The organism is Streptomyces sp. NPDC059499, assembly GCF_042749285.1.
Lineage (GTDB): Bacteria > Actinomycetota > Actinomycetes > Streptomycetales > Streptomycetaceae > Streptomyces.
In genome coordinates, this window is record NZ_JBHYTT010000001.1 from 1,035,570 (window position 1) to 1,090,082 (window position 54,513).

Annotated in this window: 55 protein-coding genes and 2 pseudogenes (1 of these 57 cut by a window edge); 37 read left to right on the forward strand and 20 right to left on the reverse strand. The window is 71.2% G+C overall.

The window, feature by feature from the left end; genetic code table 11:
• Positions 1 to 389 carry the 3' end of a 1,4-dihydroxy-6-naphthoate synthase gene (locus tag ACFW9O_RS04910; protein ID WP_384605057.1) on the forward strand. Its footprint begins 508 nt before the window's first position, so 389 of the gene's 897 nt are visible here — the last part of the coding sequence; the start codon falls outside the window, past its left edge; the stop codon is at positions 387 to 389.
• Between the two features lie 37 nt (positions 390 to 426).
• Here the strand turns inward: ACFW9O_RS04910 and ACFW9O_RS04915 are convergent, their stop codons facing one another.
• Positions 427 to 810 carry a cold-shock protein gene (locus ACFW9O_RS04915; RefSeq protein WP_329208578.1) on the reverse strand — a complete coding sequence of 128 codons (384 nt, stop codon included), beginning with the start codon at positions 808 to 810 and terminating at the stop codon, positions 427 to 429.
• 167 nt (positions 811 to 977) lie between these two features.
• On the opposite strand from ACFW9O_RS04915, the gene ACFW9O_RS04920 reads away from it, so the two are divergent.
• Positions 978 to 1,214, forward strand: coding sequence for a hypothetical protein (locus tag ACFW9O_RS04920; RefSeq protein WP_351165523.1), 237 nt, complete (start codon positions 978 to 980; stop codon positions 1,212 to 1,214).
• A gap of 9 nt (positions 1,215 to 1,223) precedes the next feature.
• On the opposite strand, the gene ACFW9O_RS04925 is transcribed toward ACFW9O_RS04920, so the two are convergent.
• Complete coding sequence (locus tag ACFW9O_RS04925; RefSeq protein ID WP_351165525.1) at positions 1,224 to 1,844, reverse strand: haloacid dehalogenase-like hydrolase; 621 nt, start codon at positions 1,842 to 1,844, stop codon at positions 1,224 to 1,226.
• Between the two features lie 149 nt (positions 1,845 to 1,993).
• Between ACFW9O_RS04925 and ACFW9O_RS04930 the strand changes: the two genes are divergently transcribed.
• Genes ACFW9O_RS04930 through ACFW9O_RS04945 form a run of 4 tightly spaced genes read left to right on the forward strand, consistent with a single transcriptional unit; the run spans position 1,994 to position 5,920 of the window.
• The gene (locus ACFW9O_RS04930; RefSeq protein ID WP_384605061.1) at positions 1,994 to 3,004 is read left to right on the forward strand and encodes a FecCD family ABC transporter permease; all 1,011 of its coding nucleotides are present in this window, start codon (positions 1,994 to 1,996) and stop codon (positions 3,002 to 3,004) included.
• Complete coding sequence (locus tag ACFW9O_RS04935; protein WP_384605063.1) at positions 3,001 to 4,086, forward strand: FecCD family ABC transporter permease; 1,086 nt, start codon at positions 3,001 to 3,003, stop codon at positions 4,084 to 4,086. The genes ACFW9O_RS04930 and ACFW9O_RS04935 overlap by 4 nt, the downstream gene beginning before the upstream one ends.
• Entirely contained in the window at positions 4,083 to 4,958 is an 876-nt protein-coding gene (locus ACFW9O_RS04940; RefSeq protein ID WP_384605064.1) for an ABC transporter ATP-binding protein, read from the forward strand. The genes ACFW9O_RS04935 and ACFW9O_RS04940 overlap by 4 nt, the downstream gene beginning before the upstream one ends.
• Positions 4,955 to 5,920, forward strand: a complete 966-nt coding sequence (locus ACFW9O_RS04945) for an ABC transporter substrate-binding protein (protein ID WP_384605066.1) — start codon at positions 4,955 to 4,957, stop codon at positions 5,918 to 5,920. Before ACFW9O_RS04940 ends, ACFW9O_RS04945 begins: the two co-directional genes overlap by 4 nt.
• Before the next feature lie 42 nt (positions 5,921 to 5,962).
• Here the strand turns inward: ACFW9O_RS04945 and ACFW9O_RS04950 are convergent, their stop codons facing one another.
• Complete coding sequence (locus ACFW9O_RS04950; RefSeq protein WP_384605068.1) at positions 5,963 to 7,030, reverse strand: hypothetical protein; 1,068 nt, start codon at positions 7,028 to 7,030, stop codon at positions 5,963 to 5,965.
• 63 nt (positions 7,031 to 7,093) lie between these two features.
• On the opposite strand from ACFW9O_RS04950, the gene ACFW9O_RS04955 reads away from it, so the two are divergent.
• Together ACFW9O_RS04955 and ACFW9O_RS04960 are read left to right on the forward strand one after the other, a co-directional pair.
• The gene (locus tag ACFW9O_RS04955; RefSeq protein ID WP_384605070.1) at positions 7,094 to 9,559 is read left to right on the forward strand and encodes a helicase-associated domain-containing protein; all 2,466 of its coding nucleotides are present in this window, start codon (positions 7,094 to 7,096) and stop codon (positions 9,557 to 9,559) included.
• Between the two features lie 169 nt (positions 9,560 to 9,728).
• Positions 9,729 to 11,372 (forward strand): DNA repair helicase XPB, encoded by a 1,644-nt coding sequence (locus ACFW9O_RS04960; RefSeq protein ID WP_384605071.1) that lies wholly within the window; start codon positions 9,729 to 9,731, stop codon positions 11,370 to 11,372.
• Position 11,373: 1 nt separating this feature from the next.
• On the opposite strand, the gene ACFW9O_RS04965 is transcribed toward ACFW9O_RS04960, so the two are convergent.
• On the reverse strand, positions 11,374 to 11,562 hold the full coding sequence (locus tag ACFW9O_RS04965; RefSeq protein ID WP_383179788.1) for a hypothetical protein: 189 nt from the start codon (positions 11,560 to 11,562) through the stop codon (positions 11,374 to 11,376).
• A 357-nt stretch (positions 11,563 to 11,919) separates the two neighbouring features.
• Between ACFW9O_RS04965 and ACFW9O_RS04970 the strand changes: the two genes are divergently transcribed.
• Positions 11,920 to 13,989 carry a HelD family protein gene (locus ACFW9O_RS04970; RefSeq protein ID WP_384605074.1) on the forward strand — a complete coding sequence of 690 codons (2,070 nt, stop codon included), beginning with the start codon at positions 11,920 to 11,922 and terminating at the stop codon, positions 13,987 to 13,989.
• Positions 13,990 to 14,003: 14 nt separating this feature from the next.
• Here the strand turns inward: ACFW9O_RS04970 and ACFW9O_RS04975 are convergent, their stop codons facing one another.
• The 6 genes and pseudogenes from ACFW9O_RS04975 to ACFW9O_RS05000 all read right to left on the reverse strand — a co-directional run bounded on the left by ACFW9O_RS04975 (position 14,004) and on the right by ACFW9O_RS05000 (position 20,215).
• Positions 14,004 to 14,669, reverse strand: a complete 666-nt coding sequence (locus ACFW9O_RS04975) for a GPP34 family phosphoprotein (RefSeq protein ID WP_384605076.1) — start codon at positions 14,667 to 14,669, stop codon at positions 14,004 to 14,006.
• A gap of 74 nt (positions 14,670 to 14,743) precedes the next feature.
• Complete coding sequence (locus ACFW9O_RS04980) at positions 14,744 to 17,011, reverse strand: MMPL family transporter (protein WP_384605079.1); 2,268 nt, start codon at positions 17,009 to 17,011, stop codon at positions 14,744 to 14,746.
• 142 nt (positions 17,012 to 17,153) lie between these two features.
• Complete coding sequence (locus ACFW9O_RS04985; RefSeq protein WP_384605081.1) at positions 17,154 to 17,849, reverse strand: copper homeostasis protein CutC; 696 nt, start codon at positions 17,847 to 17,849, stop codon at positions 17,154 to 17,156.
• Between the two features lie 126 nt (positions 17,850 to 17,975).
• The gene (locus ACFW9O_RS04990) at positions 17,976 to 18,836 is read right to left on the reverse strand and encodes a biotin-dependent carboxyltransferase family protein (protein ID WP_384605083.1); all 861 of its coding nucleotides are present in this window, start codon (positions 18,834 to 18,836) and stop codon (positions 17,976 to 17,978) included.
• Positions 18,833 to 19,468 (reverse strand): allophanate hydrolase subunit 1, encoded by a 636-nt coding sequence (locus tag ACFW9O_RS04995; RefSeq protein ID WP_384605086.1) that lies wholly within the window; start codon positions 19,466 to 19,468, stop codon positions 18,833 to 18,835. The genes ACFW9O_RS04990 and ACFW9O_RS04995 overlap by 4 nt, the downstream gene beginning before the upstream one ends.
• A pseudogene (locus ACFW9O_RS05000) lies at positions 19,465 to 20,215 on the reverse strand (LamB/YcsF family protein). Before ACFW9O_RS05000 ends, ACFW9O_RS04995 begins: the two are co-directional and overlap by 4 nt.
• A 93-nt stretch (positions 20,216 to 20,308) precedes the next feature.
• On the opposite strand from ACFW9O_RS05000, the gene ACFW9O_RS05005 reads away from it, so the two are divergent.
• The gene (locus ACFW9O_RS05005) at positions 20,309 to 20,956 is read left to right on the forward strand and encodes a hypothetical protein (protein WP_384605089.1); all 648 of its coding nucleotides are present in this window, start codon (positions 20,309 to 20,311) and stop codon (positions 20,954 to 20,956) included.
• A 72-nt stretch (positions 20,957 to 21,028) separates the two neighbouring features.
• Positions 21,029 to 22,303 (forward strand): Cmx/CmrA family chloramphenicol efflux MFS transporter, encoded by a 1,275-nt coding sequence (locus ACFW9O_RS05010; protein WP_384605266.1) that lies wholly within the window; start codon positions 21,029 to 21,031, stop codon positions 22,301 to 22,303.
• Here ACFW9O_RS05010 and ACFW9O_RS05015 read toward each other — a convergent pair.
• Entirely contained in the window at positions 22,245 to 22,526 is a 282-nt protein-coding gene (locus tag ACFW9O_RS05015; RefSeq protein WP_384605092.1) for a DUF4031 domain-containing protein, read from the reverse strand. The genes ACFW9O_RS05010 and ACFW9O_RS05015 overlap by 59 nt on opposite strands.
• A complete protein-coding gene (locus ACFW9O_RS05020) occupies positions 22,523 to 22,891 on the reverse strand; it encodes a hypothetical protein (RefSeq protein WP_384605095.1) in 369 nt (122 codons plus the stop codon). Before ACFW9O_RS05020 ends, ACFW9O_RS05015 begins: the two co-directional genes overlap by 4 nt.
• A gap of 103 nt (positions 22,892 to 22,994) precedes the next feature.
• On the opposite strand from ACFW9O_RS05020, the gene ACFW9O_RS05025 reads away from it, so the two are divergent.
• The 3 genes from ACFW9O_RS05025 to ACFW9O_RS05035 are packed head-to-tail and all read left to right on the forward strand — an operon-like array spanning position 22,995 to position 26,511.
• A complete protein-coding gene (locus ACFW9O_RS05025) occupies positions 22,995 to 23,912 on the forward strand; it encodes a MurR/RpiR family transcriptional regulator (RefSeq protein ID WP_329208596.1) in 918 nt (305 codons plus the stop codon).
• A 54-nt stretch (positions 23,913 to 23,966) separates the two neighbouring features.
• A complete protein-coding gene (murQ, locus tag ACFW9O_RS05030; protein ID WP_384605268.1) occupies positions 23,967 to 24,941 on the forward strand; it encodes an N-acetylmuramic acid 6-phosphate etherase in 975 nt (324 codons plus the stop codon).
• 46 nt (positions 24,942 to 24,987) lie between these two features.
• Positions 24,988 to 26,511 carry a PTS transporter subunit EIIC gene (locus ACFW9O_RS05035; RefSeq protein WP_351165563.1) on the forward strand — a complete coding sequence of 508 codons (1,524 nt, stop codon included), beginning with the start codon at positions 24,988 to 24,990 and terminating at the stop codon, positions 26,509 to 26,511.
• Positions 26,512 to 26,585: 74 nt separating this feature from the next.
• On the opposite strand, the gene ACFW9O_RS05040 is transcribed toward ACFW9O_RS05035, so the two are convergent.
• Positions 26,586 to 27,350 (reverse strand): helix-turn-helix domain-containing protein, encoded by a 765-nt coding sequence (locus ACFW9O_RS05040; protein ID WP_384605099.1) that lies wholly within the window; start codon positions 27,348 to 27,350, stop codon positions 26,586 to 26,588.
• A gap of 223 nt (positions 27,351 to 27,573) precedes the next feature.
• On the opposite strand from ACFW9O_RS05040, the gene ACFW9O_RS05045 reads away from it, so the two are divergent.
• From ACFW9O_RS05045 to ACFW9O_RS05065, 5 genes are all read left to right on the forward strand, one after another.
• Positions 27,574 to 28,242, forward strand: a complete 669-nt coding sequence (locus tag ACFW9O_RS05045; protein ID WP_384605102.1) for a DUF4097 family beta strand repeat-containing protein — start codon at positions 27,574 to 27,576, stop codon at positions 28,240 to 28,242.
• 12 nt (positions 28,243 to 28,254) lie between these two features.
• Complete coding sequence (locus ACFW9O_RS05050; RefSeq protein ID WP_384605105.1) at positions 28,255 to 29,223, forward strand: ATP-binding cassette domain-containing protein; 969 nt, start codon at positions 28,255 to 28,257, stop codon at positions 29,221 to 29,223.
• Positions 29,220 to 30,005, forward strand: a complete 786-nt coding sequence (locus tag ACFW9O_RS05055) for an ABC transporter permease (protein WP_351174536.1) — start codon at positions 29,220 to 29,222, stop codon at positions 30,003 to 30,005. The genes ACFW9O_RS05050 and ACFW9O_RS05055 overlap by 4 nt, the downstream gene beginning before the upstream one ends.
• Before the next feature lie 190 nt (positions 30,006 to 30,195).
• A complete protein-coding gene (locus ACFW9O_RS05060; protein ID WP_384605108.1) occupies positions 30,196 to 30,366 on the forward strand; it encodes a hydrophobic protein in 171 nt (56 codons plus the stop codon).
• 155 nt (positions 30,367 to 30,521) lie between these two features.
• Positions 30,522 to 30,875, forward strand: a complete 354-nt coding sequence (locus ACFW9O_RS05065) for a PRC-barrel domain-containing protein (protein ID WP_384605111.1) — start codon at positions 30,522 to 30,524, stop codon at positions 30,873 to 30,875.
• Positions 30,876 to 30,995: 120 nt separating this feature from the next.
• Here the strand turns inward: ACFW9O_RS05065 and ACFW9O_RS05070 are convergent, their stop codons facing one another.
• A complete protein-coding gene (locus tag ACFW9O_RS05070) occupies positions 30,996 to 31,229 on the reverse strand; it encodes a hypothetical protein (RefSeq protein ID WP_351174530.1) in 234 nt (77 codons plus the stop codon).
• Positions 31,219 to 31,473 carry a hypothetical protein gene (locus ACFW9O_RS05075; protein ID WP_384605271.1) on the reverse strand — a complete coding sequence of 85 codons (255 nt, stop codon included), beginning with the start codon at positions 31,471 to 31,473 and terminating at the stop codon, positions 31,219 to 31,221. The genes ACFW9O_RS05070 and ACFW9O_RS05075 overlap by 11 nt, the downstream gene beginning before the upstream one ends.
• Before the next feature lie 118 nt (positions 31,474 to 31,591).
• Here ACFW9O_RS05075 and ACFW9O_RS05080 point away from each other — a divergent pair, with 118 nt between their 5' ends.
• The 9 genes from ACFW9O_RS05080 to ACFW9O_RS05120 all read left to right on the forward strand — a co-directional run bounded on the left by ACFW9O_RS05080 (position 31,592) and on the right by ACFW9O_RS05120 (position 37,717).
• Positions 31,592 to 32,434: a helix-turn-helix transcriptional regulator gene (locus tag ACFW9O_RS05080; protein WP_351174528.1), complete on the forward strand. Its 843-nt coding sequence runs from the start codon at positions 31,592 to 31,594 to the stop codon at positions 32,432 to 32,434.
• Positions 32,415 to 32,621, forward strand: coding sequence for a DUF397 domain-containing protein (locus ACFW9O_RS05085; protein WP_384605114.1), 207 nt, complete (start codon positions 32,415 to 32,417; stop codon positions 32,619 to 32,621). Before ACFW9O_RS05080 ends, ACFW9O_RS05085 begins: the two co-directional genes overlap by 20 nt.
• Positions 32,622 to 32,999: 378 nt before the next feature.
• The gene (locus ACFW9O_RS05090; protein ID WP_384605116.1) at positions 33,000 to 33,383 is read left to right on the forward strand and encodes a WXG100 family type VII secretion target; all 384 of its coding nucleotides are present in this window, start codon (positions 33,000 to 33,002) and stop codon (positions 33,381 to 33,383) included.
• A 25-nt stretch (positions 33,384 to 33,408) separates the two neighbouring features.
• On the forward strand, positions 33,409 to 33,708 hold the full coding sequence (locus tag ACFW9O_RS05095; RefSeq protein WP_384605119.1) for a WXG100 family type VII secretion target: 300 nt from the start codon (positions 33,409 to 33,411) through the stop codon (positions 33,706 to 33,708).
• Positions 33,708 to 35,669 carry an RNase A-like domain-containing protein gene (locus ACFW9O_RS05100; RefSeq protein WP_384605122.1) on the forward strand — a complete coding sequence of 654 codons (1,962 nt, stop codon included), beginning with the start codon at positions 33,708 to 33,710 and terminating at the stop codon, positions 35,667 to 35,669. The genes ACFW9O_RS05095 and ACFW9O_RS05100 overlap by 1 nt, the downstream gene beginning before the upstream one ends.
• The gene (locus ACFW9O_RS05105) at positions 35,669 to 36,412 is read left to right on the forward strand and encodes a hypothetical protein (RefSeq protein WP_384605125.1); all 744 of its coding nucleotides are present in this window, start codon (positions 35,669 to 35,671) and stop codon (positions 36,410 to 36,412) included. Before ACFW9O_RS05100 ends, ACFW9O_RS05105 begins: the two co-directional genes overlap by 1 nt.
• Before the next feature lie 8 nt (positions 36,413 to 36,420).
• Positions 36,421 to 36,720: an RNase A-like domain-containing protein gene (locus ACFW9O_RS05110; RefSeq protein ID WP_384605127.1), complete on the forward strand. Its 300-nt coding sequence runs from the start codon at positions 36,421 to 36,423 to the stop codon at positions 36,718 to 36,720.
• Positions 36,721 to 36,728: 8 nt separating this feature from the next.
• Positions 36,729 to 37,370 carry a contact-dependent growth inhibition system immunity protein gene (locus ACFW9O_RS05115; protein ID WP_384605129.1) on the forward strand — a complete coding sequence of 214 codons (642 nt, stop codon included), beginning with the start codon at positions 36,729 to 36,731 and terminating at the stop codon, positions 37,368 to 37,370.
• A 62-nt stretch (positions 37,371 to 37,432) separates the two neighbouring features.
• A complete protein-coding gene (locus ACFW9O_RS05120; protein WP_384605132.1) occupies positions 37,433 to 37,717 on the forward strand; it encodes a hypothetical protein in 285 nt (94 codons plus the stop codon).
• Positions 37,718 to 37,911: 194 nt separating this feature from the next.
• Here the strand turns inward: ACFW9O_RS05120 and ACFW9O_RS05125 are convergent, their stop codons facing one another.
• From ACFW9O_RS05125 to ACFW9O_RS05135, 3 genes and pseudogenes are all read right to left on the reverse strand, one after another.
• Positions 37,912 to 38,955, reverse strand: coding sequence for an SGNH/GDSL hydrolase family protein (locus ACFW9O_RS05125; RefSeq protein ID WP_384605135.1), 1,044 nt, complete (start codon positions 38,953 to 38,955; stop codon positions 37,912 to 37,914).
• Between the two features lie 430 nt (positions 38,956 to 39,385).
• Positions 39,386 to 40,244: pseudogene (locus ACFW9O_RS05130) on the reverse strand (IS5 family transposase).
• Between the two features lie 68 nt (positions 40,245 to 40,312).
• Positions 40,313 to 40,885 (reverse strand): dihydrofolate reductase family protein, encoded by a 573-nt coding sequence (locus ACFW9O_RS05135; RefSeq protein WP_384605138.1) that lies wholly within the window; start codon positions 40,883 to 40,885, stop codon positions 40,313 to 40,315.
• Positions 40,886 to 41,223: 338 nt separating this feature from the next.
• Here ACFW9O_RS05135 and ACFW9O_RS05140 point away from each other — a divergent pair, with 338 nt between their 5' ends.
• Positions 41,224 to 42,129, forward strand: coding sequence for a hypothetical protein (locus ACFW9O_RS05140; RefSeq protein WP_384605140.1), 906 nt, complete (start codon positions 41,224 to 41,226; stop codon positions 42,127 to 42,129).
• Between the two features lie 64 nt (positions 42,130 to 42,193).
• Here ACFW9O_RS05140 and ACFW9O_RS05145 read toward each other — a convergent pair whose 3' ends face one another.
• Positions 42,194 to 44,782, reverse strand: coding sequence for a glycoside hydrolase family 9 protein (locus ACFW9O_RS05145; protein WP_384605143.1), 2,589 nt, complete (start codon positions 44,780 to 44,782; stop codon positions 42,194 to 42,196).
• A 322-nt stretch (positions 44,783 to 45,104) separates the two neighbouring features.
• Here ACFW9O_RS05145 and sigK point away from each other — a divergent pair, with 322 nt between their 5' ends.
• The 4 genes from sigK to ACFW9O_RS05165 all read left to right on the forward strand — a co-directional run bounded on the left by sigK (position 45,105) and on the right by ACFW9O_RS05165 (position 47,693).
• Complete coding sequence (gene sigK / locus ACFW9O_RS05150) at positions 45,105 to 45,695, forward strand: ECF RNA polymerase sigma factor SigK (protein WP_384605145.1); 591 nt, start codon at positions 45,105 to 45,107, stop codon at positions 45,693 to 45,695.
• Entirely contained in the window at positions 45,692 to 46,552 is an 861-nt protein-coding gene (locus tag ACFW9O_RS05155) for an anti-sigma factor domain-containing protein (protein WP_384605148.1), read from the forward strand. Before sigK ends, ACFW9O_RS05155 begins: the two co-directional genes overlap by 4 nt.
• Before the next feature lie 185 nt (positions 46,553 to 46,737).
• A complete protein-coding gene (locus tag ACFW9O_RS05160) occupies positions 46,738 to 47,148 on the forward strand; it encodes a hypothetical protein (protein ID WP_384605149.1) in 411 nt (136 codons plus the stop codon).
• A gap of 125 nt (positions 47,149 to 47,273) precedes the next feature.
• Positions 47,274 to 47,693, forward strand: a complete 420-nt coding sequence (locus ACFW9O_RS05165) for an ATP-binding protein (protein ID WP_384605152.1) — start codon at positions 47,274 to 47,276, stop codon at positions 47,691 to 47,693.
• Positions 47,694 to 47,732: 39 nt separating this feature from the next.
• Here ACFW9O_RS05165 and ACFW9O_RS05170 read toward each other — a convergent pair whose 3' ends face one another.
• Positions 47,733 to 48,473: an NIPSNAP family protein gene (locus ACFW9O_RS05170; protein ID WP_384605155.1), complete on the reverse strand. Its 741-nt coding sequence runs from the start codon at positions 48,471 to 48,473 to the stop codon at positions 47,733 to 47,735.
• Positions 48,474 to 48,662: 189 nt separating this feature from the next.
• On the opposite strand from ACFW9O_RS05170, the gene ACFW9O_RS05175 reads away from it, so the two are divergent.
• The 4 genes from ACFW9O_RS05175 (at position 48,663) to ACFW9O_RS05190 (ending at position 54,494) form a co-directional block, all read left to right on the forward strand.
• Complete coding sequence (locus tag ACFW9O_RS05175) at positions 48,663 to 51,329, forward strand: AAA family ATPase (protein ID WP_384605157.1); 2,667 nt, start codon at positions 48,663 to 48,665, stop codon at positions 51,327 to 51,329.
• Between the two features lie 3 nt (positions 51,330 to 51,332).
• Entirely contained in the window at positions 51,333 to 52,211 is an 879-nt protein-coding gene (locus tag ACFW9O_RS05180) for an alpha/beta fold hydrolase (RefSeq protein ID WP_384605159.1), read from the forward strand.
• A 96-nt stretch (positions 52,212 to 52,307) separates the two neighbouring features.
• Positions 52,308 to 53,318, forward strand: coding sequence for a helix-turn-helix transcriptional regulator (locus ACFW9O_RS05185; protein ID WP_384605161.1), 1,011 nt, complete (start codon positions 52,308 to 52,310; stop codon positions 53,316 to 53,318).
• 135 nt (positions 53,319 to 53,453) lie between these two features.
• A complete protein-coding gene (locus tag ACFW9O_RS05190) occupies positions 53,454 to 54,494 on the forward strand; it encodes a LacI family DNA-binding transcriptional regulator (RefSeq protein ID WP_351174500.1) in 1,041 nt (346 codons plus the stop codon).
• Positions 54,495 to 54,513: the final 19 nt, after the last annotated feature.

Below are 54,513 nucleotides of genomic sequence, written 5' to 3' on the forward strand. Positions count from 1 at the left end.
GTTTCACGTACCGGAACTACGGCCTCCACAGCCTGGCCGACATGGGCGAGCACTGGGAGTCGACCACCGGTCTGCCGATCCCGCTCGGCGCGATCATCGCCAAGCGGTCCCTGGGGGAGCGTGCGCTCCAGGAGCTGGCCGACGCGATCCGCACATCGGTGCGGATGGCCTGGGACGACCCGGAGCAGTCGCGTCCCTACGTCCTGGAGCACGCCCAGGAGATGGACCCGGCCGTGGCCGACCAGCACATCGGGCTGTACGTCAACGAATTCACCGCCGACCTCGGCGAGAGCGGCTACGCGGCGATCCGCGGCCTGCTGACCCGGGCTGCGGCGGAGGGACTCGTACCGCCGCTGGCCCCCGACGCACTGGCGTTCGCCGCCCGTTGACGACAACGGGCGGCGCGGCTCGTTCGTCCGTGCCCGCTCAGACGTCGAGCTGGTCGGCAACCGCCCGCAGAAGGCCCGCGATCTGCGCGCCCGCGGCCTTGTCCGGGTAGCGGCCCCGCTCGAGACTCGGCGTGATGTTCTCCAGCAGGGTCGTCAGATCCTGCACGATCGACGCCAGCTCGTCCGGCTTGCGCCGCTGTGCGGCCGCGACGGACGGGGTGGGGTCAAGGATCACGACGGAGAGCGCCTGGTCACCACGCTGGCCGGCGACCACGCCGAACTCGACGCGCTGACCCGGCTTGAGGGCATCGACGCCGTCCGGGAGTACTGACGAGTGGACGAAGACGTCGTCGCCGTCGTCGCGCGAAAGAAAGCCGAAGCCCTTTTCCGAATTGAACCATTTGACCTTACCCGTGGGCACGTCTGTCCTCGTCCTCGTACTCGTCGGTGCGCGGGAGAGCCGTGAAACGGCTCCGGATAGCAGTACAGCGGGTCTCCACGACCCGCCGGGTCCAAGGCTAATGGCCCAAGGGCCGGAGACAAGACGTCGCCGAATGGTTCCGCCGAGCTGGGAACTACCCTGGCCGGGTGAGTACTACTCCTTCCGGCGCAGGCGACCGGCTCGTACAGGTCGGCGCGATCGTCTTCTTCATCGGCGCACTGGCCACGCTGGTCACAGTGGCCCCACTGTTCCTGGGTACCGATCCGTTCCCCTCTGTCGCTTATGCCGTGTGCATGCTGATGGGGCTGGGCTTCCTGATCGCCGCGGCGGGGGTGGTCCGGTCGGTGTGGAAGAACGCGCCGAAGCGCGCCGCCGCCCGCTAGCGGGGCCTGTCAGGCGCCTTCCGCGTAGGTCCGCAGCCAGGCCGGGAACGCGGTGAGATTTGGCAGGATCACGTCGGCGCCCGCCCTGCGCAGCTCCTCCGCGTCGCACGGACCGGTGGTGACGCCGACCGCCAGGGCGTTCGCGGCGCGCGCCCCGCGCACGTCTCCGGTGTGGTCGCCGACGTAGATGTGCGCCCCGTGCTCCACCAGCGCCTCCGCCTTGGCCTCGGCCCAGAGCCTGCCGATCACCGCGTCCGGCTCGATCCCCAGGTGCGCGAGGTGCAGCTTGGCGCTCGGCTCGTACTTGGCGGTGACGACGACCGCCCGTCCGCCGAGAGCCCGCACCGCCTCGATGGCCTCCCGCGCGCCGGGCATGGCGGACGTCGGCGTGATCGCGTGCTGCGGATAGATCTCGCGGTACCGGTCGGCCGTCGCCGCGACCGCTTCGGCCGGGAACCAGTTCGCCAGTTCGTCCTCGACGGGCGGTCCGAGCCGGCTCACCACCAGATCGGCGTCTATGGGGACGCCGGTCTCGGCCGAGAGGGCCAGATAGTTGGCCTTGATGCCGGGGCGGGAGTCGATGAGCGTCATGTCGAGGTCGAAGCCGACCGTCGGGGCGTGTGAGGGCATGAGGCCATTGTGCCGAGGGGCCAGGACCGCCCGGCGCCCGGCGGTGCTTAGACTTAGCCAAGCCTTACCTCCCTTTGTCCGTTTTTGCCGGGGCCCACCGCGGCCCACCGCCTCCCTGCCACACCCTCGCCGCACCCCGATTGGTCCCGATGCCAGCCGCCGCACCACGCCTGTCCAGACGCGCATGCGCCACGGCGGCAGCCGTCGTCGCCCTGCTGCTGGCCGTGCTGCTCAGCCTTGCCGTGGGGGCGCGGACCATCGCGCCGACCGCGGTCCTCGACGCCCTGCTGCACGGCGGGCACTCCGACGCCGCGGAGGTCATCCGCCAGATGCGGGTGCCCCGCACCCTGATCGGGCTGATGGTCGGTGCCGCGCTGGCCGTCGCGGGCACGGCGCTCCAGGGCATCACCCGCAACCCCATCGCCGACCCCGGCGTCCTCGGCATCAGCCAGGGCGCCTCGGTGGCCGTCGTGCTCGCCATCGCGTACGCGGGGATCCACACCCTGACCGGGTACGTGTGGTTCGCGTTCGCGGGGGCCGCGGTCGCGTCCGTCGCCGTGTACGCCATCGCCTCCAGGGGGCGTGGCGGTGCGACGCCGGTGAAGCTCGCGCTGGGCGGTGCGGCGATCAACGCGCTGCTGGTGTCGGTGACCATGGCGGTGCTCACCACCAAGGCGTCCGCCCTGGACGAGTTCCGCTTCTGGCAGGTCGGCTCGATCGCCGGCCGGGAGGCCCAGGTCGCCCAGCAGATCTGGCCGTTCCTGCTGCTCGGTGTGGTCCTCGTCCTGTCCGTGGCGCGCGGGCTCGACGCGCTGGCGCTGGGCGAGGACGTCGCCAAGGGCCTGGGGCAGAACGTCGCGACCGTACGGATCGTCGGCGGCATCGGTGCCACCGTCCTCACCGGCGCCGGGGTCGCCGCGGCCGGGCCGATCGCGTTCGTCGGCCTCGCCGTTCCGCACATCGCCCGCGCGATCGTCGGCGGCGACCACCGCTGGGTGCTGCCGATGGCGGCCCTCGTCGGCCCCGTGATGCTCCTCGTGTCCGACGTCATCGGCCGGATCGTCCTCCCGCCGGGCGAGGTACCCGCCGGGGTGATGACGGCACTGATCGGTGTGCCGTTCCTGGTCACCCTCGTACGCCGGAAGGCGGTCCCCGCATGAGCGCGGACACGGCAGTGCCCGCACCTGCCCGGGTCCGGCCCGCCGGCTACGCCGTCGTACGGGCCGGGCAGCGGGCCCGCTTCCTGCTCCACCGGCGGTCCGGTGCCGTCGCGGCGGCACTCGTCGTGCTGCTGGCCGCGGTCTGTGTGGCCTACCTCTGCGTCGGCGAGAGCTTCGTGGCACCCGCGGAGGTCGTGAAGGTCGTCCTGGGACAGCCGTCGCCCGACGAACTGGTCGTGGGCACCCTCCGGCTGCCGCGCATGGTGGTCGGGCTGCTCGTCGGCGCGGCCTTCGGGATCGCCGGGGCACTGATCCAGACGGTGGCCCGCAACCCGCTCGCCAGCCCCGACATCATCGGCATCAGCCAGGGCGCGAGCGCGCTCACGGTCGGCGCGATGACCGTCGGCGTCACCTCGTACACCGTCCTGCCCTACCTCTCCGTCATCGGCGGGGTCGCGGCGGCGGCGCTCGTGTACGTGTTCGCGTGGCGTGGCGGGCTGCACGCGACGCGCTTCGTCCTCATCGGCATCGGCTTCGCGATCGCCCTGCGGTCGGTGACCACCCTGTTCCTGACGAAGGGCGACTACCTGGTCGCCCAGCAGGCCCAGATCTGGATGACGGGTTCCCTCAACGGCCGCGGCTGGAACGAAGCCGCCCCGATCGGCTGGACGCTGCTGATCCTGCTGCCCGCCGTGCTGTGGGCGGCGCGGGCGCAGCGCACCGTCTCGATGGACGACGACACCGCGACCGCGCTCGGCGTACGGCTCGGCCGTGTGCGGCTCGGGCTCGTCGCCCTCGGCGTGGTCCTGGCGTCCGTGGCGACGGGAACGGCGGGGCCGGTCGACTTCGTCGCGCTCCTCGCCCCGCAGATCGCCCGCCGCATGACCCGTACGGCACAGATCCCGCTGCTGTGCTCCGCACTCCTCGGTGCCGTGATCGTCGTATTCGCCGACCTCCTGGCGCGCAGGCTCTTCTCCCCCACCGAACTTCCGGTGGGTGTGCTGACGGCCGCGGTCGGCGCCCCGTATCTGATCTGGCTCATCATCCGCGGCCACGGCGGCCGCACTGGAGGCAACGCATGAGCACGACCGGCCCCGGTCCCCTCACGGACGCCGTGACCAGCCGGCTGACGGCGCGTGGACTGACCCTCGCCTACGAGGACCGCACCGTCGTGCACGAGCTGGACCTGGCCGTTCCCGACGGGCAGGTGACCGTCATCGTCGGCCCGAACGCCTGCGGCAAGTCGACCACCCTGCGGGCCCTGGGCCGGCTGCTGAGGCCGGCCGGCGGCTCGGTGCTCCTGGACGGCACGGAGCTCTCCCGGATCCCGACCAGGAAGATCGCCCAGTCGGTCGGGCTGCTGCCGCAGACACCCGTGGCGCCCGAGGCGATAACCGTCTCCGACCTGGTCGCCCGCGGCCGCCAGCCGCACCAGCGGTGGTGGCAGCAGTGGTCGGACGAGGACGAGCGCGCGGTGACGGACGCCATGGAGCGCACGGACATCTCCTCGCTCGGCGAGCGTTCGGTGGACGAGCTGTCCGGCGGCCAGCGCCAGCGCGTGTGGATCGCCATGGCGCTCGCGCAGGAGACGGACCTGCTGCTGCTCGACGAGCCCACGACGTACCTCGACATCGCCCACCAGGTGGAGGTCCTGGACCTCGTACGCCGGCTCGCGGCCCCGGCGGCCGACGGCACCCGCGGGCGCACCGTCGTCACCGTGCTCCACGACCTCAACCAGGCCGCCCGCTACGCCGACCACCTGGTCGCCATGAAGTCCGGCCGCATCGTCGCCGAGGGCCGCCCCGGGGACATCGTGACCGCCGAACTCGTACGCGAGGTGTTCGGGCTGGAGGCGGTGATCGTCCCGGACCCGGTGACGGGTTCGCCGCTCGTCGTGCCCGGCGCACCCTGGTCCCCCTCCCTGCCCGCTCCCGGAAAGGCCTCCCTGACATGACGCCCTCCCCGTCCCGCCGCGGCCTGGTGGCCGGTTCACTCGCCGTGGCCACCGCGCTCGCGCTCACCGCCTGCGGCTCCTCCGACAGCCCCGACGCCGCCCCGCCGGCGTCCACGCACACCGTGAAGACGGTGATGGGCGACGTGTCGGTCCCCGACGCGCCGAAGCGGGTCGTCGTGCTGGACACCGCCGAGCTGGACTCGGCTCTCACCCTCGGGGTGAAGCCGGTCGGCGCCACACACGCGGACGTGGAGTCGGGGTTCCTCGACTACCTGTCCGAGGACCAGGTCTCCGGAATCGAGGACGTCGGCGAGATGATGACGCCGAACCTGGAGGCCGTCGCCGCACTGAAGCCCGATCTGATCCTCACGAGCAAGATCCGCCACGGTGACAAGTACGCCGAGCTGACAGCCATCGCGCCGACGGTGATGACGGAGAACACCGGCTACCCGTGGAAGGCGAACTTCCAGGTCCACGCGGACGCGCTGGGCAGGAAGGCCGAGGCGAAGAAGGTCACCGCCGCCTACGCCGCGCACACCGCGGAAGTCACGGAGGCGCTCGGCGGTGCGGCGAAGGCAGCCGCCACCGAGGTCAACATGGTGCGGTTCGTCGAGGGCGCGGACATCCGCATCTACGGCAAGCAGAACTACATCGCGACGATCCTCGCCGACGTCGGCCTGGGCCGCCCCGCGATCACGGACAAGGCGAAGGACGGCTTCTCCTACGACGTCAGCCCGGAGAAGATCGACCTGGCGGACGCGGACGCCGTCTTCCACTCGACGTACGGCGACGCGAAGAAGTCCAGGCAGACACAGACCGTCGGCAGCGGCCTGTGGAAGAACATGTCCGCCGTGAAGAACGGCACGGTGTTCCCGGTCGACGACCAGCTGTGGATCCAGGGCATCGGCTACACCGCGGCGGAGAAGATCCTGGACGAGCTCCGGGCCGACCTGACGAAGTAGCCGCCGGCCGACCGGTGCGGCGCGCTCGAACCGCGCCGCACCTCAGCCCGACAGCCTCCGGGACCGCCACACCAGGTACAGCGCGGAGGCCACCGCCGCCGCACGGACCGCCACCGGCCACACGTCCGACATCGCGTCCTTCATCGCACCCTCCGCGATGGGCTGCCCCCAGCGCCCTTCCATGCGCCCCCACAGCCAGACGAGGGCCCCGGCCGCCACCACGCCCGGCAGCCCCATCGCGACCCACTTCGCCTCCGTGCGCGAGAGCTTGCGCGAGCTGTACGCGAGCAGCCAACCACCCGCGAGGGCCACCCAGGACCCCAGCACGGCACCGGCGACCAGCAGCGCGGCGGACAGCAGCAGGAACGGATGCGCGAAGCGGGGCGCCCTCGCCGCGACGACGGGCTCCGATGCGGCGGGAGCGGGCACCGTGCGGCGGCGGAGCCGAAAGCGCCTCGGACGGGGTACGGCGGTGGCCTCCTCGGCCACCTTCCCGGGCGCTTCGGCCACCTCGCCGGGACCGGGCTTCTCCTCCTCCGGCCGCGGGGGCCGCAGCAGTTCCGGGCTCTCCAGTCCACCCACGAACCCCGGCACCGACGTGCCCTCGCCGAACGGCCCGGGTTCGATCCGCCACCAGTCGGGTTCACCGCCCGGGGGACCCGCCTCGGCCGACCCCGTCATGTGCGGCGCGGACGCCGAGGGCCAGCCGGGTACCGGCCCCGTGTCCGCGGTCTCCTCCTGCGCCTCGCGCCCGTCCGACGCGCCCTTGCGCGACGCGTCTTTCCGGAGCAGCCCCCGCCGTGGCCGGGGAACTCCGCGCGGCTCCGCTGCGGCCGGCTCCGAACCCGCCCGCGGTGAGGGCAGCGACACCGCCCCGTCGCCCGACTCGGCTGCCGCGGCGACCAGTTCGGCCGGTGTGCCGAGTCTGCCGATGATGCGCCGCACCACCGCCGGAGAGTCCGATCCGTCCGTGCCGCGCTGCCGGTCGATCTCGCCCCGCAGTGTCGAGACGAGTCTCATCCGGGCGCCCGATGACAGCTGTTGCCGCTGCGCCAGGTCACCGACCCGGCTCAGATAGTCGTAGACAAGCTGGTCGCTCTCGATCCCCACGCGATCGTTCTCCCTCTACCGCCCTGCCCCGACGGTAGCGTTCCAGGGGCTACCGTGGGACGGATGGGGACGACCACACCACCGCGCACGCTCGCCGAAGCTCTGCGCGCCCGGGGCGACGAATCGCTGGCGGGGCTGCTGCGTGCCCGCCCCGACCTGCTCAGCCCCGTGCCGAACGACATCACCCAGCTGGCGACGCGGGCCGGCACGCGCGCCTCCGTCGTGCGCGCGCTGGAACACCTCGACCGGTTCGCCCTGCAGACCGCGGAAGCCCTGGCCGTGGCGCCGGACCCGGCGCCGTACGGCACCCTTCTCGCGCTCCTCACCGGTGACGGCGAGGGGGACGGCGAAGGGCGCGACGACTCCGGGGCCGCGATCACCGCGGCGCTGCCGGGCGCCCTCGCGAACCTGCGCGAACAGGCCCTCGTCTGGGGCGAGGAGGAGCGGCTGCACCTCGTGCGCACCGCACGCGAGCTGCTCGCCCCGTCACCGCAGCACGCCTCCCCCACCGGTCTCGGCCCGACCGTCTCCGAGGCGACGGCCGGCATGTCGCCGGGCAGGCTGCAGGAGATCCTGACCGCCGCCGGGCTGCCCGCCACCCATGACCCGGTCTCCGCCGTCGCCTCGCTGACCGGCCTCTTCACGGACCGGACCAGGATGGCCGCCCTTCTGGACACCGCCCCCGTCGAGGCGCTGTCGGTGCTGGACCGGCTGGTGTGGGGCCCGCCCTACGGTGAAGTCACGCCGAATCCCACCCCGCCCGTGCAGTGGCTGCGCGACCGGGGGCTGTTGCTGCCCGTGTCGACGCGCACCGTCGTACTGCCGCGCGAGGCCGCGCTGCACCTGCGGGCCGGGCGCGCCCACCGGGTACCCGAACCCGTGCCCCCGGCCCTCGCCCCCGCCGCCGAGCGCGATCCCCAGGCTGTGGACAGAGCCGCGGCCGGCCAGGCACACACGGCCCTGTCCACGATCGAGGAGTTGCTGAAGCTCTGGAACAACGGCGGTCCGGCGATCCTCCGTGCGGGCGGCCTGAGCGTGCGCGAGCTGAAGCGGGTCGCGAGCGCACTCGACGTGTCCGAGGCGATCGCCGCCTTCTGGGTCGAACTCGCGTACGCCGCAGGACTGCTGGCCCCGGACGGGGAGACCGACGAGCGGTACGCGGCGACACCCGCGTACGACGACTGGATCGAACTCCCCGCGCAGGACCGCTGGACCCACCTCGCCGCCGCCTGGCTCGCCGCCACCCGCACCGCGGGACTGGTCGGCGGCCAGGACGCCAAGGGCCGGGCGCTCTCCGCACTCGGCCCCGAGCTGGACCGCTCGGCCGCACCCCAGGTACGCCACCGGGTGCTGGCCCTGTTCTCCTCGCTCCCCCCGGGCACCGCCCCCGACCCGCAGACCCTGCTCGCCCGGCTCCGCTGGGAACGGCCGCTCCGCTCGGCCACGTCCGGCGCGGCACCTGCCCCCGGGGACACCTCCGACCTGCGCTCCCGGATCGCCCTGTGGACGGTCAACGAGGCGGAGCTGCTCGGCATCACCGGCCGCGGGGCGCTCTCCTCCCAGGCACGGGCGCTGCTCGAACAGGGCCCGGACGAGGCCGCCGCCCGTCTCGCGCCGCTCATCCCCGAGCCCCTCGACCACGTACTGCTCCAGGCCGACCTGACGGCCGTGGCCCCCGGCCCGCTGGAGCGCCCGCTCGCCGAGATGCTCTCGGTGCTCGCGGACATCGAGTCGAAGGGCGGGGCGACGGTCTACCGCTTCACGCCCGGTTCCGTACGCCGCGCCCTGGACGCCGGCCAGGCCGCGTCCGACCTGCACGCCTTCCTCGCCACGCACAGCCGCACCCCGGTGCCGCAGCCGCTGAGCTACCTCATCGACGACGTGGCCCGCCGCCACGGCCATCTGCGGATCGGCGCCGCCTCCGCGTACGTGCGCTGCGACGACGAGGCCGTGCTGAACGAGATCCTCGCCGACAAGCGCTCGGCCACCCTGAGGCTGCGCCGCCTCGCACCGACGGTCCTGGCCGCGCAGACCGATCCGGGCTCGCTGCTGGAGGGACTGCGCGAGATGGGGTACGCCCCGGCCGCCGAATCCGCCGAGGGCGATGTCCTGATCACCCGCGCGGGCGCCCGCCGCACCCCGCCCCGAACGGCACCCGCCCCCGTCCCCGAGGGTCCGCCGGTGCCGGACGGGACCCTGCTGACCGCGGCGGTACGGGCCATCAGGGCCGGTGACTCGGCGGCGAGGGCCGTCCACAAGGACTCCGCGGACACGGCCGCGGCCGGTTCCCTCCCCCGCACCACCTCCGCCGAGACCCTCGCCACGGTGCAGGCCGCGGCGATGACCGGGTCCGCGGTCTGGATCGGCTACGTCAACGCGGACGGCGCGGCCAGCCAGCGCGTGATCGCGCCGGTCAAGGTCGAGGGCGGCTTCGTCACGGCGTACGACCACACGGCCGACGAGGTCCGCACGTACCCGCTGCACCGCATCACGGGCGTCGCGGAACTAGCCGACGACGCGACACCGTAGCCACCGGGCCCGGCGTGCCGGGCCCGGCACGGAGGGCGCCCGACTGATCGGTCACACGACTCACCCGCTCACGCCCCCGATGCGGCACACTGGACGTTTGGCCGTTCGCGGCCGCCCCGCGGCAGATTCCAGCAGCAGGGCAGAAGCAGAACAGAAAGGGCCGACGCGCGTGACCGGACCCCTCATCGTCCAGAGCGACAAGACGCTGCTCCTCGAAGTCGACCACGACCAGTCCGACGCCTGCCGTCGTGCGATCGCCCCGTTCGCGGAGCTGGAGCGTGCGCCCGAGCACATCCACACCTACCGGCTCACCCCGCTCGGCCTGTGGAACGCCCGCGCCGCCGGGCACGACGCCGAGCAGGTCGTCGACGCCCTCGTGGAGTACTCGCGCTACCCCGTGCCGCACGCGCTCCTCGTCGACATCGCCGAGACGATGGCCCGGTACGGCCGCCTCACCCTCTCCAAGCACCCGGTCCACGGGCTGGTGCTGACCTCCAACGACCGGCCGGTCCTGGAGGAGATCCTCCGCTCGAAGAAGGTCCAGCCACTCGTCGGGGCGCGCCTCGACCCGGACACCGTGGCGGTGCACCCCTCCGAGCGCGGGCAGATCAAGCAGACGCTGCTGAAGCTGGGCTGGCCGGCCGAGGACCTCGCCGGGTACGTCGACGGCGAGGCGCACCCGATCGAGCTCGACCAGAACGGCTGGGCGCTCCGCCCGTACCAGAGGCAGGCCGTCGAAGGGTTCTGGCACGGCGGCTCCGGTGTCGTCGTCCTGCCCTGCGGCGCCGGGAAGACGCTGGTCGGAGCCGGTGCGATGGCGGAGGCCAAGGCGACCACGCTGATCCTCGTCACGAACACCGTCTCGGCCAGGCAGTGGAAGCACGAGCTGGTGAAGCGGACCTCGCTGACCGAGGACGAGATCGGCGAGTACAGCGGTACGCGCAAGGAGATCCGGCCGGTCACCATCGCCACGTACCAGGTGCTGACGACCCGCCGTAAGGGCGTCTACGCGCACCTGGAGCTGTTCGACTCCCGCGACTGGGGTCTGGTCATCTACGACGAGGTGCACCTCCTGCCCGCCCCCGTCTTCAAGTTCACCGCCGACCTCCAGGCCCGGCGGCGCCTCGGGCTCACCGCGACCCTGGTGCGCGAGGACGGCCGCGAGTCGGACGTCTTCTCGCTCATCGGGCCCAAGCGGTTCGACGCGCCGTGGAAGGAGATCGAGGCGCAGGGCTACATCGCGCCCGCCGACTGTGTCGAGGTCCGCGTCAATCTGACGGACGCGGAACGTCTCGCGTACGCGACGGCCGAGACCGAGGAGAAGTACCGGTTCTGCGCGACGACCGCGACGAAGCGCAAGGTCACCGAGGCGCTCGTCCGCAAGCACCAGGGCGAGCAGACCCTCGTCATCGGGCAGTACATCGACCAGCTCGACGAGCTCGGCGAGCACCTGAACGCCCCGGTGATCAAGGGCGAGACCAGTAACGCGCAGCGCGAGAAGCTGTTCGGCGCGTTCCGCGAGGGCGAGATCAGCGTGCTGGTGGTGTCGAAGGTCGCGAACTTCTCGATCGACCTGCCGGAGGCGACGGTCGCCATCCAGGTGTCGGGAACGTTCGGCTCGCGCCAGGAGGAGGCGCAGCGGCTCGGCCGGGTGCTGCGGCCGAAGGCGGACGGGCACGAGGCCCGGTTCTACTCGGTCGTCGCCCGCGACACGATCGACCAGGACTTCGCGGCGCACCGCCAGCGGTTCCTGGCCGAGCAGGGGTACGCGTACCGGATCGTCGACGCGGACGAGCTGCTGGCGGGCAACTGACTCAGCGGTGGCGGCGGACGATGCCCGCCTCCTCGGCGTACTCACCGAGGACGACCACCCCGAACGCGGTGCGCGCGAAGACGGTGACGGCGCGCACCGCGTCGCCGAGGCGGTGTCGGGTGTGACCGGTGGCCGCGGTCGCGCCGTGCGCGGGCCCGGTCCTGCGCGGGTTCAGATATACGGTGCTCATGCCTTCCATGGTGCGCCGCTCCCGCCCGCGACGGCATCGGCCTGCGGACGGAAGCGCGCGGGGGCGCGGGTCGCCCGCAGGTCGCATGCCGTCCCCTACGGGACGTACGGACGCCGCTGAAAATCGTTCGACGGTGCGGACCGCGGTCGCTACAATCGCCGGTCTGCCCGCCTCCCGCACCGTGGTACCGGTCCGCCTCCCTGAGCGGCCGGCAGCCGGGGGAGCGCCGCCGACCGGACGGAAACCGGCCGACAACAGCCGCACGCATCCTCGCGTGCACACCTGTGAACGTCCCTGAGCGGACCCGGCCTCCGAGCCCGGTCCGCCGTCCTGCGTCGAAAAGCCGGAGGCAACACCGTGCCCGCGCACGAAGAGACAAGCGAAGACACCAGCAGTCCACTGGACGGGGAACGCGCCCACCTGGCCGGTTCCCGTGCCGCACTGCGCGCCATGCGCGAGGACGTACAGGCCCTCGACATCCGCGACGTCACGGCGAACTGGGTCAACGCCGCCGTCCTGCAGGCCCAGATCGACGACCGCATCAAGGCGCTCGCCGACCTCTCCCACACCCCGCTCTTCTTCGGCCGCCTCGACTACCGGCACCCCGTCGGCGCCCAGGAGGCGGAGGGCGCCGAGGGCGAGCAGTTCTACATCGGACGCCGCCACGTCCACGACGCCCAGGGCGACCCGATGGTCATCGACTGGCGTGCCCCGGTCTCCCAGCCCTTCTATCAGGCGTCCAGGAACAACCCGCTGGACGTCGACCGCCGGCGCCGCTTCGGCTACACCGGCGGCGAGCTGACCGCGTACGAGGACGAGCACCTCAGCGACCCGGCGGAGACCGAGCAGACCAGCAAGCTCCTCCAGGCGGAGATCGAGCGGCCCCGTGTCGGCCCGATGCGCGACATCGTGGCAACGATCCAGCCGGAGCAGGACGAGATCGTCCGCAGCGGGCTCGGCGGGACGGTCTGCGTCCAGGGAGGTCCCGGTACCGGAAAGACGGCCGTCGGCCTGCACCGTGTCGCCTACCTCCTGTACGCGCACCGCGAGCGGCTCGCCCGCACCGGCACCCTCGTCATCGGCCCGAACCGGTCGTTCCTGCACTACATCGAGCAGGTGCTGCCCGCGCTGGGCGAGCTGGAGGTGAAGCAGGCCACCGTCGAGGACCTGGTGACGGCCGGGGTCGAGGTGCGCGGCACGGACGAGGCCGCCGCCGCCGTGATCAAGGGCGACGCCCGGATGGCGGAAGTCCTGCGGCGCGCGCTCCGCTCGCACGTCACCCCGCCGACGGAGGGCGTCGTGGTGGTGCGCGGCTCACGTCGCTGGCGGGTACCGGCGTACGAGATCGAGGAGATGGTGGGCGAGCTGCTGGCCCGCGACATGCGCTACGGCGCCGCCCACGAGGCGCTCCCGCAGCGCATCGCGCACGCCGTCCTCGTACGGATGGAGGAGGCGGGCGAGGCGCCGGACGACCGGGTGCAGAACGCGGTGGCGCGGACCCCGGCGGTAAAGGCGGCCGTGAAGGCGGTCTGGCCGGCGGTGGAGCCGACGAAGCTGGTGCTGCGGCTCCTGACGGACGCCGAGTTCCTGGCCGCGCACGCGGAGGGGATCCTCACCGGGGACGAGCAGAAGCAGATCCTCATGGCCAGGCCCGCCCGCAGCGTGAAGTCCGCGAAGTGGTCGGCGGCGGACGCGGTCCTCATCGACGAGGCGGGCGACCTGGTGGCCCGTACGCACTCGCTGGGCCATGTCGTGATCGACGAGGCCCAGGACCTGTCCCCGATGCAGTACCGGGCGGTGGGACGCCGCTGCTCGACCGGTTCGGCGACGGTGCTCGGCGACCTGGCGCAGGGGACGACTCCGTGGTCGACGGAGAGCTGGGCGCAGGCGCTGTTCCACCTCGGCAAGGCGGACGCGGTGGTGGAGGAGCTGACCGCCGGCTTCCGTGTGCCGCGCGAGGTGATCGCGTACGCCTCCCGGCTGCTCTCCGCGATCTCGCCCGGCCTGGCGGCCGTGGAGTCGGTGCGTGAGTCGCCCGGCTCGCTGGCCGTGCGGGAGGTGGCCGCGGACGTCCTGGACGCGGCGGTGGTCGCGGCCTGCGAGGAGTCGCTGGTCCACGAGGGCTCGATCGGCCTGATCGCCGCCGACGCCCGCATCCCCGCCCTGGCCGACGCCCTCACGGCCGCCGGCCACGCGTACCTGTCCCCCGGCGAGGAGACGACGGCCGCCTCCCGTCTGACCCTGGTACCGGCATCGCTGGCCAAGGGCCTGGAGTACGACTACGTGGTGCTGGACGAACCGGCCGCGGTGGTCGACGGCGAGCCCGACGAACGCACGGGCCTGCGGCGGCTGTACGTGGCGCTGACCCGTGCGGTGTCGGGTCTGATCGTGCTGCACGCCGCGAAGCTGCCGGAACAGCTGGTGTAGAGCCGCGCTCCGGATCAGCCGATGACGGTCACCGCCGTCGCCACGGTGACCGCCACCATCGCCGCCTGCATGGTGCGGATCGCGATCCGGACGTTCTCGCCCGCCCACTGGCCTTCCGCGACCTCTTCCATCCGCGGCGACACCTTGCCCTTCGGCAGGTCGGGGAAGGCCAGACGGTGCAGCTTCGCGGCGTGGACCAGCGCGATCAGCCCGGCGGAGCGGTCGTCGGGCTCCTCCCCGTACAGCACCACTCGGGCAAGCCGGTCGCGCAGCTCGCGCTCGACCGAGCCGTCCGCCTCGGGGAAGCGGCGCACGGGGAAGACGCCGAGCACCTTGTGCTGCTCCTCGCCCACCAGCCCGCGTTCGCGCAGGCTCTCGATCGTGGCGCGCACGGCCTTGCTCTGATCCCTCGTCAGCCACTCGGTGACCTTGCGGGGTTTGCTCCGCTTGGCCGCCCAGACCGCGATCAGCCTCAGCTGTTCGTCGAGCAGCGCGGTGCCGGTGGGCTCCGTGCCGGTCACGGCGATCCTCCCGCCGTCCACCGAGACGCGGCCTGCCATGACGAGCTCGAGCAGGGTCCCGCCCGCGACGGCCCAGCCGGCGGACTGCCGCTCCTTCGCCACTCCGGACTCGTCGTCCAGCGACAACAGCATGACTTCTTCGCCCAACGTGACCGACATCAGCCGGTTCCCCCTTCGGTCGCCTACCCGTAGGGACGCCTGGAGCGGGTGGCGCGTTCCCGGTCCGGGGCCCCTCACCCGGTTCCTTCCGCCTCCACCTTCGGAAGGATCCGGTCCAGCCAGCGCGGCGACCACCAGGCGGCACGGCCCAGCAGGGTCATCACCGCGGGCACCAGGAGCAGCCGGACGACGGTGGCGTCGATGAGCACGCTCGCCGCGAGTCCGAGGCCCAGCATCTTCACGACGATGTTGTCGCTGATCAGGAACGCGGCGAAGACGCTGACCATGATCAGGGCCGCGCAGGTGATGACCCGGGCGGTGATCTCCAGGGCGTGCGCCACGCTGGCCTTGGGGTCCTGGGTGCGCAGCCAGGCCTCGTGGATCCGGGTCAGCAGGAAGATCTCGTAGTCCATGCTCAGGCCGAAGACGATGGCGAACATCATCATCGGCACGTAGCTCTCGATCGGGACATCGCCCGACACCCCCAGGGCGGGCCCGCCCCAGCCCCACTGGAAGACGGCCACCACGACCCCGTACGAGGCCGCGATCGACAGCACGTTGAGGACGGCCGCCTTGAGCGCGACGAGCACCCCCCGGAACACGGCCAGGATCACGAGGAAGGCGAGGCCGACCACCACGACGATGATCAGGGGCAGTCGGCTGGAGACGATGTCCAGGAAGTCGACCTGGGCGGCGGTCGTGCCGGTGACGTACGTGTCCGCCGAGGTGCCGGAGACCGCGTCGGGCAGGACGTCGTCCGTCAGGTGGTTGGTCAGTTCCGTGGTTTTCTCGTCCTGCGGCGCGGCCACGGAGTACGCGGTGGCCGTGAGGACGTCCCCGTCCGACGTGGGGGTGAGCGGGGTGATGAGGGCGGCGTTCGGCACCTTGGTCAGGGCCTGCTCGGCCTGGGACTCCAGCGCGGACCTGTCGTCCTGCGCGACCGCGCTCTGGTCGATCACGATCGTCAGCGGGCCGTTCGAACCCGGCCCGAACGCCGAGGTCATCAGGTCGTAGGCGCGCCGGTCGGTGAAGGATTTGGGGTCGGCGCCGTCCCCGATGTGGCCGAGCTGGATGGAGAAGAGCGGAATGGCGAGGACGGCCAGCACCACGACACCGCCGGTCAGGAACCACCACGGTCTGCGCTCGACGCGTTGCGCGTAGCGGTGCCAGGTACCTCCGCTGCCGGGTGCCGCCTTCCCGGCAGTCGTCCCCGTCCCGGCAGCCGGCTCCGGGTCCGGCTCGGTCTCCGCCACCGGCTTGCGTACGTGGATCCGGTCGATGTGCCGCCCGATCAGTCCGAGCATGGCCGGCACCAGGGTGAGGGCGCCGAGGACTGCCGTGACCACGGTGACGGCGGCGGCCAGGCCGAGCTTGCCGATGAACGAGATCCCGGAGACCCACAGTCCGCAGAGGGCGATGATCACCGTGCACCCGGAGAGGAGTACGGCCCGCCCGCTGGTGGCGGTGGCCATCCCGGCGGCGGTCACCGGATCCCTGCCGTCCATGAGGTTCTGGCGGTGCCGGGTGACGAGGAACAGCGCGTAGTCGATCCCGACCCCGATCCCGATCATCGTGGCCAGCGTCGGCGAGACGGTCGCGAACGTCATCGCGGCGGCCAGCAGCCCCAGCAGGGCCAGACCGAAGACCACGCAGATGAGGGCGGTCACCAGGGGCAGCAGGGCGGCCAGGAGGCTGCCGAAGCCGATCAGCAGCACCAGGACGGCCACCGCGAACCCGATGGCCTCGCTCGTACGGTCGTTCGCCTCGGGCCGGGCGAGCTCGCCCAGCGAACCGCCGTACTCCACTTCGACGCCCTTGGCACGCAGCGGCTGGACGGCCGCGTCCACCCCGTCGAGATAGCCGTCGCCCAGGGTGGAGGGCTGCACGCTGAAGCGGACGGTGATGTACGCCGTCTTCCCGTCGGTGGAGAGCGGCCCGACGTTCGGGGTGGTCGTGGGGGTGTCCGACGACAGGGGGTTCTGGACCGACAGCACGTCCGGCAGCTTCTGAAGACTGGCCACGACGGTCGAGACCTCGCTGCTGACGGCGCTGAGCGGATCGCTCGGATCGTGCAGCACCACCTGGCTGCTGTAGCCGCCCGCCTGGGGAGCGTGCGCCTTCAGCACGTCCAGTCCGTCCTGCGACTGGGTTCCGGGGATCGCGAAGTTGTCGGAGTAGTCACCCCCGTACAGGTGCTGCAGGGCCTGGCCCCCGGCGAGCGCGGCCAGCCACAGGACGATGACGATCACGAAGTGGTGCGCGCACCATTCCCCGGTCCGGCGCAGCACGCCCGCACGGCTCGGCCGCGCGCCGCGGCCGTGGACGGACTGGGTCAGTGGCATGGGGACTCCGGGGGTGGAGCGGCGCAACAGGTCACTCAGCATTCAAGTTCCGTTACGGCGCCCCGGCACTCCCGGAGTGACGGAACGGGTGACGCGCACGGCGCCGGCCGGAGTTCGGGGACAGGACGCCGGCGCCCGCACCTCACCCGTCGAGCACGGCGCGCCACTCCCGTACGGCCGCCACGTCCACGGGCTCCGACCAGCCGCCCGGCCGTGCCGCCCCGCCGATGTGGAAGGCGTCGATGCCCCCGGCGAGCAGCCGCGGCAGGTGTTCCAGGCGCAGTCCGCCGCCCACCAGGATCTGCGGTTCGTAACCGGGCAGGCCCGAGGCCGTGCGAGCCGCTTCGGTCAGCAGGGTCGGAATGCCGTCGTCGACCCCGTCCGCCGAGCCCGCCGTCAGGTACGTGTCCAGGCCGGGCAGTTCCGCGAGGTGCTTGCGCAGGGCTTCCCGGTCCACGGCCCTGTCGATCGCACGGTGGAATGTCCAGCGGCAGCCGTTCAGCTCGGCGACGAGGCGCTCGACGGCGACGAGGTCGACGTGGCCGTCCCGGTCGAGGAAGCCGAGCACGAACTCCTCGGCGCCTTCGGCCCGCATCTCGCGTGCCTTCTCCACGAGGACGTCGATGTCGCCGACCGCGAACCCGTCCGCGATGCGGAGCATCACGCGCAGCGGGATGTCCACGGCGGACCGGATCTCCGCGACGGTCTTCGGGGACGGTGTCAGGCCGTCCGCGGCCATGTCGGTGACCACTTCGAGGCGGTCCGCACCACCGGCCTGAGCTGCGACCGCGTCCTCCGCGTCGAGAGCGATCACCTCCAGGACTGCACGGTTGCTCATGAGGTTCCATTCCTTCGGAGCGGCTGCAGGTCTAGTCCAATGACCAGCCTACGGGGCGGTCACGCGAGGGCGCAGCTCACCATGGAAACGCGTGGCTCCTGAACCTAACCCGCGGCGGCGACGGCGCTACGCCCGCACGAACCTCACGCGCGTCCCCGGAACCGCCTGCGCGGCCCCCGCCAGCGCCGACTCGGCGACCACGCCGACGACCGGGTAGCCGCCCGTCGTCGGATGGTCGTTGAGGAACACCACGGGCCGCCCGTCCGGCGGCACCTGGACGGCGCCGAGCACCATGCCCTCGCTCGGCAGTTCCCCGTCGAGGGCGCGTTCCAGGACGGGCCCTTCCGTACGCAGTCCGATGCGGTTGCTCCGCGCCGAGACCCGGTACGCGGCGGTCGTCAGTGTGCGGAGCGCGGCCACGGTGAACCACTCCTGGCGGGGGCCGGGGTACAGCGGGAGGACCAGCTCGCCGGGCACGCCCGGCCACGGCACCGCGTCGGCGGGCGGGCAGCCGTGTCCGTGCCCCAGGGGCAGTACGTCACCGTCGCGCAGGACCGGCGGGCCGAGCCCCGAGAGCAGGTCGGCGGACCGGCTTCCGAGCACCGGCTCCGGCACCAGGCCGCCCCCGAACGCCAGGTAGCTGCGCAGGCCGTGCACCGCGGGCCCGGCCTCCAGGACGGCCCCTTCCGGTACGCGCACGGGCGCGCCCCACGCCACCGGCCGCCCGTCCACCGTCACCCGGCAGCCCGCGCCGCCGACGACGGCGGCCACGGACCGGGCACCGGACAGGCGGACCGCGCAGCCCGTGAGCGTGGTCTCCAGGACGGCCGCGTCCGGCGTGTTGCCGACGAGCCGGTTGGCCAGCCGCCGGGCGGGCCCGTCCAGTGCCCCCGCCCGGGGTACCCCGAGATGCGCCCAGCCGGTCCGCCCCTCGTCCTGCACCGTCGTCAGTGCCCCGGCCCGGACCACCTGGAGCACGGGGCTCATCCGGGTACCCCTGCCGCCACGAAGCGCACCCGTGCCCCCGGGCCGAGCAGTGCCGCCGGTTCGCGGGCCGGGTCCCACAGGGCGCCCGGTTCCGGCATCCGGCCTATGAGCTGCCAGCCGCCGGGCGAGGGGCGCGGGTACACCCCGGTGTACGGCCCCGCGAGGGCCAGCGCACCGGCGGACACCCGGGTCCGCGGAGTGGCGCGGCGCGGTACGTGCAGATGCTCGGGCAGCCCCGTGAGGTACCCGAACCCGGGTGCGAATCCGCAGAAGGCCACCCGGAACTCCGTACCGGCGTGGATGAGCGGTACGTCGGCGACGGCGACGCCCCAGGCCTCGGCCACGTCGCCGAGGTCCGGGCCGTCGTAGACGACGGGGATCTCGACGGTCTCCCCGGCGCCCCGGTGCAACGGCGGTATCTCCCAGGCCGGCAGCCGACCGGCCAGCGAGCGGTCCTCCACCCCGTCCAGCAGTACCGTCCGGGCCCCGGGGACGATCTCGCGTACCCCGGGCAGGGAGCCGTCCGCCCGGCGGCGCAGCAGCTCCGCGTGGAAGGCCTCCGCGTCCTGCGAGGAGGCGAGCTCCACCAGGAGGGCGCCGGGGCCGGCGGAGAGCACCCGTATCGCGCTCATGCGAACGCCCGCACGGACACGCCCGCGTCCTCCAGCGCCGTACGGACCCGTCGGGCGAGCGCCGCCGCCCCGGGGGTGTCGCCGTGGACGCACAGGGAGCGCGCGCCGACCCGTATGCGGCTGCCGTCCGCGGCCGTCACGGCCCGCTCGACGGCCATGCCGACACTGCGGCGTACGACCTCGTCCGCGTCGTGCAGCACCGCGCCCTCCTCGCCGCGCGGCACGAGCGTGCCCTGCGGGGTGTACGCACGGTCGGCGAAAGCCTCCTCGACGGCCGTCAGGCCGGCCGCCTCCGCACGGTCGAGCAACCGCGATCCGGGCAGCCCCAGGACTGCCGGACGGCCGCCCGCGAGCAGCACGCCCTCGATGACGGCCGCGGCCTGCTCGTCGTTCCCGGACGGTGCGGTTGTACAGGGCGCCGTGCGGTTTGACGTACGAGACCGTGGAGCCCGCCGCCTCGGCGAAGACCCGGAGCGCGCCTATCTGGTACGCGATCTCGGCGGTGAGTTCGGCGGACGGCACGTCCATGGCCCGGCGCCCGAACCCGGCGAGGTCGCGGTAGGAGACCTGCGCCCCGATCCGTACCCCACGGGCAGCCGCCGTGTCGCAGACCCGCCGCATCACGGAGGCGTCGCCCGCGTGGAAGCCGCAGGCCACGTTCGCGCTGGTGACACAGGTCAGGAGCGCCTCGTCCTCGGTGAGGGTCCAGCGCCCGAACCCCTCGCCGAGGTCCGCGTTGAGATCCATCAGGATGTGCGTGGGGTCCACCGGTTCCTTCACGGCCGCACGCTAACGACAGTTCGGCGAACCGACAAGATCCGGCAGTTCTAAGGTCGTCCCATGACCGACACCGCCGACTCCCTCCGCAGCCGCTGGCAGGACGCCCTGGTCGCCGCCCGGGGCGGAGCCCCCGGCCCCGACCCGTTGCCGTACGCCGACAACCTCCTGGCCCGCTGGGCCGAACCGCAGCGGCGCTACCACACCACCGCCCACCTGACCCAGGTCCTGGACCGCGTCGACACCCTCGCCGGTCATGCCGCCGCCCCGGACCTGGTGCGCCTCGCCGTCTGGTTCCACGACGCCGTCTACCGCCCCGACCGCACCGAGAACGAGGAACGCAGCGCCGCCCTCGCCGAGCGCGCCCTCGCCGAGGCGGGCGTCTCCGGAGCGGCCACGGCCGAGGTCGCCAGGCTGGTCAGGCTGACCGTCACCCACGACCCGGCGGACGGCGACACCAACGGCGAGGTGCTGTGCGACGCGGACCTGGCGATCCTGGCGGCCGCCCCGAAGGAGTACGCGACGTACGCGGCACAGGTGCGCGAGGAGTACGGCTTCGTGCCGGACGACGCGTTCCGTGACGGCCGGGCCGCCGTCCTGCGGCAGCTGCTGGGTCTGCCCCGGCTGTTCCGTACACCCCACGGGGCCGGCGCCTGGGAACCGCGGGCCCGGCAGAACCTCACGACGGAGCTGGAGCTGCTCACCCACTGAGACACGGGAATTCCGAGGTCGGGGGCACTGTTGGTGACTGTCATGCCCGACTCCGCTTCCAGCCGTCCCCGTATGCCACTGGCCGTGTACATCCTGGGCCTCTCGGTCTTCGCTCTCGGTACCAGCGAGTTCATGCTGTCCGGGCTGCTGCCACCCATCGCCGACGACATGGACGTGTCGATTCCGCAGGCCGGACTCCTCATATCCGCGTTCGCCATCGGCATGGTGGTCGGCGCCCCGCTGCTGGCCGTGGCCACGCTCCGGCTGCCACGCCGTACGACACTCATCGCCCTCATCGCGGTCTTCGGCCTGGGCCAGATCGCGGGCGCGCTGGCTCCGACGTACGAGGTGCTCTTCGTCTCCCGGGTGGTGAGCGCCTTCGCCTGCGCGGGCTTCTGGGCGGTCGGGGCGGCGGTCGCCATCGCGATGGTGCCGATGAACGCGCGGGCCAGGGCGATGGCCGTCATGATCGGCGGGCTGTCGATCGCGAACGTGCTGGGTGTGCCGCTGGGGGCGTTCCTCGGGGAGCACCTCGGCTGGCGTTCGGCGTTCTGGGCGGTGGGCGCGGCGTCCGCCGTGGCCCTGGTCGGGGTCGCCACCCGGATTCCGCGCATTCCGCTGCCGGACAAGAAGCCGCAGCTCAAGCGTGAGGTCGCCATCTACCGGGACCGTCAGGTGTGGCTGTCGATCGTGATCACCGCGCTCGCGGCGGGTGGTGTCTTCTGCGCGTTCAGCTACCTCGCTCCGCTGCTGACGGACGTCGCGGGGCTGAGCTCGGGCTGGGTGCCGTGGGTACTGGCGCTGTTCGGGGTCGGTGCGGTGATCGGTACGACGATCGGCGGCCGGGTCGCGGACGCGCACCTCTTCGGGGTGCTGCTCAGCGGCATCACGGCGTCGACGGCGTTCCTGGTGGCGCTGGCCCTGTTCGCGTCGAGCCCGGTCGCGGTGGTCGTCCTGGCGTTCCTGCTCGGCCTGTCCGCGTTCTACACGGCCCCGGCGCTCAACGCCCGGATGTTCAACGTCGCGGGCGTCGCCCCGACGCTGGCCGGCGCGACGACGACGGCCGCGTTCAACCTCGGCAACACGAGCGGCCCGTGGCTGGGCGGCACGGTCATCGACGCGGACTTCGGTTTCCCGGCCACGGCCTGGGCGGGCGCCGGGATGATGGTGCTCGGCCTGGCGGCCGTGGTGGTCTCGCTGCGGCTCGGCGGCGGCGGCAGGCCGTCGCGGCGGATCGCGGGCGGCACGGACACGGGAGCGCGGGCGGGCGCGGCGGTGCCCGCGCAGGTCACAGCGGAGCGGACGGCGCAGGGCGCCCCTTCGGCCGCCGCAGTCCCGCGGCTGTGATGCGGCGCACGATCTCCTTCGAGCCGACCTCCTTCGCCCCGGCGCGCACCGCGTCCGCGTAATGCGCCTCGGGCACGTCGTAGTGGTCGCGCTCGAAGGCACGCGGCGGGCAGCCGATCGCGGCGGCGAAGACGTGCAGCTCCTCGAAGGACACGTCACTGACCAGGTGCGACCACATGCGTCCGTGCCCCGGCCAGGTCGGCGGGTCGATATAGACGGTCACCGGCCCAGCACCCCGGCGAGCGCCCCCACGGGCGCCACCGACACGGTCGCCTTCGTGCAGACCCAGTGCGGATCGGGTCCGAGCTCCGGCTCCACGTCGAGCGCGTGCGGCCCGTCCTCCGTGCACACCGGGCACAGCGGCCAGCGGCCGTAGCGCTCCAGCAGGGCGTCCTGGACGTCCTGCGCTATCAGGCCGGTGACGAAGGACACGCCCTCGGGCCACTGCTCGACCCACCACCGGCGGTGGGTCACCGCGTCCTCGACCAGCGAGACGATCTCGGCCTGGGCGACATCGCCCGCGACGAGGTCGGCCATGACCAGCGCACGCGCCGTGTGCAGCTCCTGCTCCAGGGTGTTCAACTCCATAACCCCATTGTCACCCGGGCGCCACAGGAGTCGGCCTTGATCCTTCAGAGGTAGGGACCAAAGAGGGGTTGACGGCCTTCCGTCTTGAAAATATCTTTCAAATGTGACCAATGACGTGAAGGAAAGTTTCAGCGCTGATTCACCGCCCGCGCCGGCGGCCCTCGCTGCCAAGGTGCGGACCCTCGCCCCCTCCATGACCCGCTCCATGCAGCGGGTCGCCGAAGCCGTCGCGGGTGACCCCGCCGGGTGCGCCGCCCTCACCGTCACCGGTCTCGCCGAACTCACCGGCACCAGCGAGGCCACCGTGGTCCGCACCGCCCGTCTCCTCGGGTACCCCGGCTACCGGGACCTGCGCCTGGCCCTCGCGGGCCTCGCCGCCCACCAGCTGTCCGGCCGCGCACCGGCCGTCACCGCCGACATCGCGGTCGACGACCCGATCGCCGACGTCGTGACCAAGCTCGCCTACGACGAGCAGCAGACGCTCGCCGACACCGCCGCCGGCCTGGACACCGTGCAGCTCGGCGCCGCCGTCGCCGCGGCCGCGACCGCCCGCCGCATCGACATCTACGGCGTCGGCGCCTCCTCGCTCGTCGGCCAGGACCTGGCGCAGAAGCTGCTCCGCATCGGGCTGATCGCCCATGCCCACATGGACCCGCACCTCGCCGTGACCAACGCCGTGCAGCTCCGCTCCGGCGATGTGGCCATCGCGATCACGCACTCCGGTTCGACCGGTGACGTCATCGAGCCGCTCCGGGTCGCCTTCGACCGCGGCGCGACGACCATCGCGATCACCGGCCGCCCGGACGGACCGGTCTCGCAGTACGCCGACCACGTCCTGACCACGTCCACCGCCCGCGAGAGCGAGCTCCGGCCGGCCGCCATGTCGAGCCGCACGAGCCAGCTCCTCGTCGTCGACTGCCTGTTCATAGGCGTCGCCCAGCGCACGTACGAGACGGCCGCCCCGGCACTGGCCGCGTCGTACGAGGCGCTCGCCCACCGCCGTACCCCTCGCACCCGCTGATCCACGCCCGCACCCGCTGAACCGCACATGAACGAGAAAGCAGAGCCGCTGTCCATGACCTCCACCGCCGACACCGACGCCACGACCGCCGACTCCGCCGCCGACGGCTACGGCGAGCTGCGCGCCCAGCTCGCCACGCTCACCACGGAGGCGTTCCGCCCCGAGCTCGCCGACATCGACCAGCTCCCCACGCAGGACATAGCGCGGATCATGAACGGCGAGGACAGCACCGTCCCCGCAGCCGTCGCCGACAAGCTGCCGCAGATCTCCGCCGCGATCGACGCCACCGCCGAGCGCATGGCGCGCGGCGGCCGGCTGATCTACGCGGGTGCCGGCACCGCGGGCCGCCTCGGCGTCCTCGACGCCAGCGAGTGCCCGCCCACCTTCAACACCGACCCGTCCGAGGTCGTCGGGCTGATCGCGGGTGGCCCCTCCGCCATGGTCAAGGCCGTCGAAGGCGCGGAGGACAGCAAGGAGCTGGCCGCCGCGGACCTGGACGGGCTGGGCCTCACCGCCGACGACACGGTGGTCGGCATCTCCGCCTCCGGCCGTACGCCGTACGCCATCGGGGCCGTCGAGCACGCCCGTGCCAAGGGCGCACTCACCATCGGCCTCTCGTGCAACGCGGACTCCGGGCTGGCCGGGGCCGCCGAACACGGCCTGGAGATCGTCGTCGGCCCCGAGCTGCTCACCGGCTCCACGCGTCTGAAGGCGGGGACGGCCCAGAAGCTCGTCCTCAACATGCTCTCGACGATCACGATGATCCGGCTCGGCAAGACGTACGGAAATCTGATGGTCGACGTGCGCGCTTCCAACGAGAAGCTGCGCGCCCGGTCCCGCCGGATCGTCTCCCTGGCGACCGGCGCCTCCGACCAGGAGATCGAGGTGGCGCTCGCCGCCACCGACGGCGAGGTCAAGAACGCCATCCTCACCATCCTGGGCGAGGTCGACGGCCCCACCGCCGCCACGCTCCTGGCCGACTCCCACGGCCACCTCCGCGCCGCCCTCGCGGCCGTCCGCACCACCTGATCCACCGCACCGTCCCCACCCCCCGCACAGCAAGGCACCACGCACCATGGCTACTGAAGACAAGAACCGCGCCACCGCCGCCGCGATCCTTCCGCTTGTCGGTGGCGCAGCGAACGTCGGCTCGATCGCTCACTGCATGACCCGGCTCCGGCTGGGCCTGCACGACCGTTCGCTCGTCGACGACGACGCCCTCAAGGCCCTCCCGGCCGTCATGGGCGTGGTCGACGACGACACGTACCAGATCGTCCTCGGCCCGGGCACCGTCGCCCGGGTCACCCCGGAGTTCGAGCAGCTGGTCGAGGAGGAGCGCGCCTCGGCCGCCCCCGTCGTCCACACCTCCGAGGAGCTGGCGGCGCAGGGCGCGGCCATCAAGGCGCAGCAGAAGGCGAAGAACGCCACCCCGTTCAAGCTGTTCCTGCGCAAGATCGCGAACATCTTCGTCCCGCTGATCCCGGCCCTCATCGGCTGCGGCATCATCGCCGGCCTCAACGGACTGCTGGTGAACCTCGGCTGGCTGACCTCGGTCACGCCCGCCCTGGCGGCGATGGCCTCCGGCTTCATGGCGCTGATCGCGGTCTTCGTCGGTTACAACACGGCGAAGGAGTTCGGCGGTACGCCGATCCTGGGCGGTGCGGTTGCGGCGATCATCGTCTTCCCCGGCGTCGCGAACATCGACGCCTTCGGCCAGACCCTCTCCCCCGGCCAGGGCGGTGTCCTCGGCGCGCTCGGTGCCGCGGTCCTCGCGGTGTACGTGGAGAAGTGGTGCCGCCGCTGGGTGCCCGAGGCCCTGGACGTCCTGGTCACCCCGACCCTGACGGTCCTGATCTCCGGCCTGGTCACGATCTTCGGCCTGATGTACGTGGCCGGCGAGGTCTCCTCCGCCATCGGTACGTTCGCCGACTGGCTGCTCTCCACGGGCGGCGCGGGCGCGGGCTTCCTGCTCGGCGGCTTCTTCCTCCCGCTGGTGATGCTGGGCCTGCACCAGGCCCTGATCCCGATCCACACCACGCTCATCGAGCAGCAGGGCTTCACCGTCCTGCTCCCGATCCTCGCCATGGCCGGCGCCGGCCAGGTCGGCGCGGCGGCCGCGGTCTACCTGCGCCTGCCCCGTAACGAGTCGATCCGCAGGACCATCAAGTCCGCCCTCCCCGCGGGCATCCTGGGTGTCGGCGAGCCCCTGATCTACGGCGTCTCGCTCCCCCTCGGCCGCCCGTTCATCACGGCCTGTGTCGGCGGTGCCTTCGGCGGCGGCTTCGTGGGTCTGTTCAACCAGCTCGGCGACTCGGTCGGCTCCACGGCCATCGGCCCGTCCGGCTGGGCCCTGTTCCCGCTCCTGGACGGCAACCACGGCCTCGGCTCGACGATCGCGATCTACGCGGGCGGTCTGGCGGTCGGCTACGTCGCCGGGTTCGTCGCCACGTACTTCTTCGGCTTCAGCCAGGCCCTGCTGACGGAGTTCAACGTCTCCCAGGAGCCGGTCCCGTCGACGGTCGCCGCCACGGGCGGCCACCCCACGACGGACCCGGGCACCGCCCCCGGCGCCCCGGCGAAGGAACCCGCCGGAGTCTGATCGACCCCCGCACACCCGCCTGATCCGTCGGCGGTACCCGGTCCACGACGACCGGGTACCGCCGACGCGCGTTTTCAGGACGGCCGTACGTCGTCCGGGCGCGGCTCGGTGGTGCCCGAGGTCGCTTCCGATGGCGTCCTGAGGACATCGCGGGCCTGTTCCGCGGCGCGGGTGATGCTCTCGTTGACGAAGTCGAGGAAGCGGGCGATGTTCTCGAGGCGGACGCCGGCCGGGGTGTCGTGGCCGAGGACGCCGACGCCCTCCCGTGCGGTCTCGACGAGCTGGGCGGTGGACCGGGCGCTGGCCATCATCGACTGGTACCAGACGTCGTCGTCGACGATGTAGCGCTCGCGGCGGCGTTCGTCGCGTTCCCGGCGGACGAGGCCCTGTCCCTCGAGGAACGCGATCGACTTGGAGATGGACGCCGGGCTGACCTGGAGGCGCTCCACGAGCTCCGACGCGGTGAGGCTGCCCTCGTCGGTCGTGTAGAGACAGCCCAGCACCCGGGCCATCATCTTGTTGGACAGGCCCGTCTGCATGAGGACGTCGGTGAACGTCTCCTCGTACTCGCGCACCGCTTCGGCGTCGCGCCCGTAGGGCTGCGGGGACGCCTTCGGGTCCCGGGGAGCGGCCTGCCTGCGCTGGTGGGTACGGCGTTCGGTGGCGCGGTGCGCCAGGTCGGCGCGGTAGGCGGCGGGGCCGCCGTTGCGCATCACCTCACGCGTGATCGTCGAGGTCGGACGGTCGAGCCCTCGGGCGATCTCCGCGTAGGCGAGTCCGTCGGCCAGCCCCAGCGCGATCTGCTGGCGTTCCTGCTGAGTGAGCCTGCCTCCCGGCATCGCGATCTCCTTTGTTCTTCCTTGATGCCGCCAGCATAGCGTTCACACTCATTCCATTGCAACGCAACGGATGCCAGCTGTTGCATTAGAGGACAAGCCATTGCAATGATTTCTTGGCTCTGACCAGTACTGATGGCGATTTTACGCAACGAGTGCGTTGCCAGAAGTTCGAACGCAACGTAGCGTTTCACTCATCAGAAACACGGAGCCGAAGGAGAGAACGATGCAGAAGTTCGACACCCCCAACCAGGTCTCGACCGTCCTCGACATCCCCGCAGGGCGCATCCGGTTCATCGCCGCCGACCGCGCCGACACCACGGTCGAGGTCCTTCCCGCCGACGCCTCGAACAGCCGCGACATCAAGGCGGCGGAGCGCATCGCCGTCGAATACGTCGACGGCGTCCTGCGGATCGGGGCCGCGCCGGCGAAGAACCGGATCCTCGGCAGCTCCGGATCCGTCGAGATCACCATCCAGCTCCCCGCCGGTTCCCACATCGAGGCGAAGGCCGCCGACTCCGAGATCCGGGGCGTCGGACGGCTCGGCAACGTCGCCTTCGAGGGCGCGCAGGGCTCGGTCAAGCTCGACGAGGCCGCCAGCGCCCGCCTCACCCTCCTCGCCGGCGACGTCTCGGTCGGCCGCCTGGGCGGCCCCGCCGAGATCAGCACCCAGAAGGGCGACCTCCGCATCGCCGAGGCCATGGGCGGCACGGTCACACTGCGCACCGAGTCCGGCGCGATCTCGGTCGGCGCCTCCCGCGGAGTCTCCGCCTCGCTGGACGCCGGTACCGCCTACGGCCGGATCGACAACGCACTCAAGAACACCGACGGCACCGCCGCTCTGAACATCCACGCGACCACGTCCTACGGCGACATCACCGCCCGCAGCCTCTGAGGAGCACGCATCATGACCAACCTGGCCATCGCGGCGAACGAGCTGCGCAAGTCCTACGGCGACAAGCTCGTACTCGACGGCGTCGACCTGAACGTCCCCGAAGGAACGGTCTTCGCCCTGCTCGGCCCGAACGGCGCCGGCAAGACCACCGCCGTCAAGATCCTCTCCACCCTCATCAGCCCCGACCCCGCCTCCGGCGAGATCCGGGTCGGCGGTCACAACCTCGCCGCCGACCCGCAGGCGGTTCGTGCCGCGATCGGTGTCACGGGGCAGTTCTCCGCCGTGGACGGGCTGATCACCGGCGAGGAGAACATGCTCCTCATGGCGGACCTGCACCACCTGTCCAAGCAGGAGGGGCGGCGGGTCGCCGCCGGACTCCTGGAGCGCTTCGACCTCGTCGAGGCCGCCAAGAAGCCCGCCTCCACCTACTCCGGCGGCATGAAGCGGCGCCTCGACATCGCGATGACCCTGGTCGGCAACCCGCGGATCATCTTCCTCGACGAACCGACCACCGGCCTCGACCCCCGCTCCCGCCACAACATGTGGAAGATCATCCGCGAACTCGTCGCCGACGGCGTCACCGTCTTCCTCACCACCCAGTACCTGGAGGAGGCCGACGAACTCGCCGACCGCATCGCGGTCCTGAACGACGGAAAGATCGCCGCCGAAGGCACCGCCGACGAACTCAAACGCCTCATCCCCGGCGGGCACGTCCGGCTCCGCTTCACCGACCCGGCCGCCTACCGGTCCGCCGCCGACGCCCTGACCGGCATCACCCGCGACGACGAGGCACTGTCCCTGCACATCCCCAGCGACGGCAGCCAGCGCGAACTGCGCACCGTCCTCGACCGGCTGGACTCGGCCGGCATCCAGGCCGACGAACTCACCGTCCACACCCCCGACCTCGACGACGTCTTCTTCGCCCTGACCGGTGCAACCGTGCCCACCCAGCCCAGCCAGCCCAAGGAGGCTGTCCGATGAGCTCCTTCTCCCTTGCCGTCCGCGACTCGTCCACGATGCTCCGCCGCAACCTCCTGCACGCGCGCCGCTATCCGTCCCTCACCCTGAACCTGCTGCTCACCCCGATCATGCTGCTGCTGCTCTTCGTCTACATCTTCGGCGACACCATGAGCGCCGGTATCGGCGGCGGGGACCGCTCCGCGTACATCGCCTACATCGTCCCCGGCATCCTGCTGATGACGATCGGCTCCACCGTGGTCGGCACCGCGGTGTCCGTATCGGGCGACATGACCGAGGGCATCATCGCCCGCTTCCGCACCATGGCCATCCACCGCGGGTCGGTGCTCTTCGGACACGTCGCCGGCAGTGTGCTGCAGGCGATCATCAGTGTCGTCCTCGTCGGTGCCGTCGGCGTGGCCATGGGCTTCCGCTCCACGGACGCCACCTTCCTGGAGTGGATCGCGGCATTCGGGCTGCTGGCACTGGTCTCCCTGGCCTTCACCTGGATCGCGGTCGGGATGGGCATGGGCAGCCCCAACGCGGAGGCGGCCAGCAACAACGCCATGCCGCTGATCCTCCTGCCGCTCATCTCCAGCGCCTTCACCCCCGTCGACTCGATGCCCGGCTGGTTCCAGCCGATCGCCGAGTACCAGCCCTTCACTCCCGCCATCGAAACCCTCCGCGGACTCCTCCTCGGCACCGAGATCGGCAACAACGGGTGGATCACCATCGCCTGGTGCCTGGGCCTCACCGTCCTCGGCTACCGCTGGTCGAAGGCACAGTTCGACCGCGACCCCAAGTAGGCGCCATGCCGGGCGGGCCTCGACCCGCCCGTCCCGACAAGGCCCGTGGCCGCCGTCCCCCGACGGCGGCCACGGGCCTTTCGCCCGTACGACCGCCGGCCGTCCCGTGACGGTCCCGAGAAGAATCAATGGATGATCCGGGTGTAAGCAATTACTTCAAGGGCACCAGAAGCCTTGGAGGTTGATAACAATGGTTCCCCTTATCCTCGTTCTTCTGCTCGCCCTGCTTCTCTTCGGTGCCGGATTCGCACTCAAGGCACTGTGGTGGATTGCCATTATCGTCCTGGCCGTGTGGCTGATCGGATTCGTCGTCCGCCCGACGGCGAGCGGTGGCCGACGCGGCCGGTGGTACCGCTGGTAGAACGCCTTCACCAGCACCTGACGATGCGGGTCGGCCCGGACTCAGATTCCGGGCCCACCCGCATTCTTCAATTCCGTCGAACGGCATGCGTGCGTTCCCGAAATGGGGGCACACGACTCAGCGAACACGAAAGACCGTCGCGAAAGGAGCCAATGATGAACAACAATCTGTGGGGTTACCAGCCGACAAGTGGTCACACCTCCGGCGCCGATCTGACCGGTTACTCGGTCGAGGCGACGGACGGAAGCGTAGGAAAGGTCGACAAGCATTCCGACGAGGCCGGTTCGGCCTACCTCGTCGTCGACACCGGAGTCTGGATCTTCGGCAAGGACGTCCTGCTGCCCGCCGGCACGGTCAAGGGCATCGACACCGAACACCAGAAGGTCTTCGTCGACCTGACCAAGGACCAGATCAAGGACTCCCCGGAGTTCGACCGGCACAAGCACACGACCGACCCGGGCTACCACGCCCAGCTCGACAGCTACTACACGAGCTACCGCCTCATGTGAGGCCACGCGCCACCGCTGAAGAGGCGGGGGTCCAGCCCGGACACACGGGCGGACCCCCGCCGTTCAGCTGTGGCCGGGTCGGCTCCACCGAGGGACGTCGTACCCCGGCGCCCCTCCCCGTCACGGCAACCGGCCCTCCCGATTGATCTCCGTCACCCGGGCCCGCAGCACCAGCCCCGGCGGGGCCGGCCGGACGGCTTCGGGCGGGCAGTCCCACTCCGCGCCCCCGCCCGGCGGACGCAGCTGTACGTACGGTCCGACGCGTCCCATCACGCGGCCCACCCGCCCGTCGCGGCCGTCGACCGCGAACGATCCGGGCTCCGGCAGGCACGGCTCAAGTCCTTCAACTGTCATGAGCCGCCGCCGCTTCCCGCTTCTTCTCCGCCAGCGCGGCACTCAGCCGCAGCGCCGTGTCGATCGTGCAGCGACCGAGGTCGACCACTGGCTGCGGCTCGTTGCCCGCACACGACACCGGGTCGATCCGCAGGGACGGGAGCTTCACTCCGGCCCCCGCCAGCCCGGCCCGCAGACGCGCCACCGCGTCCTCAGCCGCCCGCACTCTGCCCGCTGCCTCTTTGCGCCGTTCTGTAGCCGTCATCATGATCTTCCCCATTTCCACGCTGAGTAGTTGCCATGCCTACTCAGCGTGTCCAATTCCTCGCTACCGTGGAAGAGGTGCAGTTCCAACACCCGCACGTGTGTCACAGGGAGTCGCCATGCCCGGGCCGAAGAAGCTCGACCCCTCGTCCTCACCCCGCGCCCTCCTGGGCGCCGAACTCCGCCACAGGCGGGAGACCGCGGGCCTCTCCCAGGACGAGCTGGGCATACCCCTGTTCGTCAGCGGCTCCTTCATCGGCCAGCTGGAGGCCGGGACGCGACGGATGCAGGCGGACCAGGCCCAGAAGCTGGACGAGGTGCTGAAGGCGGGCGGGTTCTTCGCGCGGAACTGCGTCGCGCTGAAGCAGTCGAAGTACCCGGACCACTTCGCGGAGGCCGCGGAGGCGGAGGCGGTGGCCGGGACGATCCGGGAGTACGCGCCCCAGTTGATCCCAGGGCTGATGCAGACGGAGGCCTACGCGCGAGCCGTGTTCAGAGGAGGGCTTCCGACACATCCAGAAGAAGCAATCGACGAACTGGTGGCAACGAGGCTGGAGCGGGCCAGGTTGCTCAGCGATCCAACAACACCCATGTTGTGGGCGGTTCTGGATGAGGCTGTCTTACGCAGGAAGTCGGGCGGGGCCGCAGTGATGGCGGCCGCGCTGCAGCACGTGGCTGCGTTGGCCCACCAGCATCGCGTGATTGTCCAGGTGCTGCCCTTCTCGGCAGGAGCGCATATGGCCCTCGAAGGCCAGCTGAAGCTGATGTCGTTCCCCGACGCACCTCCGCTCGCCTACCTCCAGGGACTGGGCACAGGCCACTTGCAGGACGATCCAGCAACCGTCCGGCACTACGAACTGACCTACGATCTCGTTGCGGCCAGCGCATTGTCACCGGAAGCGTCCCTGGCCCTGATCGAGTCGGTGGCGGAGGATTACGCCCATGAGGATCAGCAGCTCTGACTACGACCTGTCCACGGCGACCTGGCACAAGTCCTCGTACAGCGGGGCCAGCGGCGGTGACTGCCTGGAGGTCGCGACCAGCCACCCCGGCATCGTGCCCGTCCGGGACTCCAAGATGGCCGACGGCCCGGCGCTCGTGTTCCGGACCGTCGCGTGGGCGGCCTTCATCGAGGACCTGAGAAGCTAACGGCAGTCTCACACCACCTGCATCACGTGCTTGCAGCCTGGCGCGGTTCTGCTCGTTCATCGAGCAAGTCTGTCTGACGCAGGCGACCGCGGTTGCGCCAAGACTTCGACGTGAACGACATCGTCCTGGTGATGCCGGCCATCAGCGGCGCGACAGCCGGGGCGGGCGAGGAGGCCGCTGCCGCGTCCCGGCGTCTGGTCGCCTTCCTGCTCCAGTCGTTCCGGTCCGGACGGACAGCCCCGTTGCCGTCCCCGTGCGGCTGGAACTGGACCGGCTTGACGAGCGCAGAGAGCGCGCAGGTCATCCCCGCGGGCCCGGGTCACCCACTTGCCGCGTTGTTACAGTGCTTGGAAAGATCACGGGGAAGGGGATCCAACGATGGTCGATCAACCGACCCTTGTCGTGTCATCCGACGATCTCACGCGGCTCGCAGGCGACTTGAACGAGATGCAGATTCATCTGGACACTCAGGTCCGGCGGATGGACACCATCGTGGACCGGATCGAATCCGGCTGGCGGGGCGAGGCGGCCAAGGGCTATCGCTCGCTGCACCGCGGAGCCGCCGAGGACGCGGTGCGTATCCGGGAGATCCTCAAGGTTCTGGAAGAAGCCGTCCGCATGGGCCGGGACGGCTTCACACAACAGGAGCTGGACGTACTCCACGCCATGCGATCGGTCCAGGCCGAAGTCGATGTGGCGGCCGAAGCACGTGACCTCTCCGAGGGCACCGCCCCGCCGAACAGCAGGATCAACGACCTCTGAACGAACGCACCTGGGGGAACGTCGCGTGTCCGACGACCACATAAGTGTCACCTTTTCCAGCCTGCGGGATCTGGCCGGCGATCTCGAGGACGTACTCAAACAGCTCAACGAGAAGCTCGAAACGCTCTACGACAGAACCGAGAAGGTCGTCCTCACCTGGGAGGGGGAGGCCCGGGACGCGTTCGTGGACGAGCTCGACAAGTGGGACCGCCAGATGCAGGACCTTCAGGCCGCTCAGGCATGGCTGCATGAGGTCGTCACGACCGGCCACAGCAACTACGCGGAAGCCCACCGGGCCGTCCTACGTGGATGGGGAGTCGCCTGATGGCCGAACCGTCCGCCGGCCCCTCCCCCTCGGCCACACCTCCAGCCGACAGCGACCCGCCGAGGAGTCCTTCGGACGGGCCGGAACCGACCCCTGAACCCTCGCCCGGTTCGCTCGAGGACCCGCAGGGCCGGGATATCTCACGTCATGACACCGGTTCGGCCGAGCGGGAGCGCAGGAGGAACGTCCAGGAGCTCAAACCCGCCGCCCCTCCGGACGCCAACGGCGGGTTCGACATCTCGCCGGGGCACGTCTACTACGCCTCGGGCCTCGTCAGCAACGAGCAGTTCGAGTTCGACAAATCCGCGACACAGCTGGTCGGCGCGGTGGGAGGGTGGAGCCAGACCCAGGTGGCAGGGCGCGGACACGGCGCCGACGCCTTCGCTGCGGCATACGAGGAAGTGGCCGACAGCTTTCTCGAGCTGTGGGCGAAGAGCATCATGAGTATCGAAGGTGTAGTCGTCGGCCTGACCGTGACGGCCAACAACTACCAGCAGGCGGACTGGGCCTCGCGGGAAGCCAACCGTCGGCATCGCGGGGAGGAACCCCCGCGCAGGAGCCCACCGGCCACCGTGGGCAGCACCAAGTACCAGTCCGTCTCATCGATCAAGTGGACGGGTACGGGCGACAACTCCGGCCCGATTCTCGCGTGGGCCGGGAACGGCCCGGACTGGCTCGCCGGACAGATCGACGAGGCCATCGAACACACCCTCAGGCTCGGTAAGACCGTGGAGATCACTCCTGGGGCACAGACCGGCGAGCTACGGGCCATCGGTGACGCATGGCTCGTGGCTTCGAAAGCGGCAAAGGCCTCCGCCACCAACTTCACTTCGTGTATCGCCTATCTCACCGATGGCGGCAACAGCGAGTGGCAGGGGGCGATGAACTCCTTCTGCCAGTCGATCTGGGGCACGACGGCCTGGGGTGGCACCCGAGGGATCTCCGATGCGCAACCGGCTCCCCGTGGCGCCGCGGACTCCCGCGAGTGGAGGACCAATCCGTCCGAGTCACCGGCTGGCAGGCGGCCGATCATCGAGGTTCTCGCGCGCACCGGCGAAACGTTGCATCGGGCCTTCCACGACGCGGCAGACGCGGCGGACAAGTCCCGGGAGACGACCTCGAGGCTCGCTGTCGAGGCGGCGAACGCCACCGTCAAGGACCTGACGGTCGACCTCGACCTGGGTGAGCTGACCAGGCTCAGTGCCACCCTGGCGTTCGGGGAGATCACGGCCACCTTTGCCAAACACATGGACAAGGCGGGCGCGGACGCGGCGGTGGAAGCCTGCCACTCCGCCTTCCACGAAGCAGCACAAGCGGTACGGGGGCTCAAGCCCGAACTGCAGGAGGCCTCGTGGAGCGCTCCGGCGTTCGCCGCCGAAGAGGCGCGCGCCCGAGCATTCGGCGCCCGCGCGCTCGACGAGTTCAAGCCTAGGCATCGCTGGTCCCGGCCGGGCCACGCAGACCTCGGCATCTACGAGATTGATCTGGCGTCGACCGAGTGGCTGGAGAACTCGCACACCATCAACAAGCACGTCGGCCTGACGAACGACCAGCTCGCCCAGCGTCTACGGGACGATCTGAAGAAGCCGCCCCGGCCGGGAAGCGATTGGGAATACGGGCAGCCCAAGATTGCCAGAGCGTCCGCCTTCGAGGACATCGACTCTGCGCAACGGATGACCCAGTACAACATCGATGCGAACCAGGGCGTAATCAAGAGTTGGCTCGATGAGCAGCCCAGTGACGAGAAGCGGCTCGACATCAGGGTGTCCGAGACGGCGGATCCGAAAGAGTACAGCGGTCGGAGTATCGACAAGAAGGAGATTCAGAACTCGCCCTTCCCGGCGGACAAGGCGGTGAAAGTGAAAGGGGTAGAAACGCGCCTCGTGTACAATCCCGACCTGGATCCGCCCTTTACTGTCTTGTCGTCCATGCCAGCTAATTTCAAGGAAACAAAAACCTGATGACCGCAAATCAGCAGAAGAAGCACATGTTGCGGCGAGACACGATGGAATACTTCAGCCTGGAGGGCGCCCGAATCGCACTCGCCCCATTCTCCTCCACAGGCGTTCCCAGCGATCCCGCCGAATGGAAAAGACGCCTGGCGTCCACCATCCGCGGCCTGTACTACACCAGTAAGGGGGGGAGGAGCATCTATGAAGTCTCTTCCCAGCTCCTCAGGGCTGCGGAAATCTTCAGCAACGACCCCGGCGCGCGAGCCCTGAAGAAAATCCCGGCGGCAGTTCCACCCGAAAGAACGCCCGAAGTCTACCGCGACATCTCTGCCCACATTCTCGACTGGGGCTCATTTTCGCTAGAAGAGAAGTACGGTCAGAGCCACATGACCTCCCATGAAATCACGCTCAGATTTCCGCGCTTCAGCCAGTTCTTGCCCATCTATTTCGGGCAGGACGGCGTGGCAATTTCCGACGACATGCAGTTTGCGAGCATCGAGGAGGGCATTGCCATGATCATCGACGAGGTGCACCCACTGTGCATGTGGAACCTGCCCGGCCTGGCCGCCGAAAGCTACGAGGCCCTGGCGCTGTTCCAGAACGACGAAGACGCGATGGACCGATTCTTCTCGGAGGTGTTCGGCGGGGGTTCCGGTGATGCTGACTTCACCGAATTCTTCCCCCTGCTCGCCCAGTCGATTATCGACCACCTCGCCACCGCACATCCCCCGGTGTGGCCGAAAGGGAATTGACGCACACCATGCGAACCCGCAGCGCGACGTACACCGACCGTGAGACGGCCCAATGGGCCACCCAGAAGGTCGTGACCGCCAACGAACAGGCCATTCACCACTGGCTCGCCCAGTCCACACGGCAGCGCCTCACCATCGAGGCGGCGTGGCCCTCTCGCCCAGACCCGGTCGGGCGGGTACTGCTCCAGGCGATGATGCTGGCCGGACGACCCGCCGTCGATGTGCGCGCGTCACGGGTCGTCCTCAAGCGCGACCCCGCACGATCCCACGGCTTCGTCGTCCACTCCACCGTCCCGATCTACCTCTAGAGGCATCCGTGTCCCTGAATCCGCTCGAACACGACTGCAAGTACGGCGAGTTGGACCAAGTCGTCCGCGCCCATCTGGGACGTACCGCTGATGACGAAGAGGCGATCACCGGCTATCTGCGCCATACCTGGCGTACGCGTCCTTGGTCCATCGCCACCGCCGAGTTCCAGCTTCGCGAGTACGCCCGGAACCCTCCGGGCCGGCTGCGGTTGCGCCTGGGGGAGTTCTACCCCGTGCCAGACGTGGGGCTGCCGGACGACCAGATCCAGGCCTGGCTACTGAGGCTCGCGGACCGCCTCAAGGAGAGCGTCGAAACCGGCCAGGCCCCGCCACCCGCACCGCCGCAGACGCACTGGGAATGGCGCTCACGCTTCCCGGAGCTCGCGCAGTTGCTGGGGGGCTGGTACTCGCAGGACATGCCGGACGAGTTCGAGAACCACGAAGCCGCGTTTCAGGACTACCTGGACAACACCGACCCGGGACTGGTGGCCCAGCTCGCCGGTGAGCTCCATGACCTGCTCGCGCTCCCCGTCGAGGAGCTCGACTACGCCACCGGGCTGGCCGAACTCGGTCTGGAGGTCGAGCCGCCCACCCCACTCAGCACGGTCGGCTGGCTCGTCGAACTCGCCCGCGCGGTCGACCGGCACTGACCACGCTGCCACGCCTACGGCCGCAAGCACGCGCGGGCCGACGACGCTGCCATCATCGCTGGATGACGACGACAGGCAGGCACCTGCCGGCAGGCTGGACCCTGGAGGAGATCCGCGACGTCTCCGGTGACCGGGAGGCCATCCCCCTCGGCATCGACCGTGTCGTGACGGGCTGGCCCGATCAGGACGAACGGCTCCGACCGGAGATCGTCCTGGGGTTCCACGGACTCTGCATCGTGAAGGCCGCCGACGACCCCCTCTGGTACATGGGCAGCCTGAACGACGACGGCAGTGTCATCTGCTGGAGCATCTACGACGATCTCCACGAGGCACTGCGCGGCCTCTAGGCCCTGTTTTAGCAGGTGGTCCGCCGGCTGGGACGGTGCCGAGCGGAGCCGTTCGAGGTGAGTGCTGCCAGGCGCACAGTGCAGTGGTGAGGGCGAGTTGGGGCAATCTCCTGGAGTCAGCCGTGCTATGAAGCCCCAGGCCGATGGCGGGTCCTGGGGCTTCGTTCCTGCGGGGAGAGCGGTTGTGTGGCCGGTCAGCGGTTGAGGACTTCTTCGATCTTGGTGGCCACCTGCTTGGCCTGGATGTCGCGGCCCTTCGCGTTGGGGTGCGCGTACCAGGGGATCTTGGTGCCGAGGAGTTCGAGCTGGGATTCCTCCAGCAGGCCGCCGATGCCGCGGTCGGTGCCGTCGCACGCCGTGTTGGCGCCGGTGCTGGCGTAGAGGTCGACGAAGTCGGCGCCGCCTTCGGCGTCGGCGGCGGCCTTCTTCGTGACGTCGTTCAGCCGCTTCTGGATCTGGTCCAGGACCGGCAGGGCGTCCTGGGGGATGTCGGCGAGCGGCAGCTGCGTCTGACCGGGCGCCGCGGTCTGGCACTTGGTGGTGTCCTCGGGCACGAGCCGGGGGTAGCCGACCAGGACACGCTTGGCGTCGGGGGCGAAGTAGCCGATGCGGTCGAGCAGCTCCTCCAGCTCCCAACCGACCCGCTCGAACTGGTCGTCCAGCCACTGCTTTCCGTCCCCGGTCCCGAAGAACTCACCGCACTTGGCGGCCGGCTCGTCCTTGTCCACCGGGTCGCCCGGCAGCAGAGAGGGGTTCCGGAGCTCGTCGGAGCACTGCTTCAGGATGCGGTTGAAGCCCAGTGTGTTGCCGCCCAGGCTTCCCACGGTCAGCTGGGTGTCCTGCTTGAGCGCGTTCTGCTGCGCCGGGAGCTCGCCGGCGCCGAAGGGCAGCTCCTGCTTCTCCCAGAAGTGGTGGATGAGCGCGCCTCCGCAGGAGACGTCCGACTGGACGTCGAGCGTGATGCCCTTGTCGGCCAGGCTCCGGGTGGCGACGGCGGGATAGTTCTCCTTCGCCTGGAAACACCAGCCCCTCTCGCTGTCCTGGTTGTTCACGGGAGCGATGCCGAAGTTGGCGGTGTAGGAGTCGCCGAAGAAGACGGTCGGTACGGGGTCGGCGGGCGCCGCGGCGGCACCTCCCGCCGGCACGGCGAGTGCGAGGCAGCTGCCGAGCGCGATCGTGGCGGCGGCCAGCCGCCGCGCCCTGGGAGTGGTCCTCGTCTTACGCATGGCAGAAGACATGGCTGTGCCCTTTCGTCGGGGCCCACGAGAAGAGGGAATGAGAGAAGAACGTAACGCTAGGTATTCATTCACAAACGGAACGCGATGGTCCAGCGAAAGCAAAGCGCAACCGGGCGATCTTGGTCAACCTCGTCACGCCGGGTCGTCTCGCCTGCTCAGCGGGGGTGTTGAGGAGGAGCGGCTGCCGAGATCGAGAACGTTCATGACCCGAACGGGGAGGGCAGGTGTGGCCGCGCTGCGAGCCGGACTGCGAGGCCGCCTGCTGGTGGGGCGAGGGGAGTCGGCACACGGCCGTTCCTGTCGAACGAATGGGCGGCCGTCACAGACGTCGACACGGCTGCGCAGCTCGAACCGGCCAGAATTCCGCCTGCGTCGGGGTCACCCGGGCCGTCTCACCCCTGATCGTCGGACGAGGAGAGGCTCGGGAACCTCATCGCAGCCACTGGTGGATCGCTGCGACGTGAACGGTGGCCTCGAACCGAACCGAGAGCTTGTCATAGCGAGTGGCGACCGCCCGATGCTGCTTCAGACGGCCGATCCCGCACTTGACCGCGTGCCGGGCCTTGTAGTCCTGCCAGTCGACGGTAGGCGGGCGGCCACCCGTACGGCCACGACTCTTGCGGTTGCGCGCCTGGCCGGCCGGCTCGGGAATCGTGCACCTGATCCCACGTCTGCGCAGGTAGGCGCGGTTCGCGCGAGAGGAATACGCCCTGTCTCCCCGCACCCGCAGCGGGCGAGTCCGTGGCCGGCCAGCACCGGGCCTGGGAACCAGGATCGCTTTCAGGACCGGCTCGAACTGAGGACTGTCGCCCCGCTGGCCTGCCGTGACCAGCAGCGACAACGGTTTCTGTCCCTGCTCGCACGCCAGATGAATCTTCGCGTGGTGAACCCTCCCCGGGACCTGCCCAGTCCGTGGTCGTCCGGTTCATGCCCGACTCCGCCGGGCGGCTCCTTCTGCTCGGCGCAGTTCCAGCGGGCACCAACTGCGTGCTGGTGGGCTCGACGTTGATCTCCCAGGTGATCAGCCCGGCCGCATCGGCCCGTGCCTGCAGCAACGTCAGCAACCGGGCCCACACAGCCTGCCGTTGCCATCTGCGGAACAGTCCTTAGACAGTTTGCCAGGGCCCGTACTCATGCGGCAGGTCACGCCATGGGACACCAGTTCGTACCCGCCATCGCACGCCGTCCACGAGTCGCCGCCGGCCCGGCGACCTGCGGCTTACGCCCACCGCGGGCAGCAACGACTCCACTACCGACCACTGCTCATCGGAAAGATCCCCACGCCCCACAAGGCCGATCATCCCGGTGCAGGACGCCAGCCAGAAGACCCACCTAAAACACGGCCTAGGAGCCTCGGTCAGCGGACGACGTCGAAGACGTTCTTCTGCAGGCCGTTGGGGTACGCCTCGTGCTCGACGAGCCGCAGCTTCTGGGTGTCCTTGTCCGTGTCGCTGAACAGGCGCTTGCCCGCGCCGAGCAGGAGCGGGAAGACGAGCAGGTGGTAACGGTCGATCAGGCCGGCGTCCGAGAGGCTCCGGTTGAGGGCGGCGCTGCCGTGGACGATGATCGGGCCGCCCTCGGTCCCCTTCAGCGCGGCGACCTCGTCGAGCGAGCGCAGGATCGTGGTCGGGCCCCACTCGGAGACCAGTGCGTCCTCGGTGAGCGTGGTGGAGACGACGTACTTCGGCATGACCTTGTAGTCGGCGAAGTCCTCCATGCCCGGCCAGACCGGGCTGAACGCCTCGTAGCTGGCCCGGCCCATCAGCATCGCGGCGGCTTCCTTCTGCTCCCGGCCCTTGATCTCGAAGGCTTCGGGGAGGAACTCCACGTCCTTGAAGGTCCAGCCCGAGTTCCGGTAGCCGGGCTCGCCGCCCGGGGCCTCCACGACGCCGTCGAGCGAGATGAAGGCGGTGGTGATCAGAGTGCGCATCGCAGGTCTCCAGACGTCTCGGTGTCTCTTGTGCCGATTCTCAACAGGGTTGACTGCGGATCGTGGCGAAACTCATCGATCACCACCCACCGGCTTCCCTACGCACTTCTTTCGGCGCCGGGCGGCCGGGGCTCAAGCGGCGAGTTCCGAGCGCTCTTTCAGCGGAATGGGTGGAGGGACTGGTTCCCACCCCCCCTCCCTGCCTGGCGGGTTGACTTTTCGTGACCGACTTGCAACGGACGGTGGCGACGCTCTAGCGTTCCGAATACCAAGCGACCCCCGCCCGGTGCGGGAACACCTGACAGGGGTCTGACCACCACGATCGAAAGAGCGATCCGATGGCTGCGAGCCAGTTTAGTGTTGCCCCCTCCACCCCGTACGAGCCCCCGCACCCGATGGCCGGTCCCGGCTACGGCAAGCGCTCGGCTCCGGGCCAACGACCCCGCGGTGAGCGCGATTTCGCGCAGCTTCCGCCCCGTGAGGCGGCCGTCGCCGCGTACATCGACCGGCTGCCCGACGGCGCCGACATCTCCGTGAAGACACTGGCCAAGTGGCTCCCGTACGGGCAGTGCGCCCTGCGTACCGCCCTCAACCGGATCCAGGCGGCCGGGTATCTGCGCCGGGGCAGTGAGTGCGTCGCGACCGACGAGGTACTGCTCTGGGTCACCCGGACGTTCTTCTCCCGGACCGCCCGCGACGACGACTGGTGGGCGGCCTTCACCCGGGGCGACGTACCGCAGGAGACTCAGCAGCGCCCCACCCGCTCGCGGGCGTTCGTCCTGCTGGCCGCCCTGGGCCGTACCGCACCCTCGCTGAGCCTGTCGGCGGCGGACTGCGTGAGCCTGGAACCGCAGGTCAGCGAGTGGTTCGAGCGGGGCGCCACCGAGGCGGAGACACTGCGCGCCCTGACCGAAGGGCTCCCCGCCGTCGTCCACCACCCCGCCTCCCTCGTCCGGCGCCGCCTCATCGACAAGCTGCCGCCCGAGCGGACCCACCATGCCCCCCGGACCGTCCTGCGCACCCTGGAGTGCAGCGTGTGCCGTGCGCCCGGCAGTCCCGAGGCACTGCGCGGTGGCCGGTGCGGTCCGTGCCGCGACGAACCGTCGGACGGCCCCGCCGGACCTCCCGGAGCGGTGCCCACCACCGGGGTGCGCGAGCGGATGACGGCGGTCCGTGCGGGCCTCGTCCCGCGGCAGGACAGGACCGTCAGGGCCAGGGAGTCCATGGCGCGCACCCGGCACTGACCGCGCCCGGGCACGGTGTCCGCCGCAAGGCGGGCCGCAGCCGGGCGCGATCACGGGCGGGAGATCAGCCCGAGGTGCAGGAACGGCCGTTCAACTTGAACGCGCTGGGGGCGGCCGCCGCCCCGGAGGCCCTGGTGTTGAATCCGAAGTCGACCGTGGCACCTGGCTTGATCACCCGGTTCCAGGACAGCGGCCGGGCGCTGAGCGTCCTGCCGTGCTGGTCGAACTCGGCGCTCCAGGTGTGGCTGACCGCCTGCTCGCCGGGCAGGAGCCAGGTCAGCTGCCAGGGCGAAATGGGCTCCGAGCCGGTGTTCTTGAGCTTCACCGTGACCGTCGAGCCACTGTTCCAGGGGTGCGAGGTGTAGGAGACCGCGCACGTGCGCGACGCGGTCCCCCGCCCGTCGCCCGCGTCGTCCAGATACGAGGCGATGAAGGCGAGCGGCGCGTTCCAGTTGATGGTCACCTCGTTGGTGGCCCAGGAGCCGATGTCGTCGAGGTAGCACATCGCGGGTGCGCACCCGCCCAGCTTCTCCGCGGCGACCGGGTCACCGGCGGCGACGGCGGTGAGGTTCGGGCCGCCCGCGATCGAGCCGGCCGGCGGGTGGGGGAGGTCCGGGTCGTTCTGGTGCGCCCAGAAACGGTGGTGCTGGTTGCGCGAGTCCCGCTCGCCGTAGCCGGTGACGTACGACCGGTTGAGGGGATTGCGGCCGAGGAGGTAGTCCGCACCGCTCAGCACCGCGTCCTGGTACCCGGCCTCGCCGGTCAGGTCGTGGGCCGTGGCCAGCACGACCATGTTGTTCAGGACCTGACTGTTCGAACCCCAGACGTAGTCCTGGTCCTTGGGGGCGTACGGAAGTCCGTACACCTGCGCGCGGGACTGCGCGGCGTAGCGGTCGGCGGCCGTGGTGACGACGGAGCGGACCTCACCGAGCTGTGCCGTGGTCAGGCCGTTCGGCACGGTGGCCAGCGTGAGTACACCCAGCCCGCCGGTCGAGGCCCACGAGATACCGCCGCCGGCCGGGAAGACCGCGTCGGTGTCGCCGTGCAGGTCGGAGGAGAGCACGGCCTGACGGAACGCGTCCTCCCCTGTCGTCGTGAACAGCTCCGCGGCGGCCCAGTAGAACTCGTCCGAGACATCGCCGTCGCTGTAGGTGCCGCCGCCCGTGCCGTCGTTCGGGTCTGCGAGGACGTCCGGGTGCGCCTGGGCCGCGGCCCAGGCGGTCCGGGCGGCCTTCAGGCAGCGGCCCGCGAAGGCCGCGTCGAACGGGGCGTAGAGCCGGGCGCACTGGGCGGCCGCGGCGGCCAGGTTGAGCGTGGCGGCCGTCGAGGGCGGGTGCAGTTCACGCTGCTGGGGGTCGAGGTGCGGGGGCAGCGGCAGCCCGGTCCACGCGGCGTCGTGCATCTTGTGATGGGCCATGCCGGCCAGCGGCTTGCCGGCCGGGACCTGCATCCGCATCAGGAACTCCAGCTCCCAGCGCGCCTCGTCGAGGATGTCCGGTACGGCGTTCCCCCGCTCCGGCACCCGCAGCGCGCCGTCCCCGAACTCCGCGGACTCGGCATCGGCGGCGGTCAGGGTGCGCTCGTACGTGGCCATGAGCTGGGCCACCGAGATCCCGCCGTTGACCACGTACTTCCCGTGGTCGCCCGCGTCGTACCAGCCGCCCGACACGTCCAGCCGGTAGTCACAGACTCCGGGCTGGCACGGGACGTCCGTGTCCCCCTTGTTGGGCGCCACACCGATGTGTCCGGCCGGCCTCGCGTAGGCGTCACCGACGAGGTCCGCGTCGATGGGGATGCCGCTGCGGTTGTGGTAGAAGTACGCCAGCGCGTCGGAGCGCAGGCTGTCGTACAGGTCGGCGCGCAGCGAGAACGGCTCACTGACCTGGCCGTCGATCTCGACGGTGTATCCGTCGCCCGCGGTGGTCAGGCCGCTGAAGTCGAAGGTGTGGACCCGCCGGCGGGAGCTCGGGTCCTCTCCCTGCGGGACGGTGGTTCCGGTGGCGGCCGTCGTACCGTCGGCGGCCTTCACGGACCAGGGAAGCGGTGTGTCGGCGTCGGTGACCACCGTGCCGTTCTTGGGGCCGTGGGGCAGATAGCCGACCTGGTTGACGCGGACCGGCGACCCGGTGTCCGGCTCGTACACGGGCGGCTCGGCTCCGCCGCGCAGCGACACGTCGTCGAGGCAGAAGGTTGTGGCGCTGTCGCCGCCCCCGATCTGCAGGGCGACCTGGGCGCCCGCACGGTCGGCCGAGGCGGTGAACACGTGGGTGACCGTCACGGCGTCCGGTCCGACGGGGTCGGCGGTGGCGAGCTCCGTGGCGTACGGAGCGGTGGCCTCCTGGACGCGGGTCTGGACGGTGAGGGGTTCGGTCGACGTGGCCGTGTAGCTGAGCGCGTAGCTCTCGCCCGCGACGATCGGGATGTCGTTCTGGCCGATGATGACGTCCCACGGGTTGACCGTGCCGGCCGGGACCGCGGCGCAGAGCCGGCCGTCGGTCACGGCGCCGGACGTGTTGGCCGTCCACCACCAGGGAGCGGTACCGGCGGCGAAGTCGCCGTTGGCTATCTGTTCGGGGCCGGGGTCGGCCTCCTGGGCACCGGCCGTGCCGGGCACCGCCAGCGCCGCCGCGAACAGTAAGGCGGCGGCTGACATTCCGAACCCGCGCCGCCCCCGCCGGGGGCGGGCGGGCGCGGGCCGCGCGGAGAGTGGTGAGGCATTCACCGGGAGGACCTTTCGTCGACTGGGCGGGGCCGGGAACACAGATATGGGAGCGCTCCCACCGCATTGTGGGGGCGGATCGGGCTGTTCCGCCAGGGTCATGACAGAGAATGCGGCGACGTTCCGGGCAGGCCTCCGTCCCGCGGCAGGAATTCACCGCTTCGATACACATACAGAGCCTTCGTTGCCATTCGGTGCTTATATCGCTCCGGGAGCGGTCGCCGTGCCCACGTCGACAGGTCAGCGAGGTATCCAGGTGCAATCCGCCGATCGCGGAGGGGAAGCCGGGCAGCAGACGGAGGAGCCCGATCTGGACCAGCTGATGCTCTGGACCGCCGAAGGGGACCGGGAGGCGTTCACCGGCGTCTACGACAGGGCGGCCGGGCCGGTGATGGGCCTCGTCCACCGGGTGCTGCGGGATCCGGCGCAGTCGGAGGAGGTGGTCCAGGACGTGCTGCTCGAAGTGTGGCGTACGTCCGGCCGGTTCAAGCCCGACCGCGGCAGCGCGATGACCTGGATCATGACCCTGGCGCACCGCAGGGCGGTGGACCGCGTACGGGCGGCACAGGCCGGCGCCGACCGCGAGCGCAAGGCGGCGATGCTGAACTCCGGGACTCCCTTCGACGAGGTCACCGAGCGGGTGGAGACCCGTCTGGAGTGGCAGCAGGTGCGCCGCTGCGTACGCGCGCTCACGGACATCCAGCGCGAGTCCGTGACGCTGGCCTACTACGGAGGGCTCACCTGCAAGGAAGTGGCGCAGTCGCTGTCCGTACCGCTGGGGACGGTCAAGACCCGCCTGCGGGACGGGCTGATCCGGCTGCGCGACTGCCTGGGGGCGAAGCCGTGAACACCGTGGACCCGCACGAGTCGTCCGGCGCCTACGCCCTGCACGCACTCACCGAGGACGAGCGCCTGGACTTCGAGAGGCATCTGGAGGAGTGCGAGTCCTGCCGGCGGGAGGTCGCCGAGCTGCAGGCCACGGCCGCGCTGCTGGGCCGGGCGACGGCGGTGGCACCGCCCGCCGCCCTGCGGGAGGAGGTCCTCCGCAAAGTGGCCGACACACCGCAGGAGACACAGACAGCACCCCGCCCGCACGAGGTGCCCAGGCCCCACGAGGCACCCGGACCGCAGGAGGTACCCGGACCGCAGGAGGTACCCGGACCGCAGGAGGTACCCGGGCCGCAGGAGGTTCCCTGGCCGCAGGCCGACGGTACGGCCCGCAGCCCGGCGCGGCAGTTGCCGCGCATGGCGCTCGCGGCCTCCGTGGCAGCCGTCCTGGTCGGCGTCGGCGTCGCCACCTGGCAGTACAGGGAGGCGGAGGACGCCAGAGCGGCGACCCGGCGCGCGCAGGAGCGGCAGGACAGCGTGGCCCGGGTGCTCACGGCGCCCGACGTCCGGGTCGAGACCCAGGAACTGCGCGGCGGCGGCACAGCCACGGTCGCCTTCTCGCGCAGCGAGGACGCGGCCACGCTCGCCGTGTCCGGCCTGCCGAAGCTTCCCGCGAGCAAGGTCTACGAGGCCTGGTTCATCGAGGACGGAACACCCGTGCCCGCCGGACTGCTCAGCCGGAATCCGGGGCGTCAACTGTCCCTGCTGGAAGGTCCGGTGGACGAAGCCACCGCGGTGGCCCTGTCCGTCGAACCGGCCGGAGGATCCCCTCAGCCCACCACCGTCCCGTTCGGCTCGGTCGACCTCCCCGCCTGAGACGGACGGTTGAACATTTTTCGCGATTCACCCCAAACCTTCTCCCCGGTGCCTCCGAATCCCTTGTGTAAAGCCACTCACGGCCTCGGTGTCGTATCCGACAGGACCGGGACCCGAGTCCCGGACCGAATACGGGAGTACACCGCCGACGCGGGTGGCCGACCAGCGAGAGGAAGGTGAGTCCGATGACTGTTTCCGTCCGAGTCCGCCGCCTGGTGGCCGGAGCCGCGACAGCCGGCCTGCTGGCCGGCGGTGCCGCCCTGGGCGCCGCCGGGACAGCGACCGCTGCCCCCGCCCCCACGGCCGCGACCTCGACCGTCACCGGGGACCACGACCACAACGACCGCTGCACCTGGAAGAAGGGGCACTGGGAGAAGAAGTGGGTCAAGGGCCACTGGGAGAAGAAGTGGCACAAGGAGTACCGCTCGGACCACAAGAGCTGGCACCCCGCCTACAAGGACCACCACGGTAAGTCGCACGCGGGCTACTGGCAGCACGACGGCAAGCTGCACAAGGGCCACTGGAAGAACGTCTACGTCCCCGGCCACTGGGACACGCACTGGGTCAAGGGCCACTGGAACTGCCACCACCGGTGACAGATCGGTACCCCCTCCGCTCAGAACGGGGTTCCCGGGCCGAGGCCCGGGAACCCCCTCGTCCGTTCCGGCACCACTCCGCCCGGCGTCCCACGAGGACGCCGCGTCCTCATCGGGACACCGTCATGACCACAACGACCGCACCCCCGCCCGTCACACGGCTGGGCAGGCAGACCATTCCCCTGCCGCCCGGCCCGGAAGCCCCCTCGCACGCACGCCGGGCAGCCGTCTCCTTCCTCCACCGGATCTGGCCCTCGCTCGACCCGGGCCGCCGTGACGACGTCCTGCTGATCGTGTCCGAACTGGTCACCAACGCGGTCCGGCACGCCCCCGGGCCCAGCACCCTCACCCTGACCACCGCCGCAGGCAGCCTGGACATCGCGGTGACCGACTGCTCCTGCGTCCCACCGGCCCCCCGCTCCCCGGATCTGACCGACGGCACCGGCGGCATGGGCCTGCACATCGCGGAGGACCTGGGAGCCCGGGTGTTCACCGAGCCGCTCACGGACGGCAAGTGCGTGCACGCGGCCTTCGACAACACCTGACGGGCCCCGGCGGCCTCGGTGGTGCGGGATCGGGACAGGTCAGGCAATGGCCGAGCGGCCTGTCGGTGCCAGTCGCAGTACCTGGGGCGCCGCCGTCTGTTTCCTCTCGATACCCGGCAGGATCTCGTCCCGTGCGAAGGGATCGGCGCGTACGTCGGCCAGGTGCTGCCGGCAGGCGCTCTCGTCCGGGTACGAGGTGAAGACCGCGACGACGTTCTCCCCGGTACGGACCGGCAGCGCGGTGAACGTGTTGTGCGCCCGCTCCGTCATGAGGGCGGCGAACGGCCGATGGCCCGTCCTGCGGAGGACCGGCAGGAGACCGTCCCGAATCAGCGCGACGCCTTCGTGCCGTCCGGGAGGGAAGGACCACACGGTGCCGGACACGTATCGCTCCGGTGCCGGCGCACCGACCGGGGGCCGCCCGGACGCGGGGACGGCGAAGCCGTTCCCGTCCGACAGAGGGCGCAGCAGCAGAACGTTGTCCGAGTCGGCCATCGTGGCGTTGGCGCGGGGCCCGTGCTCCGCCCAGACGGGGCCGCCGTAGAAGTCCGTCAGTGCGCGGTGGCGTGCCGTCATGTCCCGGAACCCGCGCAGCCAGACGAAGCGGTCCGGGTCGTCGAGGTCCCGGAACTGGCCGAGCACGGACATCCCCGCCTGTTCCTGGGTCTCGACGAACTCCTGGTCGAACAGCTCGATGAGTGCGTCGCGTCTCCCGGGGCGCAGCGTGTACTGGCGCAGTTCGATCACTGCGGGGTGGACGACGGGGTCCGTAGGGGGCACGGCGGGCTCCTGTTCCGTTCTCTTCCGCGGGCGTGGACCGACGGTAGGACGGCCGTGTGCCAGGGCCTGTCAGGGTTTCCGGTGAGAACGGCCCCGGGGAACATCCGTGTCCCATGAGTGCCGTACTCCGGCCGCCCCCCTTCGCAGCGGGCTTCTGTGCTGTGCCGCCCCCCTTTACAGTGAGCTCCTGTGCTTTACGGAAGATCTGCGGAAGTCAGCGCGCTCGACGAGGTGATCGCCCGGGCCCGCCATGGCTGCGGCGGCGCGGTGGTGCTCCGGGGTGAGGCCGGCGTGGGCAAGACCGCCCTGCTCGACGGCGTGGCCGCGCGGGGCGAAGCGATGAGGGTGCTGCGGACCGGCGGCGTCGAGTCCGAGTCCGACCTGGCGTTCGCGGCGCTGCACCAACTGCTGCGGCCGGTGGCCGGATTGCTCGACGCACTGCCCGGGCTGCAGCGCGACGCCGTGCGAGCGGCCCTGGGGCACGCCGCCGGCGGCGCGGGCGACCGCTTCCTCCTGGGCGCCGGCGTGTTGTCGTTGCTGGCCGAGGCCGCCGGCCCGGAGGGCCTGATCTGCGTGGTCGACGACTTCCAATGGGTCGACCGTGCCTCGGCAGACGCGTTGCTGTTCGCCGCCAGGCGGCTGGGCACCGAACGGATCGCGATGTTCCTCGCCGTCCGCGGCGACGCTCCCGTGAAGGGTGTGCCGTCGACGGTGGGCGTGCGCGGCCTGCCCGAGGACGCCGCGGCCGAGCTGTTGGAGTCCCGGCACGGGCTGCCGGCCGCCCCGGTGAGACGGGAACTCATCACGCTGACCGGGGGGAACCCCCTGGCCCTGAACGAGATCGCCGCCCGGCTGACGCCCGCTCAACTCGCCGGCCGCGAAGCGCTGCCCGACCCGCTGCCCGGTGGCGCCCGGCTTTTCGGCGACCGGGTGACCGGGCTGTCGGCCCCCGCCCGCCTGGTCGCCCTGCTCGCCGCCGTCGAGACCGATGTCGAGGTGGTCCTGCGTGCCGCCGAGCGGCTGGGGGTGGGGGCGGGGGCAGCGGCCTTCGCCGAGCTGGAGGAGAGCGGGCTGGTCGAGGTGTCGGGCACCGGCATGCGTTTCCGTCACCCGCTCATGCGATCCGCTGTTCACGAGGCGGCCGCTGCCGCCGAGATCCGCCGCGTGCACGCCGTCCTGGCGGATCTGACCGCCGGCGATCGTCGGGCCTGGCACCTGGCCGAAGCCGCCCTGGGTCAGGCCGAGCCGGTCGCCCTCGCGCTGGTGGAGGTCGCCGGGCGGGCTCGCGACCGCGGCGGGTACGGCGCTGCCGCCACCGCCCTGACCAGGGCCGCCGGACTGACTCCCGAGCCGCGCGCCCGCGCGGTCCGGCTGAAGGACGCCGCCGTGGCGGCCTGGCTCGCCGGCCGGCCGGGACAGGCCGAATCGCTGTTGGCCGAGGCACGCGAAGGGGTCGGCGGCGACAGCTCGCTCGCGATGGAGATCGCTCAGCTCCGGGGCCGGTTCGAGTTGAACTCGGGCAATGCCGCCGAGGCCGTACGGATCCTGAGGGCGGGCGACAGCCTGGACATGCTGGCCGACGCCGTGGAGGCGGCCTCGTTCGTCGGCGACACGGCGGCCGTCATCGAGCTCGGCCGACGGGCGGCGGCGCACCCCGACGGATTCCTGCGGGACGCGGTGGCCGGGATCGGGCTGACTCTGAACGGTGACGCTGCCGGGCCGGGCCTGCTACGACGGGCACTGGCGCGGGCCGGCGAGCTGGAGGATGCGACGGCCTACCTGTGGGCGGCGGCCGCGGCCAGCGCTCTGGGCGAGTCGGATGTGTCGACGGAGATGGCCGAGCGGGCCGGGCGAGTGGCCAGGGTGTCGGGGATGACCGGGCAGCTGCCCGTCGTGCTGGAGTTCGTGGCGACGGCCGATCGCCTCGCCGGGCGGCTCGCGCGCAGCCGGGCCGTCTCCGAGGAAGGTCTGGCACTGGCGCGGGAGGCCGGGTACGAGAACACGGTGGCCGCGCACCTGGCCAATCTGGCGGTGCTGGCTGCTCTGCGCGGCGAGGAGGAGCCCTGCGAACGGCAGGCCCGCGAGGCGCTGGCCATCGCGCTGCCGCACCGGGTGGGACTGCACGCGGGGGTGGCCGCGTACGCGGCGGCCATGCTCGACCTGTGCCTGGGCCGCTACGCGTCGGCACATGACCGTTTCCGGGCGATCGCGGTGGCGGGGCCGGGCACGGGGCATCCGACCGTGGCCTGGCGGACCGTGCCGGACCGGGTGGAGGCCGCGGTGGGCGCGGGCGACGAGGCCGGTGCCCGAGCGGCGCTCTCGGCCTACGAGCGATCGACCGAGCACGCCGCGACGTCCGAGTCGCGTGCGCTGCTGGCCCGCTGCCGAGGCCTGGCCGAATCGGCCGAGGAGGCTTTCGACGAGGCGCTGCGGCTGCACACCAACCCGTTCGAGGCGGCCAGGACGGCCCTGCTGCTGGGTGAGCGCCTGCGCCGCGCGCAGCGGCCGGGTCAGGCGCGAGCGCATCTGAGGATGGCGTGGGAGATCTTCGAGCAGGCCGGTGCCCGGCCGTGGGCGCGGCGTGCGCAGGAGGAGTTGCGGGCGGCGGGCGAGAACGCCGGCGCCCCGCCCCCCGGCGTGCTCGACGCGCTGACCCCGCAGGAACTCCGCATCGCGGGCCTGGTCGCCGACGGGTTGTCGAGCAAGGAGATCGCCGCCCAGCTGTTCCTGAGCCCGCGTACGGTCGAGTACCACCTGTACAAGATCTATCCGAAGCTGGGCATCGGCTCCCGTACGGATCTGGCGCGACTGGTAGTTCTACGGAAGGCACCCGTAGCCGCGGACGACATGCTTTGAGGCATGCCAAACGTAACCATCTGGAGTGAAGAGTTCGGCGCCGAGACGGACGCGCCGATCCTGTTGATCATGGGTTCGATGTCGCAGGGCATCCTGTGGCCGGACGAGTTCGTCGGCCGCCTGGCCGCCGGAGGCCGCCGGGTGATCCGGTACGACCACCGTGACACCGGCATGTCGGGCACCGTCGACTTCGCGACCGATCCGTACACCTGGGACGACATCAAGAACGACGTCCACCGCGTGCTGGCGGCCCACGGCCTGGACAGCGCCCACCTGGTGGGCCACTCGGCGGGCGGGCTGCTCGGCCAGCTCATCGCCGTGGAGGCGCCGGAGCGGGTGCGGTCGCTGACCGTCATCGCCTCCTCGCCGCTCGGTGGCGGCGAGGGCCAGGTGCTCCTGCGGGCCCTGACGGGCCGGCCGCAGCCCGAGGGCAGCCTGCCGGAACCGGCGCCGGAGTTCGTGGAATTCTTCCGCGCGCTGATGGCCGCCCCGCCCGCCCGGGACCGCCGCGCGCTGATCGACAGCATGATCGCCGAGCAGCGCGTGCTGCACGGCACCGGGCTGCCTTTCGACGAGGACGCGGCGCGCCGACTGCAGGAACGCGTCCACGGCCGGGCCCGCGACCTCTCGGCGGCGGCCAACCACCGGCTGGCCGCAGGGGCCGACCCCGACTTCGAACCGGTGGACGTACTGCACCGGGTGAAGGCACCCACGCTGGTCATCGAGGGCAGCCACGAGCCGGTCAAACCGGGGCACGGCGCGATCATCGCGGAGCAGATCCCGGGGGCGCGGCTGATGACCGTGGCGGGCATGGGGCACACGCTGCCGACGGAGACGCACCAGGAACTGGCCGACGCGATCCTCACGCACACGGCCGAGTGAGGAAGTCTGCTGCAGAAGCCCTGTGTTCCCGCCATCGAAGTGGCGGACCTGAACCCAGCGCTTCGGCGCCGTGCCCCGAGGCCGGAGAATGTGCCCATGTCCGTCGGTCGGCTGGTGTCGGTGCTCCTGTTGCTGCAGTCCCGCGGGCGCACACCCGCGCAGGGGATAGCCGACGCGCTGGGTGTGTCGGTGCGGACGGCGTACCGCGACCTGGCGCGCCTGCAGGCCGCCGGGGTTCCGGTCTACGCGGAGCCCGGCCGTGCGGGCGGGTACCAGCTGGTGGACGGCTATCGCACCCGCCTGACCGGGATGAGCCCCGGGGAGGCGCGCGCCGTGTTCTTCGCCGGGCTGCCGGGCGCGGCCGCCGACCTGGGGATCGCGTCGGAGGTGGCGGCGGCACGGCTGAAGCTGCTGGCCGCACTGCCGGCGGAACTCGGCGAGCAGGCGCAGCGGTCCGCGGCAGTGTTCCACCTGGACGCGCCCGCCTGGTACCGGGAGCCCGAACGGACCCCGTATCTGACCCTGTTCGTCGACGCGGCCCTCACCCGGCGCGTGGTGGACGTGCGCTACCGCCGCTGGCGCGCACCGCAGGAGGTGCGCCGCCGGCTGCGCCCGTACGGCCTGGTCCTCAAGTCCGGTGTCTGGTACCTGGTGGCCGCCGCGGAGGGCCGCACCGGGACCTACCGGATCAGCCAGGTCCTCGACGCGGTGACGGGCGACGAACGGTTCGACCGGCCGCCGGACTTCGACCTGGGCGCCTACTGGGCCTCCTACCTCGACGACTTCGAGGCCCGCCGCCACACGGGCACCGCCACCGTCCGCCTGTCTCCGCAAGGGCGGCGGCGCCTGCCCGACAACGTCCCCCCGGAGGTGGTGCGGGCGGTCGACTCCACCGCGACCGCCGTCGGCGAGGACGGTTGGGTCGAGGCCGTCATCCCGACCGAGAGCACCGCCCACGCGTGCGGCGAGCTGCTGCGTCTCGGCGTCGACGTCGAGGTCGTCGCACCGGACGAACTGCGGCGGGCCATGGCCGCCACGGTCGGGGTGCTCGCCCGGACGTACGGTCTCCACGCGGACGGGCGAGGACCGGGAGACGCGGACGGGTGACGACCGGGAAGTCCGGCGGCCGGTCTGGTCCTGGAAGCGCTCTCAGCGTGCTGACCGGCCCCGGCTATAGGCTGTAGGAGATCCGGCGGTCCCACGTCTGCCCGTGCCGCCGCCCAGCAACGAGGAGCGCCCGCCTTGGCCGAGCAGCATCCCGGGTCCCGGCCCACTCTGGAAGCCGTAGCGGCGCTCGCGGGTGTCTCACGGGCCACCGCGTCCCGCGTCGTCAACGGGGGCGACGGGGTCCGCAAACCGCTGGTCGACAAGGTGCTCAAGGCCGTCGACGAGCTCGGGTACATCCCCAACCACGCCGCCCGCACGCTCGTCACCCGGCGGACCGGGGCGGTGGCCGTGGTCATCGCGGAGCCGGAGATCCGGATCTTCTCGGACCCGTTCTTCTCCCAGCAGCTCCGCGGCATCAGCAAGGAGCTGGCCGCCCACGACACCCAGCTGGTGCTGCTGATCGTGGAAGGTCCCGCGGACTTCGAACGGATCGCGCGCTATCTGTCCGGCGGCCATGTCGACGGCGCCCTCGCGTTCTCGCTGCACACCGACGACCCGCTGCCCGCGATCACCCGTCGGGCCGGAATTCCGACGGTGTACGGCGGCCGGCCGAGCTGGACCGCGGCCCCCGGCGATCAGGCCGTGCCGTACGTGGACGCCGACAACCGGGGCGGGGCGCGGGTGGCCGTGCAGTACCTGCGGGATCTGGGGCGGGAGCGGATCGCGTACATCGGGGGGCCGCCCGACCAGACCTCGGCGATGGACCGCCTCGACGGCTACCGGGACATCCTGCTGGAGACGGACCCGACGCTCGTCACCGAAGGGGCGTTCACGGTGGAGAGCGGGGCGCGGGCGATGGCGGAACTGCTGGAGCGGCGGCCCGATCTGGACGCGGTGTTCGCGGCCAACGACCTGATGGCCACGGGCGCGCTGCGGGTGCTGCGCGAGCACGGGATCGCGGTGCCCGAGCAGGTCGCACTCGTCGGATTCGACGACATGGACTCGGTGGCCGAGGTCTCCGACCCGCCGCTGACCACCGTCCGGCAGGACATCGAGGGCATGGGCCGGCTGATGGCCCGGCTGCTGCTGCGTGGTCTGCACAAGGACCGTGCGGGGGCGGGCGCCCCCGACTCGGTGATCACACCGACCACACTCGTACGGCGGGCCTCGGCCTGAGGGGCCGGGACCCGCCGCA

Bases quoted from the DNA above. Each gene is read 5' to 3' on its own strand.
- ACFW9O_RS05160 (WP_384605149.1), top strand. From the start codon at position 46,738: ATGACTGTTTCCGTCCGAGTCCGCCGCCTGGTGGCCGGAGCCGCGACA.
- murQ (WP_384605268.1), top strand. From the start codon at position 23,967: ATGACCTCCACCGCCGACACCGACGCCACGACCGCCGACTCCGCCGCC.
- ACFW9O_RS05140 (WP_384605140.1), top strand. From the start codon at position 41,224: ATGGCTGCGAGCCAGTTTAGTGTTGCCCCCTCCACCCCGTACGAGCCC.
- ACFW9O_RS04935 (WP_384605063.1), top strand. From the start codon at position 3,001: ATGAGCGCGGACACGGCAGTGCCCGCACCTGCCCGGGTCCGGCCCGCC.
- ACFW9O_RS05120 (WP_384605132.1), top strand. From the start codon at position 37,433: ATGACGACGACAGGCAGGCACCTGCCGGCAGGCTGGACCCTGGAGGAG.
- ACFW9O_RS05135 (WP_384605138.1), bottom strand. From the start codon at position 40,885: ATGCGCACTCTGATCACCACCGCCTTCATCTCGCTCGACGGCGTCGTG.
- ACFW9O_RS04940 (WP_384605064.1), top strand. From the start codon at position 4,083: ATGAGCACGACCGGCCCCGGTCCCCTCACGGACGCCGTGACCAGCCGG.
- ACFW9O_RS05105 (WP_384605125.1), top strand. From the start codon at position 35,669: ATGACCGCAAATCAGCAGAAGAAGCACATGTTGCGGCGAGACACGATG.
- ACFW9O_RS04990 (WP_384605083.1), bottom strand. From the start codon at position 18,836: ATGAGCCCCGTGCTCCAGGTGGTCCGGGCCGGGGCACTGACGACGGTG.
- ACFW9O_RS05090 (WP_384605116.1), top strand. From the start codon at position 33,000: ATGGTCGATCAACCGACCCTTGTCGTGTCATCCGACGATCTCACGCGG.
- ACFW9O_RS05085 (WP_384605114.1), top strand. From the start codon at position 32,415: ATGAGGATCAGCAGCTCTGACTACGACCTGTCCACGGCGACCTGGCAC.
- ACFW9O_RS05080 (WP_351174528.1), top strand. From the start codon at position 31,592: ATGCCCGGGCCGAAGAAGCTCGACCCCTCGTCCTCACCCCGCGCCCTC.
- ACFW9O_RS04955 (WP_384605070.1), top strand. From the start codon at position 7,094: ATGGGGACGACCACACCACCGCGCACGCTCGCCGAAGCTCTGCGCGCC.
- ACFW9O_RS05180 (WP_384605159.1), top strand. From the start codon at position 51,333: ATGCCAAACGTAACCATCTGGAGTGAAGAGTTCGGCGCCGAGACGGAC.
- ACFW9O_RS05055 (WP_351174536.1), top strand. From the start codon at position 29,220: ATGAGCTCCTTCTCCCTTGCCGTCCGCGACTCGTCCACGATGCTCCGC.
- ACFW9O_RS05010 (WP_384605266.1), top strand. From the start codon at position 21,029: ATGCCACTGGCCGTGTACATCCTGGGCCTCTCGGTCTTCGCTCTCGGT.
- ACFW9O_RS05050 (WP_384605105.1), top strand. From the start codon at position 28,255: ATGACCAACCTGGCCATCGCGGCGAACGAGCTGCGCAAGTCCTACGGC.
- ACFW9O_RS05035 (WP_351165563.1), top strand. From the start codon at position 24,988: ATGGCTACTGAAGACAAGAACCGCGCCACCGCCGCCGCGATCCTTCCG.
- ACFW9O_RS05075 (WP_384605271.1), bottom strand. From the start codon at position 31,473: ATGACGGCTACAGAACGGCGCAAAGAGGCAGCGGGCAGAGTGCGGGCG.
- ACFW9O_RS05020 (WP_384605095.1), bottom strand. From the start codon at position 22,891: ATGGAGTTGAACACCCTGGAGCAGGAGCTGCACACGGCGCGTGCGCTG.
- ACFW9O_RS04975 (WP_384605076.1), bottom strand. From the start codon at position 14,669: ATGTCGGTCACGTTGGGCGAAGAAGTCATGCTGTTGTCGCTGGACGAC.
- ACFW9O_RS05060 (WP_384605108.1), top strand. From the start codon at position 30,196: ATGGTTCCCCTTATCCTCGTTCTTCTGCTCGCCCTGCTTCTCTTCGGT.
- ACFW9O_RS05165 (WP_384605152.1), top strand. From the start codon at position 47,274: ATGACCACAACGACCGCACCCCCGCCCGTCACACGGCTGGGCAGGCAG.
- ACFW9O_RS05040 (WP_384605099.1), bottom strand. From the start codon at position 27,350: ATGCCGGGAGGCAGGCTCACTCAGCAGGAACGCCAGCAGATCGCGCTG.
- ACFW9O_RS05045 (WP_384605102.1), top strand. From the start codon at position 27,574: ATGCAGAAGTTCGACACCCCCAACCAGGTCTCGACCGTCCTCGACATC.
- ACFW9O_RS04945 (WP_384605066.1), top strand. From the start codon at position 4,955: ATGACGCCCTCCCCGTCCCGCCGCGGCCTGGTGGCCGGTTCACTCGCC.
- ACFW9O_RS05005 (WP_384605089.1), top strand. From the start codon at position 20,309: ATGACCGACACCGCCGACTCCCTCCGCAGCCGCTGGCAGGACGCCCTG.
- ACFW9O_RS05070 (WP_351174530.1), bottom strand. From the start codon at position 31,229: ATGACAGTTGAAGGACTTGAGCCGTGCCTGCCGGAGCCCGGATCGTTC.
- ACFW9O_RS04985 (WP_384605081.1), bottom strand. From the start codon at position 17,849: ATGAGCAACCGTGCAGTCCTGGAGGTGATCGCTCTCGACGCGGAGGAC.
- ACFW9O_RS05065 (WP_384605111.1), top strand. From the start codon at position 30,522: ATGAACAACAATCTGTGGGGTTACCAGCCGACAAGTGGTCACACCTCC.
- ACFW9O_RS05100 (WP_384605122.1), top strand. From the start codon at position 33,708: ATGGCCGAACCGTCCGCCGGCCCCTCCCCCTCGGCCACACCTCCAGCC.
- ACFW9O_RS04980 (WP_384605079.1), bottom strand. From the start codon at position 17,011: ATGCCACTGACCCAGTCCGTCCACGGCCGCGGCGCGCGGCCGAGCCGT.
- ACFW9O_RS05125 (WP_384605135.1), bottom strand. From the start codon at position 38,955: ATGTCTTCTGCCATGCGTAAGACGAGGACCACTCCCAGGGCGCGGCGG.
- ACFW9O_RS05110 (WP_384605127.1), top strand. From the start codon at position 36,421: ATGCGAACCCGCAGCGCGACGTACACCGACCGTGAGACGGCCCAATGG.
- ACFW9O_RS04930 (WP_384605061.1), top strand. From the start codon at position 1,994: ATGCCAGCCGCCGCACCACGCCTGTCCAGACGCGCATGCGCCACGGCG.
- ACFW9O_RS05145 (WP_384605143.1), bottom strand. From the start codon at position 44,782: ATGTCAGCCGCCGCCTTACTGTTCGCGGCGGCGCTGGCGGTGCCCGGC.
- ACFW9O_RS04925 (WP_351165525.1), bottom strand. From the start codon at position 1,844: ATGCCCTCACACGCCCCGACGGTCGGCTTCGACCTCGACATGACGCTC.
- ACFW9O_RS04995 (WP_384605086.1), bottom strand. From the start codon at position 19,468: ATGAGCGCGATACGGGTGCTCTCCGCCGGCCCCGGCGCCCTCCTGGTG.
- ACFW9O_RS04965 (WP_383179788.1), bottom strand. From the start codon at position 11,562: ATGAGCACCGTATATCTGAACCCGCGCAGGACCGGGCCCGCGCACGGC.
- ACFW9O_RS05185 (WP_384605161.1), top strand. From the start codon at position 52,308: ATGTCCGTCGGTCGGCTGGTGTCGGTGCTCCTGTTGCTGCAGTCCCGC.